We start from the raw sequence: 55,766 nt of genomic DNA, 5'->3' as shown, positions 1-55,766 counted from the left end.
GTCGCGGTAGACCTGGCGCGGGTCGCTGCCGAAGGCGTGGGTGAGAAAGCCGAGCTTGAACGGCTGTCGCGGTTTCAGGGCGTTCATGCCGGGATCTCCTGTGCAGGGGTGCGCTGCGGGCGTGGTTGCCAGCCTAACGCGGGGGCGATGTCGCGGGCGACGATTTCCAGATGACGCAGGGCTTCGGCAAAGCCGGTGGAGGTCGTCTGCACCTGGACGATCAACTGGTCATCGGCGCCCAGCGGCGCATCCGCGCGCAGCTGTTCGGCGATCTTCGCCGGGTCGCCATGGAGCACGCCGAGGGCGTCGAGCACCGCCTCGAAGCCCTGCGCCGGGTCGGCGTGGCCAATGCCGATGCGCCGCTGGCGTTCGACGTAGGTGAGGATGTCCTGGCGCAGGGTCGAACCCTGCGCCGCGGCATCGGCGCCGGGGAACACGGCACGCACCAGGGCGACGCGGGGTGTGCCGGAATGGTCGGGATTCCAGGCCTGGCGATAGCGCTCGATCACCTGCGAACGCGGTTCGGCGCCGGCGGTGGGGTTGGGCGCGAGGATCAACCCGTTGCCGCGCGCGGCGACCTGCTCGACGCGCGAGGTGGCTTCCCACAGGCGGCGGTCCAGCCCGTTGGCGGCCGGGCGCAACACGCGGCCGTCGGCATTCAGCGGCTCGCCGGCCAGCGCCTGGCGCAGGCGCTCCAGGCGCTGGTCGTACTGGGCGTGGCGACCTTCCAGGTTCTGGCCGAAGGCGGCGAAGCTGTCCGGGTCGAAGCCGGCGCCCAGGCCCAGTTGCAGGCGGCCCTGGCTGAGCAGGTCGAGCACCGAGGCGTCCTCGGCCAGGCGCAGGGCGTTTTCCTGGTTGAGCACGACGATGCCGGTGCCCAGCTGGATGTGCCGGGTGCGCTCGGCGGCCGCGCTGAGCAGCACCAGCGGCGAGGGCAGGCGGCCGTTCTCGCTGGCGAAATGGTGCTGGGCCAGCCAGCCGCTGTCGAAACCCAGTGCCTCGGCGGCCTCGAACAGCTCCAGGGTCTGCTGGTACAGGCGCGGCTCGAACTGCGGGGCATACACGCGGTTGAGAAAGCCCAGGCGGAAGGTGCGGTGCCGGGTGGGATGGCTCATGGTTGGCGCTCCTGGTCGATCTGCCCGAGCAGTGGCGTCAGCGCGGCGCCGAGGCCGTCGCTCGCGGCCGGCGCGCCCGGCAGGGCGTTGAACGGGCTGAGGGTGAGGTAGCCCTTGGCGACCCACACCGCTTCGTCCTCGGCGTTGCTCGCGTCCGCCGGTGGCGACCAGGCGAAGCCGATGCCCGGCTTGCCGGCCAGCTTCGCGTCGAGCTTGCCGAGGTCGTCGGTGTAGATGGCGTGGAAGGGCACGTAGCTGCCGATGCGGGTCAGGCGCGCGCCCTGGAGCTTTTCCAGCGGCGGCAGGTTGAGGTTCAGGCCGACGCCTTTGGGCAGCAGCGCGCCGTCGGCTTGTCGGTGCTGGGCCAGCGCGTCCACCAGGCGGGTGACGATGGCGGCGATGCGCGGGCTGTCCTGTTCCTTCAGGTCGGCGCTGACCGCCAGCGCGGGGACGCCGGCGAGCACCGCGACGCTGGCGGCGTTGAAGGTGCCCGAGGCGCTGTTGAGGGCGCCGAGGTTGTTGCCGGGGTTGGGCCCGACGATGACCAGGTCGGGGTGCGGCAGGACCTTCTCCAACCCCAGCAGCAGCGCCATGACCGGCGTGCCGCTGATGCGGATGTCCACCTGCTGGCCGGCACAGCTGGCGCTTTCGCACTGGCCCTTTTCGGTGGTGGTGAGGTAGTAGCTGTCCGGATAGGCCGGGTCGTCGTCGCGCCCGATTTGCGTCTCGCGGCCGAAGAAGAACGCGCCGCCGCGCGCGCTCTGGTCGCTGTAGGGCGCGGCGATGCGCACGGTGTGCCCGTCGGCCTTCAGCGCGGTGTACAGCGCACGGATGTTCGGGTGACGGTAGCCGTCGTCGTTGCTGAGCAGGATGTTCAGCGCGAACGCCGGCGGCGCCAGGGTGCAGCCGGCGGCCAGCAGCAGCGGCGCGAACCTCATGCCGCGCTCCCGGCGAAGCGGTTGGCCGGGCGCGCCAGGCCGAGGTTCTCGCGCAGGGTCGCGCCCTCGTATTCGCGGCGCAGCAGGCCGCGTTCCTGCAGCAGCGGCACCACCTCGTCGACGAACACCTCGATGCCGCCGGGCAGGTACGGGAAGAACACGTTGAAGCCGTCGCAGGCGCGGGCCTGGAACCAGGCGTCGAAGGTGTCCGCGATGTCCTCGGCGGTGCCGATCACCGGGTTGCCGCCGGCCAGGCGCAGGTACAGCTGGCGGATCGTCAGGCCCTCGTTGCGCGCCAGCTCCAGCACCTTGTCGCGGCGGCTGCCGCGCTGGCCGACCGGGGTGTCCGGCAGCGGGCCGTCGAGGTCGTGGGCGGAGAGGTCGATGTCCTCGCCGAGGGTATCGGCCAGCAGGCGCAGGCCGAGCACCGGGTCCACCAGGCTCTGGAATTCCTCGAACAGCTCGCGGGCTTCTTCGCGGGTGCGGCCGATGAAGGGAGTGATGCCGGGGAGGATCTTGATGCCGTCCGGATCACGGCCCAGCGCGGCGGCGCGCTGCTTCACGTCGGTGTAGAAGGCCTGGGCGGCGGGGATGGTCTCGGCCATGGCGAAGATCACTTCCGCCACGCGCGCGGCCAGCGCCTTGCCGGCATCCGAGGCGCCGGCCTGCACCAGCACCGGGTGGCCCTGGGGCGGGCGCGCCACGTTGAGCGGGCCGCGCACCGAGAAGTACTCGCCCTTGTGGTCGAGCACATGCAGCTTGGCCGGGTCGAAGTACTGCCCGCTGGCCTTGTCGCGCAGGAAGGCGTCGTCTTCCCAGCTGTCCCACAGGCCCTTGACCACGTCGTGGAATTCCTCGGCGCGGCGGTAGCGTTCGGCGTGGTCGATGTGCGCTTCGCGGCCGAAGTTCCAGGCCTCGTCGGAGACCACCGAGGTCACCAGGTTCCAGGCGGCGCGGCCCTTGGACAGGTAGTCCAGCGAGGCGAACTTGCGGGCGATGTGGTACGGCTCGTTGTAGCTGGTGGTGGCGGTGGCGATCAGGCCGATGCGGCTGGTGACGGCGGCAAGCGCGGCCATCAGGGTCAGCGGCTCGAAGTGCTCGCCGCGCGCGGTGCGGCTCAGGGCATCGAGGTGGTGGCCCCAGAGGGCGACCACGTCGGCGACGAACAGCGCATCGAAACGGCCGCGTTCGGCGGTCTGCGCGACCTGCCTGAAGTAGTCGAAGTCCAGGCTGGCGTCGGCCTGGGCCTTGGGGTGGCGCCAGGCGGCGACGTGGTGGCCGCTGTTGGCGAGGAAGGCGCCGAGCTTGAGCTGGTCGGTACGGCGGGTCATGTCGTGTCTCCCGTTCGGGCGGGCGCCGTCGGGGCGCCCGCTGGCTTGCGCCGGGTCAGAAGTTGTAGGCCAGGCCCGTGTACCAGTAGCCGCCGGTGGTGCCGTAGGGCGAGAAGTTGCCGTACGGGAAGGCGCCGGAGGTGCTGGGCAGGTGGGTGCGGTCGGGGTAGACGTTGAACAGGTTGTTCGCCCCGGCGGTGAGCGTCAGGCTGCGGGTCAGGTGGTAGTCGACGTTGAGGTCGGTGATCCACTGCGGGTCGAAGGTGCGGTCGTAGACCTCGGCCGTGCCGTACTGGGTGTACTCCCCGTAGCGGGTCAGGTTCAGGCTCACGTCGAACTGGCCGATGCTCCAGTCGGCGCCCAGCAGCAGGCGTGATTCGGGCTGGCCGTGCTTGAGGTTGCCCTGGCGCTGGCGGTCGTAGCCGCCGTCCGGGCCGAGGGCGGACTGGGCCACGGAGGAGGCGTGGATCTTGTCGATCTGGGTCGTGTTCCAGTTGAAGCCGGCGTTGTAGCGGATGCTGCCGTAGGCGCCCAGCTCCTGGCGGAAGTCGCCGACGATGTCGACGCCGCGGGTGGTGGTGTCCAGCGCGTTGGTGAAGTAGGTGACGTACTGGTTGGGGTTGAGCCCGGCGTCGGCGAGGATGTCCTGGATGGCCGGCGTGCCGCCCAGGTAGCCGGTCTGGGCGATGCGGTCGCGGATCTTGATCTGGTAGGCGTCGATGGTCAGGCTGCTGGCCGGGGTCGGCTGCAGGGTCAGGCCGATGCTGTAGTTGGTGGATTTCTCCGGCTTGAGGGTGGAGGCGCCCAAGGCCTTGGCCACGTCCGAATCCACCGCCACGTTGCGGTAGTCGATCAGGTTGCCGTTGACGCTGCTCTGCGAGGTCGAGCTGTAGATCTGCTGGGCCAGGGAGGGCGCGCGGAACCCGGTGCTGGCGGTGCCGCGCACGGCCAGGATCGGGGTCAGCTGGTAGCGGGTGGAGAGCTTGCCGTTGGTGGTCACGCCCGAGCCGTCGTTGTAGTGCTCGTAGCGCCCGGCGAGGTCGACGTGCCACTTGTCGGTGAAGTCCTGGCCGATCTCGCCGTAGCCGGCGTAGCTGGTGCGGCCCTTGGAGGCGGCGTCCGCCGGGGTGGTGCCGGCGCCGGAGATGGTGCCGGGGGCGATCAGCGCGCCGTTGGCGCCGTACTGGTAGTCGCCGTAGCCGTAGGAGGCGTACTCGCCCTTGCCGATCTTGTAGTTCTCGTAGCGGTGTTCCAGGCCCCAGGAAATCTGCGTGGGCTTGGCCAGGCCGAGGTCGAAGGCGCGGGTCAGGTCGAGGTTGCTGGTCCACTGGCTGAAGGTCTTCACGCCGGTGTCGACGTTGGTCGGCGAGTCCGGCCCGTAGCTGAGGTTGTAGGTGTCGGTCAGCGTGGCGCGGGCATGGTCCTGGCCATAGGTGGTGGACAGGTCGTAGTCCCAGCCGGCCGCCTCGCCCTTGCCGCCGAAGGCGAACTGGAAGTCGTTCTCGATGAACCGCAGGTTGTCCTCGATGCCTTCGGGGTACGGCGTGGGGATGCCGTTGAAGCTGGCCGGCTGGTGGAACGCCAGCGGCTTGGACGATTCGCGGTTGGTGTAGGTGGAAAAGGAGTACAGGGTCAGCGCGTCGTTCACCGGCAGCTCGGCGTTGTAGCCGAGGCTGAAGTTCTCCACCTTCGGCAGGCCGGTGCCGTAGTAGGTGTGCTCCAGGCTGGTGTGGCCGGCGGAGTCGGTGTAGGGCGCGTTGTCGGAGCGGTCGGAGACGTTCTGGTGCTTGTAGTCCAGGGCGAAATTGACGAAGCCCTCGTTGCCCAGTTCGAAGCCGATGTTGCCGCTCTGGCGCGCGGTCTCGCCGTCGCCGTTCTCGTAGTTCTGCCCGTAGGTGGTGGCCAGCCGGCCGCCGTGGTCGGTCTGCTTGAGCACCACGTTGATCACCCCGCCGATGGCGTCGGAGCCGTACTGGGCGGAGGCGCCATCACGCAGCACTTCGACGTGGTCCACCAGGGCGGTGGGGATCATGTCCAGGTCCACCGGCTGCGAGCCGGAGTTCAGGTAGGTGCCGTTGTTGAGCAGGGCGCTGTTGTGCCGGCGCTTGCCGTTGACCAGCACCAGCACCTGGTCGCCGTTGAGGCCGCGCAGGCTGATCGGGCGCACCACCGAGGTGGAGCCGAAGCCGGAGGAGGCCGGCAGGTTCAGCGAGGGCAGCACGCGGCTCAGGGCGCGGGTCAGGTCGCCCTGGCCGGTGGCTTCCAGCTGCTTGCTGGAGATCACGTCCACCGGCGCCGGGCTGTCGGCCAGGGTGCGGGCCTGGCCGCGGTTGCCGACCACCACCACGGTGCTCAGGCGGTTGTCGGCGGTGGTCTTGCTGCTATCGACATCGGCATCGGCGGCGAGCGCCGGCAGGGCCTGGCCGATGGCGAGGAACAGAAGGCTGTGGGTGAACAGCGTGCGGGCGGTCGATGCGCTCCGGGCACGGGTGACTCGGTTCATGGTTACGCTCCAAGGTTTGCTCCCGGCTGGCGCCCGTCTGGGTGGCCGCTGCGGGTTATCGTGTCGACGGCATCGGGGCCGCGTTGGCGAACGGCTTGTTGCTGGGAGGGACTGGTCGCGTTCAGTCGGAAGGCAGGCTCAAGCTCATGGCGCTGACAAGGCAAGCGCTGTGCCAGCCCGGAAAGGCCTTGTGTTTCATGGGCTTGCACGGGCTAGCGGAAATTCCCTGCTGGGTTTGCAGCAGCGCGGTGCCAGGCTGTTGCTTTTCTCCCAGCCGGTGGCGAGGGGGCCGTGCGCGAGGGGGCAATGCTGCATTTGCAGCAACCGGCGTGCGTGCGGGCTCGGCCGCCCGGCTGCGCACTGGCACAGGCCTTGCTCGGAGGCTGCTTTCCCTTGCTGCCTGGAGAGACGCATGCCAAGACCTGGCCCGCGCAACCTGATCACCGATATCCCCGGCCTGCTGGTCGGCCACGCCACCGATGAGCGCGTGCGCACCGGGGTCACCGTGTTGCGCCCGGACGGCGTGTGGACCGCCAGCGTCGACATTCGCGGCGGCGGCCCGGGCGGGCGCGAATCCGCCGCGCTGGAGCCGCAGAACATGGTGGGGCGGCTGCATGCGCTGGTGTTTTCCGGCGGCTCGGTGTTCGGCCTCGGCGCGGCGGATGGGGTGAGCGCGGAGCTCTCTGCGCGCGATGTCGGCCTGCACCTGAAGGCCGGCGCGCCGGCCATTCCCATCGTGCCGGCAGCCGTGTTGCACGACCTCGCCAATGGCGGCGACAAGGCCTGGGGCATCGACCCGCCGTATCGCGAGCTGGGCCGCGAGGCGCTGGCCAACCTGGATGTGGAGTTCGCCCTCGGCGCGGTGGGCGCCGGGCGCGGCGCCATGGCCGGCGTGCTGCCGGGCGGGCTGGGTTCGGCCTCGCTGGATTTGGGCGACGGCCTGGTGGTGGGCGCGCTGGTGGTGGCCAATCCCATCGGCAGCGTCTACATGCCCGACGGCGAAACCTTCTGGGCCTGGCCCTGGGAGCAGAGCGGCGAATTCGGCGGACGCGTGCCGACCCAGCGCATGGATTGCAGCGAGCCGATGCCGGAGCTGTCGCGGCTGGACTCCATGGGGCGCCTGCAGGCCGGCGCCAACACCACGCTGGCGGTGGTGGCGTGCAACGCGCGGCTGACCACGGCCGAGTGCAAGCGCCTGGCGATCATGGCCCAGGACGGCATCGCCCGCGCGGTGCGCCCGGCGCACCTGCCGTTCGATGGCGACAGCCTGTTCGCCATGGCTTCCGGCGCGGTCGAACTGGTGGACGGCCAGCGCCGCCAGGTGGAGCTGTCGCGCATCGGCTCGGCCGCCGCCGATTGCGTGGCGCGGGCGATTGCGCGGGGTGTGTACCTGGCCCGCACCCGGTAGGACCGAGGGGGACGCCCAGTCCTTGCTCGCGAACAGGCCAGTCGCGGTGTCAAGCGCTTCGCGAGCAAGCTCGCTCCTACAGGTCAACGCCGGCGCTGCAGGGGCAGAGCGTAGGAGCGGACCTTGTCCGCGAAATCCGTCGCGGCGGCACTGTCACGTTTCGGCATGCACCGGGCATGGCGCCCGTTCCGTTTGGGGCGCTCATCCTTGAATGCTGGCGTGAAGGGTGAGACTTCGCGGACAAGGTCCGCTCCTACCTGGAAATGTCGGCGTACTCCTACTGCAGGGAGGTTCGCGAGCCAGCTCGCTCCTGCACGATCAACAGCCCCTCACCCTCACCCTAACCCTCTCCCGCGAGCGGGAGAGGGGACCGTTCGGCGCAGGATGAAACCGTGACGTCAGGCGGCTCGGACTGCTCCCTCTCCCTGAGGGAGAGGGCTGGGGTGAGGGGGATGCATCGGCACGGACTTTCAGATGACGACAGTTGCTCCAACCCGGAAATGTCGGCGCTCTCCTGCTGCAGGGCGGTTCGCGAGCAAGCTCGCTCCTACACGATCAACAGCCGCTCACCCTGACTCTCTCCCGCGAGCGGGAGAGGGGACTGGGCGGTGCAGGATGAAACCCCACCACCCGCCGGCACGATCTGCCCCCTCTCCCTCGGGGAGAGGGCTGGGGTGAGGGGAACGCGCAAACACAGATCTATCCGGTGGCAACAGCGGCTCCCACAGCGGATTTCAGCGGGCGCTCAGATACGGATTCTCCGCCAGCGCACGCTTCACCCGGCGGGCGGCGCGGGCGGCTTCCTGGGGCAGGCCGAGGGCGGTGTAGACCCGCTCGAGATGGCGGTTGCCCGGCACGTCCTGGGCGTCGTAGCGGCGGCGCAGTTCCAGCGTCTGTTGCGCCGCCAGCCAGTGCCCGGCGCGCAGTTGCGCGTCCAGCTCGATGAGCGCGAAGAGGTCGCGCTGGGCATGGCTGCCGCCGATCTCGCCCAGGCGCGGCAAGGCCTGGCCCAGGCGTCGTGCGGCCAGCGCATAGTCTCCACGGGCATGGGCGTACAGGCCTTCGGCGGCGGGCAGGGTGACCTCGGCCCAGGCGGCGCGGCTGAACTCTGGCGCCTGCCGCGCCTGGTGCCTGAGCGCATCGAGCAGTTCGCCGGCTTCGTCCTGCCCGGCGCGAGCCAGGCCGTAGAGGTACTGCAGGCTGAGGAAGGGCTGCACGACATCCGCCCGGCGTTCGCGCAGGTAGGGCAGCAGGGCCTCCCAGCGCGGGCCGACGTCGATGCCGGCGAACTCCAGGCGGGCCAGCAGCGAAACCGCACCGATCTGGTCCTGGGAGTACTCGGGGAAGATGCCCCAGACGTGCCGGTCGTAGATCTCCAGCACGCGCTGCTGGTGGCCGCGCGCCAGGTGGAACAGCGCCAGGTGCCACCAGTTGTGGGTGTACATGAAGGAGTTGAGCCCCTGCCAGCCGGCGCTGGCCTCTTCGAGGAACTGCGTGCCTTCCTCGATGCGGCCGCGGGTCAGCAGCACGTGGGCGAGGGCGTGTTGCGCCCAGGGTTCGCTCGGCAGCAGTTGCAGGGCGTAGCGCGCGGTGGCTTCGGCTTCCTCCAGCAGGTGGCACTGTTCGTAGGCGAAGGCCAGCATGCCGTAGGCCTGGGGTACATCCTCGGCCCCTTTCACGGCTTTCAGGGCGATGCGCAGCATGGCCGGCGCGTTGCCGCGGTTGAATTCGAAATACTGGTTGAGCTTGGCCGCCAGCAGGTCGCGTGGGTGCTCGTCGAGCAACAGCTCGCTCAGGCGCAGCGCCTCGGGCAGGTCGTCCGCGCTCCAGGCCGCGAGCAGCGTGGTATAGCGTTCGGCGCGGGGAATGCCGGGGCCGGCCGCCCAGGCCCGCTGCAGGTAGCGCGCGGCGAGGCTGGGTGCCTGCGGCGATTCGGCGAACATCATCAGCAGACCGGCGAAGGCGTTGGCCAGTACCGAGGCCGGGTCGGCCTCGGCGCCGGCGAGGATGTTTTCCGCGCGGGTCTGGTAGGCCAGCACGCCGCCGGTGAAGTCATCGATGGCCTGGCGGGTATCTGCGCGCTCGCTGTCGATGGGGTTGCCGAGATAGTCCTGGGTCATGCGCTGCCGCTCCACGTAGAAGATGCAGACTAGTCGCAAACCCTGTGCCAGTCGCCCTGGTCGCGCGCTCCGGTTCGCCACAGCGCCTGCTTTTCGTAGGACCGAGGGGGCGCCTAGTCTTGCTCGCGAACAGCATCATGCCACCGCCTAGAAAGCCCAGAGCACCCCCGCATGCGCTGCTCATCCGGCCAGGTTGCTGCTTTTCAGGCAATGCGCCGCCCGCACTGTGTGATTTGCACCAGCGGCCCTTCGCAGGCGTGCCGCAAAGCCCGCAGCGAAGGGCCTGCGGGCCCATGGCACAGCGCTTGCTCAAGCCCCTGCAAAGCCGATTCGCGGCGCTGATCCTGCAGGAGCTTCCATGTCCAGTCCCACCTTCCGCCGCGCGCCCCGACGCCCTCGCCATGCCCGGCTGCTCGCCGGCCTGCTGGCGGCCGGCCTGGCCATGGCGGGCGCCGCCGTGGCGGAGCCGACCCGCGGCGGCCAGCTCGACCTGGTGGCGCAACCGGAGCCGCCGTCGCTGTCCCACGCGGTGGTCAGCCACGTCGCCACCCAGTACGTCGGCGGCAAGATCCTCGAAGGGCTGATCACCTTCGACACCCACCTGAAGCCGCAACCGGTGCTGGCCCGCCGCTGGACGGTGTCGGCGGACGGCCTGACCTACACCTTCGAGCTGCAACCGGGCGTGAAATGGCACGACGGCCAGCCCTTCAGCGCCGACGACGTGGTGTTCAGCTTCCAGGACTTCTATCCGGAGGTGGACAAGCGCATGGCGAGTCTCTTCGCCGAGTACGTGGCCAGCGTGCAGGCCAAGGGTGCCGACCAGGTGGTGTTCCAGTTGAAGAAGCCCTTCTCGCCGCTGCTGTCGGCGCTGGGCAGCGGCCTGCGGCCCATCGTGCCCAAGCACCTGTATGCCGGCACCGACTACCGCAGCAACCCGTACAACCTCAAGCCGGTGGGCACCGGGCCGTTCGTCTTCCAGGAGTGGAAGCGCGGCGCCTACATCCGCCTGGCGCGCAACCCGGATTACTGGCACCAGGGCCTGCCGTACCTGGACGGCATCGTCTACCACGTCATCCCCGACGCCGCCGCCCGCGCCGCGGCCTTCGAGCGCGGCGAGGTGCAGGTGCTGCGCAGCGGCGACGCCGACTACGCCGACCTCAAGCGCCTGTCGCAGCTGCCGGGCGTCGAGGCCTCGGAGAAGGGCTACGAGCTGTACCCAGGGCTGGCTTTCCTGCAGATCAACACCCGCAAGCCGGGCCTGGACAACCCCAAGGTGCGCCAGGCGATCCTCTATTCGCTGAACCGCCAGTTCATCGTCGACAACATCTTCTTCGGCACCGGCCGCGTGGCAGCCGGGCCGTTCCTCGGCGCGTTCCACGATCCGAAGCTGCCGCAGTACGGCTATGACCCGGCCAGGGCCAAGGCGCTGATCGCCGAATCCGGCGTGGACGTCAGCACGCTGCGGGTGCGCCTGCTCAATGGCGAGAAGGGCGGCGCCTGGGAGCGCCTGGCCGAGTACACCAAGCAGGCGCTGCAGCCGCTGGGCATCAAGGTGCAGGTGGCCACCTCCGACGCCGCCACCTGGTACCAGCGCGCCAGCGACTGGGACTTCGACCTGACTTACAATTTCATCTTCCAGGTTGGCGACCCGTACCTGACCACGGCCTACCTGTACCGCACCGACTACCTCCTCAAGACCTCGCCGTTTGCCAACATCACCGGCTACAGCGACGCCGCCGCCGACGCGCTCTGGCAGCGCGTCGCCAACACGCCCGAGGGCCCGCAGCGCCAGGCCGTGTATGGCGAACTGGAGCGCAAGCTCAACGATGACCTGCCGATCGCGCCGATCTTCGAGATGCGCTTCCCCACGCTCTACCAGCAGCGCGTGCACAACCTGATCCGCAGCGCCACCAGCCTCAACGACAGCTACGCCGAGGTCTACCTGGAGCCTGCCAAGCAATGAATGTGCTGCTGTACGCCGGCGCGCGCCTGGGGCGTGCGCTGGCCCTGATCGTCGCGGTGCTGGTGGGCGCCTTCCTGCTGCTGCGCCTGGCACCGGGCGACCCGGCGCTGCTGATGGCGGGGGAGGCGGGCAGCGACGATGCCGACTACATCGCCCGGCTGCGCGGCCAGATGGGCCTGGACCTGCCGCTGCCGGTGCAGCTGTGGCGCTACCTCGCGCAGATCGCCCACCTCGACCTGGGCTACTCCTACCGCAACCAGGAAGGCGTCTGGCAACTGATCGCCGAGCGCCTGCCCGCCACGCTGCTGCTGATGGGCTCGGCCTTTGCCGTGTCGCTCACCCTCGGCGTGACTCTGGGCGTGCTCGCCGCGCGCAGCCAGCAGGGCAGTGGCCGGCTGGACCGCTTCATCGGCCGCGCCGTCTGGGTGTTGTTCGCCACGCCACCCTTCTGGCTGGCGCTGCTGCTGGTGCTGCTGTTCTCCGTGCAGCTGGGCTGGCTGCCGGCGTTCGGCATGCAGAGCGTCGGCGCCGACCTGAGCGGCTGGGCCTGGTGGGCGGACCGCCTCGGCCACCTGCTGCTGCCGTGCCTGTCGCTGAGCTTCCTGTCGCTGGCGATGTACGTGCACCTGACGCGCAGCGCCATGCTCGACATCCTGCCCCAGGAACACGTGCGCCTGGCCCGCGCCAAGGGGCTGGGCGAGGGGCGCATCCTGCTGGACCACGTGCTGCGCAATGCGCTGGTGCCGGTGGTGACCTTCGCCGGCCTGCAGCTCGGCCAACTGGCCAGCGGCGCCCTGCTGATCGAGGTGGTCTATGCCTGGCCGGGCATCGGCCGGCTGCTCTACGACGCGCTCAGCCAGCGCGACTATGCGTTGCTGCTGGGCGTGTTCCTGGTGATCTCCTGCCTGGTGGTGGCGTTCAACTTCCTCGCCGACCTGCTGTGCCGCCTGCTGGACCCGCGCATCGGCGCGGCGGGGGAGGTGCGATGAGCCTGCGTCGCGCGTTTGCCCGGCCCGGCGCGCTGCTCGCCGCCGGCTTCCTGGTCCTGCTGGCCGCCTCGGCGCTGCTGGCGCCCTGGCTGTGCTCGGCTTCGCCCTGGGAGATGCTGGCGCGGCCGCTGGTGCCGCCGTTCAGCGATGCCAGCCACTGGCTGGGCACCGACATGCTCGGCCGTGACATCGCCACCGGCTTGCTCTATGGCGCGCGCACCTCGCTGACCGTGGGGCTGCTGGCGACCCTGGCGACCCTGCTGCCGGCGCTGCTGATCGGCGCCACCGCCGGCTATTTCGGCGGCTGGGTCGATGAGTTGCTGATGCGCATCGCCGAGTGCTTCCAGATTATCCCGCAGCTCGTGCTGGCGGTGGTGCTGGTGGCGCTGATGGAACCCTCGGTGGGCTCGGTGGTGCTGGCCCTGGCGCTGGTGGCCTGGCCGCCGGTGGCGCGCCTGGTGCGCAGCGAATTCCTCAGCCTGCGCCAGCGCGAGTTCGTCCAGGCGGCGCTGGTGCTGGGCGAGCGGCCGGTGCGCATCGTCTTCGTGCAGATCCTGCCCAACGCGCTGTCGCCGCTGCTGGTCAGCCTCACCTTCATCCTCGCCGCCGCCATCCTCACCGAAGCCGCGCTGGCCTTCCTCGGCCTGGGCGACCCGGAGGCGATGAGCTGGGGCTACATGATCAATGCCTCGCGCAACCTGCTGCGCGAGGCGCCGTCGATGAGCCTGCTGCCGGGCGTGGCGATCCTGCTCACGGTGCTCTCGGTGCAGCGCGTCGGCGAGGCGCTGCGCGAAGCGGTGCAGACAACCGGCAGCCAGGGAGGCCGCCCATGAGCGAGAAACTGCTGGAAGTACGCGACCTGCGCATCGACCTGCCGGCCGGCGGCGACCGTGCCTGCGCGGTGAACGGGTTGTCCGTCGACCTATCGGCCGGCGAAGTGCTCTGCGTGGTCGGCGAATCCGGCTCGGGCAAGTCGATGCTGGCCAACGCCATCCTGCGCCTGCTGCCGGCGCATCTGACGCCGGTGGCCGGCAGCATCCGCTTTCGCGGCGAGGACCTGGCCGGGCGCAGCGAGGCCGGCATGCGCGAGCTGCGTGGCAAGGACATCGCCATGGTGTTCCAGGAGCCCATGAGCGCGCTCAACCCGTTGATGAGCATCGGCCGGCAGGTCGACGAGAGCCTGCGCGCCCACGGCGTGGCATCGCCGGCCAAGCGCCGCGAGCGGGTGCTCGACCTGCTCGGCTACGTCGGCCTGCCGGAGCCGCAGAGCCTCTACCACGCCTATCCCTTCCAGCTCTCCGGCGGCCAGCGCCAGCGGGTGGTGATCGCCATCGCCCTGGCGCTGGAGCCGGCCCTGCTGATCGCCGACGAACCGACCTCGGCGCTGGACGTCAGCACCCAGGCCCAGGTGCTCGACCTGCTGCGGCGCATCCGCCGCGAGAAGGGCATGGCGGTGCTGCTGATCACCCATGACTTCGCCGTGGTGGAGGCCATCGCCGACCGCGTGCTGGTGATGCAAAAGGGCCGCGCGGTGGAGCAGGGCGCGTTGCGCCAGGTGCTGGACGCGCCGCAGCATCCCTACACGCGCCAGCTGCTGGCGGCGCTCGCACCCGGCCAGCGCCGCCCACGGCGCTTCGAGGCGGACGTCGCGCCGCTGCTGGAGGTGAGCGGCCTGCACAAGCACTACGACAGTCGCCAGGGCCTGTGGCGCCGGCGCCGCGTCACCGCGCTGGCCGATGCCTCGTTCAACCTGCGCCCCGGCGAATGCCTGGGCATCGTCGGCGAATCCGGTTCGGGCAAGACCACCCTTGGGCGGGCGCTGGTGCGCCTGTTGCGCCCGGACGGCGGGCAGATCCTGCTGCGTGGCACGGACCTGGCGTCCCTCTCGCAGCGTCGGTTGCGCCCGCTGCGCCAGCAGGTGCAGATGGTCTTCCAGGACCCCTTCGCCTCGCTCAACCCGCGCCAGCGCGTTGGCCGGCAGATCATGGCCGGGCCGCTGGCCCATGGGGTTTCCGCCAGCGAGGCGGAGCGCCGCGCGCGGGAGCTGCTGCAGCAGGTCGGCCTGCCCGACGCCGCCTTCGAGCGCTACCCGCGGGACTTCTCCGGCGGGCAGCGGCAGCGCATCGGCATCGCCCGCGCCCTGGCCTTGCAGCCCAAGGTGCTGGTGGCAGACGAATGCGTGTCGGCGCTGGATGCCCTGGTGCAGCAGCAGGTGCTGGAACTGCTGGAACGGCTGCAGCGCGACCTGGGCCTGAGCCTGGTGTTCATCACCCACGACCTGCAGGTGGCGGCGCGCCTGTGCGACCGCATCGCGGTGATGCAGGGCGGGCGCATCGTCGAACTGGGCGAGGCGCAACAGGTGCTGCGCGCGCCGCGCCACGACTACACGCGCCGGCTGCTCGCCGCGCATCCGCTGCGCGACGTGGAGGAGCCCGCATGACGGCGCCACGGCAGATGGCGCTGGGCGCATTCCTCATGGCCACCGGGCATCACCTGGCGGGCTGGCGACACCCCGGCGCGCACGCCGCTGGCGGGCTGGACGTGGAGCACTACCGGGCGCTGGCGCGCACCGCCGAGCGCGGCTGCTTCGATGCGATCTTCCTCTCCGACACCCTGGCCATGCTGCCGGGGCGCCTGGACGCGCTGAGCCGCATGGCGCGCACCGAGCACTTCGAGCCGCTGACGCTGCTGGCGCATCTGGCGGTCAGCACCCGGCACATCGGGCTGGTGGCCACCGTCACCTCCTCGTACAACGACGCGGCGAACGTGGCGGACACCTTCGCCACCCTGGAATCCCTCAGCGGCGGCCGCAGCGGCTGGAACCTGGTGACCTCGAGCAACGCCGAGGAGGCCGGCAACTTCGGCCGCGACCGCCACTACGAGCACGCCTGCCGCTACCGCATGGCCGAGGACTTCCTCCAGCGCGTGCGCGAGCGCTGGGCGGCCCGCGGCGTGGCGCCGGTGCAGGTGCTGGCCGGCGCGTCGGAAGCCGGCCGGGAACTGGCGGCGCGGCAGGCGGAGGTGCTGTTCACCGCGCAGCCGGAACTGGCCGGCGCCCAGGCGTTCTACCGCGATATCAAGCAGCGGGTGGCGCGCCACGGCCGCAACCCGGACGCGCTGAAGGTGATGCCCGGGGTGCTGCCGATCCTCGGCGCCAGCCGCGCGCAGGCCGACGAGCACCGCGCCCAGTTGCAGGAGCTGGTGCAGCCGGTGGTGGGGCTGTCGCTGCTGTCGGACGTGGCCGGCGGCTTCGACCTGTCGCCATGGCCGCTGGACGGCCCGCTGCCGGAACTGCCGCCCACCGAGTCCGGCGTCAGTCGCCAGCACCTGTTGCTGGACCTGGCGCGGCGCGAGGGCCTGAGCATTCGCCAGCTGTACCAGCGGATCGCCGCCGCGCGCGGCCATCGCGTGGTCGCCGGCACCGCCGCGGACATCGCCGACCAGTTGCAGGCGTGGTTCGAGTCCGGTGCGGCGGACGGTTTCAACATCATGCCGCCGTACCTGCCCGGCGGCCTCGACGATTTCGTTGCCCAGGTGGTGCCGCAGTTGCAGCAGCGCGGTGTGTTTCGCCGGCGCTACAGCGGCACCACGCTGCGTGATCACCTGGGCCTGGCCCATTCGAAGGAGGTTGCCCTGCATGGCTGAACACTGGACCCAGGAATTGCCCCGCGTACGCGGCGAGCCGATCGAAATCCGCCCCGGCCGGCGCATCAGCCTGGCGTACAGCCAGGGGCACAGCCACCCGCACACCGTGGTGTTCTTCGCCCACGGCGGTGGCGGCAACAAGGACCAGTGGCGCGAGCAGTGGCGCGAACTGCAGGCCGCCGGCTACAGCCTGGTGGCCTGGGACCTGCTGGGCCACGGCGCCAGCGACAAGCCCCGGCGCGCGGCGGACTACGCCTGGGACGAACTGGTGGCCGACCAGGTGGCGGTGCTGCGGCGCCATGCCGGCGAGCGCAACATCCTCGCCGCGCATTCGTTCGGCACCGGGCTGAGCATCAGCAGCCTGCTCCGGCTGCAGGCCGAAGGGCAGGGGCAACTGATCGACGCGGCGCTGCTGCTGGGCACCCAGCTCGCGCGGCCGCTGGGACGCGGCGGGCTGCTGTCGCTGCCGGCGTGGCTGCTGGAGTGGCTGCGGCCGGTCCTGGCGAAGGGCTTTCGCGAGCGCGCCTGGCACGCGGACGCCGACCCGGAGCTGGTGGACTACGAGGAGCGCCTGACGCGCCACAACCGCCTGGACGTGTTCAAGGCGCTGGTCAGCCAGGCGTCCTGGCTGCCGGAGGGGGAACTGGAGCGCCTGCTGCTGCCGGTGCGGATCGTCTCCGGCGACAGCGACGGCCTGACGCCGGCCGAGCGCGCCCGGGCGCTGCACGAGCGGCTGCCCAATTCGCAGTTCGAGGTGCTGGAGAGCTGCGGTCACCAGCTGATGCTGGAAAAGCCCCAGGCCATCAACCGGCACCTGCGCGAGTTGCTGGCGAGCTGAGGCGAAGGGCGACTGTCTGGCTCGCCCGCCCGCGAACGGGCAGGCGAGCGCTGGCGCATCAGATCACGTAGAAACCGTGGGTGCCGTCGCGGCCCAGTTGCTCCACCAGGCCGAACTCCCAGTCGAGGTAGCCCTGCATGGCCTCGCGCGGGTTGTCGGTGCCTTCGTAGGGGCGGCGGTAGCGGTCGATGCGCGGCGCCGCCAGCAGGCTTTCGCCTTCCTCGGTCGGCTGGCCGGCGGCCACCCAGGCGCTGGTGCCGCCCTCGAGCAGGAACACCGGCTTGTCGGTCAGCGCCGCCACGTCCGGCACCGCGAAGCGCGCCAGCAGGCTGGTACCGCAGGTGAGCACGTAGCGGTCGGCGTCACCCAGCGTGGCCAGTGCCTGGCGCAGTTGGCTGCGCAGGGCCCAGGCGGCGCCGGGGATGTGGCGCTTCACGTAGTTGGCGCTGGCGGTGAAGTCGAGCACGGCGGTGCCCGGCGCCCGCAGCCAGTCGGCCAGGGTCTGCGGGGTGATGGTCTCGGCCTGCGGCTTCGCCGGCAGCGGGGCGCTCCAGGCGCCTGTCTCGCTGAAATCGGCAGCTCCTGCGCCGTCGAGCACCGCCACTTCCCAACCCATCTGCGCGAGCCAGGAGGCGCTCATGTTGGCGCGCACGCCATCGTCGTCCACCAGCACCAGGCGCGCACCGCGCACGCTGGCGACGTGGTCGGTTTCCTGCACCAGCTGGCCGCCGGGGGTGGAGCGCGAGCCCGGCAGGTGGCCGGCTTCGTACTCCTCCGGGGTGCGCACGTCGAACAGGTAGGTGGTGCGGGCGGCGTCGGCCTGCCACTGGCGCAGGCCGGCGCGGTCGATGCGCGCCACCTGCGCCCGGTCGGCCACGGCACGGGCGCGCAGGGCGGCGGCCTGGCGGGTGTCGGCCGACACCTCGGCGAAGCGCCGCGCCTGGCCATGCTCCAGCTGTTGCCCGGCGAGGGTCCAGCCGATGGTGCCGTTACGCAGCGCCGAGACCGGGTTGGGGATGCCGGCATTCACCAGCGACTGCGTGCCGATGATGCTGCGGGTACGCCCGGCGCAGTTGACGATGACGCGGGTGGCCGGGTCCGGCGCCAGTTCGGCCACGCGTAGCACCAGTTCGGCGCCCGGCACGCTGATGCCGCCGGGGATGCTCATGGTCTGGTATTCGTCGAAGCGGCGGGCGTCCAGCACCACCACGTCGGCCTGCTGGTCGAGCAGCGCTTTCACTTCCTCCGCCGCGAGCGACGGCGTGTGGCGCTCGGCTTCCACCAGCTCGCCGAAGGATTTGCTCGGCACGTTGACGTCCTTGAACAGCTCGCCGCCGGCCGCGCGCCAGCCGGCGAGGCCGCCTTCGAGCAGGGCGACGTTGCTGTAGCCCAGGGCGAGCAGGCGTTGCGCGGCGACCTCAGCCAGGCCCTCGCCATCGTCATAGACGGTGATCGGCGTGTCGCGGCGCGGCACGCGGGCGTAGACCTCCAGCTCCAGCTTGGACAGCGGGATGTTGGCGGCGAACAGCGGGTGCTCCTGGGCGAACGGGTCTTCCTCGCGCACATCCAGCAGCGCCAATTCCTGGCGGGCGAGGAGGGCGGCGCGGATGTCGTGGAAGGAGCGGCGGGTGATCTGACTCATGCGGGGTTCTCTTTCGACAGGTCCCAGATATTGGGCAACTGGCTGTTGGAATAGCCGGAGATGAAGGGTTTCTCTTCACCGTCGGCGCTGAATACGGCACGTCGCACCGCGCCGATGTTGGCGCCGTAGACGTGGATGCTGATGGAGGCGCGGTCGCTGAAGGCATTGCTCACCTGATGGATGTCGCCGATGCACGGCGATACCGCTTCCACCTCGCCCGGCTCCAGGCGATGCGCCTCGCCGGCCGCCTGCAGGCTGCCGTCCGCGGCGAAGGCGAAGGGCTGCGAATACTCGGCGCCGCGCAGCATGCCGATCAGGCCCCAGACGCGGTGGTCGTGCACCGGCGTGCGCTGGCCCGGGCCCCAGACGAAGCTGACCACGGAAAAGCGCTGCCGCGAGTCGGCGTGCAGCAGGTATTGCTGGTAGCGCTGCGGATCGGGACGGGCGTAGTCCTCGGGCAGCCAGTCGTCGTGGCGCACCAGGTCGGCCAGCAGCGGGGTCGCCTGGGCGAGCAGCGCGGCTTCGTCGGGTTGGCTGTCGATGAGGGCCGCGAGGTCGCCGATGAACTGGCGCAGGCGGTCGAGGCGCAGAGGGGCTGGCATGCGCAAAGATTCACTCCGGTCGGGTTTGGCGCTACGGTATCAAACGGTTTTTTATTCCTGAAATGCATTTTGAATCTAAGCTAATATGCGAGAAATGCAATTGGTGCCCGTTTCATGAAGATCGATGACATCGACGCCTTCGTCGCCGTGATCCGCAACGCCTCCCTCAGCCAGGCCGCCGAAAGCCTCGGCTTGACGCAGTCGGCCATCACCCGCCGGGTGCAGAGCCTGGAGGAGTCCCTGGCGGTGGAATTGCTCGACCGCAACACCAAGCCGCTCAAGCCCACCGCCGCCGGGCGCCGGGTGTTCGAGCAGTGCCTGCGGGTGCTGCGCGAGGTGGACGGCCTGCGCGAGCTGGTGGCCAGCGACAGCGCCCCCAGCGGCGTGCTGCGCCTGGGCGTGCCGCAGAGCATCGGCGAAGTCGTGCTGCTCGACGCCCTGCGCCGCCTGGCCGAGGAGTACCCGGAGCTGCGCGCGCAGGTCAGCAGCGGTTGGGGCAGCCACCTGCTGGCGCGGCTGGAGAATGCCGAGCTGGACGCGGCGGTGGTGCTGTTCCCGCCGAGCAAGGTGTTCCCCGATGACCTGGGCGCCACGCCGCTGGGCCGCATCGAACTGTGCGTGGTGGCGGCGAAAGACAGCGACGTGCAGGCCCGCCGCCTGCTCGATTGCTACCAGCAGGGCTGGGTGCTCAACCCGGACGGGTGCGGGTTTCGCGCCGGCCTGCAGCGCGCCCTGGCCGACCAGGGCCTGGGGCTGCAACTGAACCTGGAAACCTTCGGCAGCGAACTGCAGCTCGGGCTGGTGGCGGAGGGCCGCGGCCTGGGCCTGGTGCCCGCGCCGGCCCTGGGGCGCAGCCGTTATCGCGAGCAGTTGCGGGTGTTGCAGCTGGAGGACTTCCAGCCGCTGATCCAGCTCTGGCTGGTGCGCCCGCGCCTGCTCGGCAACCTGGAAACCCCGGCGCAGCTGTTCGGCGCGGCGGTGGCCAGCGGGCTGGATATTTCGCCGGCCTGAATCCGCCCATCACCTCGCGGCGGATAATGCTGGGCGCGTTGTGCGCCCGACGCCGCGACGATCCTCGCGAACCGCCCGCGCTCGGTGTGTGGCCGGATGCGCCGTGGCGGCCCTGTTCGCGAGCAAGGACTAGGCGTCCCCCTCGGTCCTACGAAAAGCCCCTTAGGCGCGTGCAGGTGTGCAGGAGCGGACTCCGTCCGCGAGGGTGTCCGGCGCGATGCGAACCCATCGCGGACAAAGTCCGCTCCTACGCCAAGGAGAAGGGCGCGGCGATCCGCACGTAGGGCGGATAACCCGGAACGGGTTATCCGCCGATTGCCTTGTGGCGGATAACGCTGGTGCGTTATGCGCCCTACGGGGCTGACGCCACAGTTTCAGCCGGCACCGATCCAGTCCCCTCTCCCTTCAGGGAGAGGGTTAGGGAGAGGGAAACACAGGCACGGACCGAAGACAGTTGCTCCTACGCCAAGGTGAAAGACGTGGCGATCCGCACGTAGGGCGCATAGCCCGGAACGGGTTATCCGCCGATTTCCTGTGGCGGATAACGCTGGTGCGTTATGCGCCCTACGGTCTGCGGTCAGGTGACGCCGCGGGTTGGGCTTGTAGGAGCGAGCTTGCTCGCGAACTCCGTTCGCTCGCTGGTTCACCCGGATGGTGTCGTCGCGGCCCCGTTCGCGAGCAAGCTCGCTCCTACAAACAGCGAAAAACTCGGCGCGCAAGTTGGTGGCATCAAAATATGCGCAATTAGCATATTAGGATATGACAAAAATGAATTTCCATCATGAAGAACTTGCCTATAGCTTCTAAGAACGACGCCACACAGGGCGTTTTTCTTATAACGCAAGCCGCCGGTGCGATGCCGCGGCCAGGCGAGGGCAACACAGTGAGCGTGGAAATTCTCGGCATGATCACCGCCACCCCGAGTTCCGAGGTGGATCAGCCGTTGGGGGAGGCGGTGGATGCCGGGTTCGTCCGGCGGTTCGCCCAGGCCCATGAGGACGCCGGCTTCGACCGCGTGCTGGTGGGCTATTTCAGCAATGCCGCCGAGGGCGCGGTGGTCAGCTCCTTCGTCGCCGCCGCTACGAGCCGGCTGGGCATCCTGCTGGCCTACCGGCCGGGCGTGATCGCACCGCCGCTGGCCGCCCGCCAGCTCGCCACCCTCGACCAGTTCAGTGATGGCCGCCTGGCCCTCAACGTGGTCAGCGGTGGCAACGACGAAGACCTGGCGCGCGACGGCGACTACCTCGACCACGACCGCCGCTACGCCCGCACCGACGAATACCTGCAGGCCCTGCGGCAGATCTGGACCGCCGAGTCCCCGGTGGATTTCAGCGGCGAGTTCTACCGCTTCCAGGGCGCCTCGCCCGCGGTGCGCCCACGGCAGAAGCCGCACATCCCGATCTACTTCAGCGGCTCTTCGGACGCCGCCATCGAGGTCGCCGCGCGGCACGCCGACACCTACATGCTCTGGGGCGAGCCGCTGGCGGCCGTCGACGGGCACATCCGCCGTGTGCGCGCCGCCGCCCAGGCGCAGGGGCGCGACCCGCGCTTCTCGGTGTCCTTCCGGCCCATCGTCGCGGACACCGAAGAGGCGGCCTGGAAGCGCGCCGCCGACATCCTCGAACAGGTGCGCGAGAACCGCACGCGCCTGGGCCTGCCGCTCAACGACCACCAGCCGGAGAACGTCGGCTCCCAGCGCCTGCTGGCCGCTGCCCAGCAGGGCGACGTGCTCGACACCCGCCTGTGGACCGGCGTGGCCCGCCTCACCGGCGCGCGCTGGAACTCCACCGCCCTTGTCGGCACGCCCGAACAGGTCGCCGCCGCGCTGGGCGAGTACTACCGCCTGGGCGTTTCCACCTTCCTGATCCGTGGCTTCGACCCGCTCGGCGATGCCGTGCGCTACGGCCAGGGCCTGATTCCCGCCATCCATGAACAGATCGCCCGCCTGCCGCAACTGCGGCGCGCCGGCTGAGGAGCCTTTCGATGAACCTGAAGCAACGCCTGCGCGCCACGATCGCCGCGCTGATCCTGGGCGCGCCGCTGGCCCAGGCCGCCGACCTGCCGACCCTGCGGGTGGGCGACCAGAACTACTACAACGTGCGTGCCTCGATGGAGGCGTCCGGCGTGCTCGAAGGCGCGCCCTATACCGTCGACTGGAAGCACTTCCAGTCCGCCGCGCCGGTGGCCGAGGGCCTGCAGGCCGGCGCGCTGGACCTGGGTTTTCTCGGTGACTCGGGGTTCATCTTCCTCGCCGCCAAGGGCGCGCCGGTGAAGCTCATCGGCATCTCCCGGCAGAACCCCGATACCATCGCGCTGCTGGTGCCCAAGGACTCGCCGGTGAAGACCATCGCCGACCTCAAGGGCAAGAAGGTCGCCTACTGGCCTGGCGCCTGGAGCCAGCAGCTGACCCTGCGCGCGCTGGAAAAGGCCGGCCTGCCCAGCGACTACGTGGAGTTCGTCAAGCTGATGCCCATCGACGCCGCCGCCGCGTTGCCGCGGGGCAGCATCGACGCCTTCCCGGTGTGGGAGCCGTATATCTCGCAGCAGATCGTGTTCTCCGGCGCGCGCCCGATCCTTACCGCCCGCAACCTGATGCCGGGGCTGTCGAGCATCGCCGCCAACGCCGACTCCATCGAGCCCAAGCGCGCGCAGATCGCCGACTTCCTCGGCCGCCTGCAGAAGGCCCGTGCCTGGGTCGAGGCGCACAAGGAGCAGTACGCGGACATCTGGGCGAAAAAGGCCAACCTCGACCAGTCCGTCTCGCGTCACTGGATCGGCCAGGCGGCGATGAGCGTCGGCCCGGTGGACCCCAAGGCGGCCGCCGATTACCAAAGCACCGCCGACTTCCTCCTGCAGACCGGGGCACTGCCCAAGGCCTTCGATACCTCCAGCGTGATCGACACCTCGTTCGCCGGCTCCTTCCACTAACGGGCGAATTCACCCGCCATCAGCGACCCGCGCGCAGGGGGCATGGCCCCTCCTGCCGCGGGTTGCATGCTGGCCGGGCGCTGCCGACGCCGGCATTAGTTAAGAACCAGAAATTATTTATTCGTTGTTTTTTATAGCTGTAACCTCAGTCGACCGGACCACCGGAGTCATCTCGCCTTACCTGACCAGTCCTGTGGTCCGCCCTCGCTCAGCGAGCGGCCACTCCGTCTCCGAGGAGCCGTATCCATGTCCCGCCCCCTGTTCCTGCGCCGTTTCGCCATTGGCCTGAGCGCCTCCGTCGCCTTGTTCGGTGCCCTGACCGCGCAGGCCGAAGAGACCCTGCGCATCGGCTTCCAGAAATCCTCCACGCTGCTCACCGTCGTCAAGGCGCAGGGCAGCCTGGAGCGCGAGCTGGGCAAGCAGGGCATCAAGGTCACCTGGCATGAATTCCCCAGCGGCCTGCCGCTGCTGGAATCGCTCAACGTGGGCAACGTCGACCTGTCCGCCGACGTCGCCGATACCGTCCCGGTGTTCGCCCAGGCCGCCGGCGCGCAACTGACCTACTTCGCCCGCGAAACCCCGTCGCCCACGGCGCAGTCGATCCTCGTCCCGCAGGATTCGCCGCTGAAGTCGCTGGCCGACCTCAAGGGCAAGCGCGTGGCCGTGACCAAGGCCGCCGGCAGCCACTACCTGCTGATCGCCGCGCTGCAGAAGGCCGGGCTGAAGTTTTCCGATATCCAGCCGGCGTACCTGACGCCCGCCGACGGCCGCGCCGCCTTCGAGAACCACAAGGTCGATGCCTGGGTGACCTGGGACCCGTACGTCGCCAGCGCCCAGCGCCAGCAGAACGCCCGCGTGCTCGCCGACGGGAAAGGCCTGGCCAGCTACCAGCGTTATTACCTGGCCTCCACCGCCTACGCCAAGGCGCACCCGGAGGTGCTCAAGCAGGTCTTCGCGCAGCTGCAGAAAACCGGCCGCTGGGTGAAGGAACACCCGACCGACGCCGCCAAGGTACTCGGCCCGCTGTGGGGCAACCTGGACGTCGCCACCGTCGAGCAGGCCAACGCCCGCCGCAGCTACGACGTGCAGCCGGTGCGCGCCGACGGCCTCGACGAGCAGCAGCGCATCGCCGACGCCTTCTTCGCCGAAGGCCTGCTGCCCAAGCCGGTGGATGCCCGCGCGGTGCCGGTGTGGCAGCCGGACGTGGCGAGCAACTGACCTCTTTTTTGACCGAGCCTTCGATCGAGCCATCCTCCGGCAGTCCCGCGTGACGACTGCCGGAGGAATCCTTCCCGGGGCCCGCTAGCGGGCCGCCCGTCCGTACCCCTGGGTCACCCGGTCGATCACCACGGCCAGCGCGACGATCGCCAGGCCCGCCTCCACGCCGCGCCCGACATCCAGGGTCTGGATGCCCACCAGCACATCCTCGCCCAGGCCGCGCGCGCCGATCATCGAGGCGACCACCACCATCGACAGCGCCATCATCACCGTCTGGTTCAGCCCGGCCATCAGGCTCGGCAGCGCCAGCGGCAGCTCCACGTGGCGCAGCCGCTGCCAGCGGCTGGCGCCCAGGCAGCGCGCGGCTTCGCGCACCGACGGGTCGACCTGGCGCAGGCCCAGGTCGGTGAGGCGCACCAGCGGCGGCAGGGCGTAGATCAGCGTGGCGAAGATCGCCGGCACCTTGCCCAGGCCGAAGAGCATCAGCACCGGGATCAGGTAGACGAAGCTGGGCAGCGTCTGCATGACGTCCAGCAGCGGCATCAGTACGCGGCGGGCGAGGGGCCGGTACGCCAGCAGCACGCCCAGTGGCACGCCGATGAGCACGCACAGGCCGGTGGCCACCAGCACCAGGGCGCAGGTCTGCAACAGCTTGTCCCAGAGCCCGACCACGCCGATCAGGAACAGCAGCGCCACCAGCAGCAGGGCGCGCTTCCAGCTGCGCCCGGCGTGCCAGGCGAGCAGCCCGAGCAGCGTGAGCAGCAGCCACCAGGGCGGCAGGCGCAGCAGGTTCTCCAGCAGCGTGACCAGTTGCAGCAGGCTGTCGGACAGCTGTCGCAACTGGTCGCCGTAGTTCAGTACCAGGCTGTCCACCCACTGGTTCACCGGCGCGGCGATGGAGTGGTGCAGCCCCTGGGGAAAGCTCGAACTCACAGCGCGGCCTCGACCTTGCTGCGCACCTCGTCGCTGACCCAGGGGTGCCAGACCTGCGGGTTGGCCCGGAGGAAGTCACGGGCGGCTTCGCGCGGCGGCTGGCGCGTCTCGCTCATCTTCGCCAGGGAGGCGTTGAGCAGACCGATGGGGAAGTCGACCTTCTCGAACACCGCGACCAGCTCCGGGTAGTCCCGGTGGAAGGCGGCCGAGACGCCCACCGACAGCCGCGCCGGCATCGAACGGGTGCCGCGCGGGTTGGGATTCTTCGCATCGCTCAGGGTCTTCCAGGCCTCGGCGTCGAATGGCGGTTCTTCCAGGCGCACCAGCTTGTAGCGGCCCATCAGCGGGGTGGGCGACCAGTAGTAGAACAGCACTGGCTTGCCACGGCGGATCGACGAGGCGATCTCGGCGTCCAGAGCCGCGCCGGAGCCGGTGCGGAAGTTCGTGAAGCTGTCCGTCAGGCCGTAGGCCTTGAGCTTCTGCGAGTTGACGATTTCCGAGGTCCAGCCGGTGGGGCTGTTGAGGAAGCGGCCCTTGTCCGGCGCTTCGGGATCGCGGAACACCTCGTGGTAGCGCGGCAGGTCGGCCACCGAGCGCAGGTCCGGCGCCAGGGGCGCGATACCGCGCGCGGCGTCGCCCTTGATCACGTATTCGGGCACCCACCAGCCTTCGTCGGCGTGCTTCACCGTGTCGCCCAGGCCGAACACCTTGCCCTCCGCCTGCGCCTTGACCCAGGCGGGGCTGCGCCCGGCCCATTCCTCGCCGATGACCTGGACGTCGTTGCGCGCCAGGGCCGCTTCCAGGCTGACGGTGCTGCCGGGCAGGGTGTCGGTGGGATAGCCGTAGCCCTGTTCCACCAGCACGCGCAGCACCTCGGTGATCAGGCTGCCGCTTTCCCAGGTGAGTTCGCCGAAATGAATGGGGGCTCTCTCGTCGGCGGCCTGGGCCCCGGCGGCCAGCAGGCCGAGGGCGAGGGCGGCGCCGCCGAACCAGCGTTTGAACGATTGCATGCAGGGTTTCCTCGTGCAGGTGATGGTGCGGGCGTGCCAGGGCACGCCCGTTGCGGTCAGAAGTCGTAGGTGAGCTTGGTGTAGTAGAAGGTGCCTTCCGGCGCGGCCGGCGACAGGTAGCTGTATTGCTGGGCCGGGGTCTGGCGCAGCTGGTCGTTGTACTTGTCCGGGCGGCTGTCGAAGAGGTTGTTGGCGCCCACCGAGACCTTCAGGCTGCGGTTGAACGCGTAGTTCAGGTCGAGGTCGGTGACCCACTGCGCGGAGAAGGTCTGGTCGTACTGCGACGCGCTGGCGTCGGCGGCGTACTTGCGGTAGCGGCCGAAGCGGGTCTCGTAGAGGCTGAAGGTCCAGGGGCCGATGCTGTGCACGGCGCCGAGCACCAGCTTGTCCTCGGGGTAGCCGTGTTCCAGGTAGCCCTCGGATTCGCGGGTGACGGTGACGAAGCCGTTGGGGTTCTCGTGGATCTTCTGCACCCGCGTGCGGGTCTTGGTGTAGCCGGCGGAGAGCGCCAGGTTGCCGTAGGCGCCCAGCTCCAGGTTGTACTTGCCGACCACATCCACGCCGCGGGTGCGGGTGTCGGCGGCGTTGGTCATGAACTGCGCCCAGCTGTACTGGCCGTAGCCCGCCTCGGTGAGGATGCGCTCGGCCTCGGGGCCGAAGATGCCGCCGCTGTAGAGGATGCGGTCGCGGATATCGATCTGGTAGGCGTCCACGGTCAGCGACGCCTGCTCGCTGGGCCGCCACACCACGCCCAGGGAGTAGTTGTCGGACTTCTCCGGCTTGAGTGGCTGTGCGCCGAGGGCGCGCGCCGCCGGGTTGTCCACCGGCAGCATGCGGGTCAGCACCGGGTTGCCGTCAGCGCCGACGTTGGTGGTGGTGGTCCAGGAGGTGCCGATCTGCCCGAGGGTGGGCGCGCGGTAGGCGTTGTTGATGGTGGCGCGCAGGCCCAGTTGCGGGGTCAGTTCGTAGCGCGCGGAGAGCTTGCCGGTGGTGGTGTCGCCGAAGTCCGAGTAGTGCTCGGTACGGGCGGCGAGGCCGAACTGGAAGCGCTCGGTCAGCTGGTTCTCCAGGCCCAGGTACAGGCCGCGGACCTGGCGGGTATAGGTGGCGGCGTCGTCCGGGGTCAGCCCCGAGGCCTGCACTGCGCCGACCTGCACGCCATCGATGCCGCCGAAGGAGTAGGAGGCGAAGTCGCCGTCCTCCAGGCGATAGCGCTCGTCGCGCCAGGCCAGGCCGGCGGACAGCGTCAGCGGCTTGAACGCCCAGTCCACGGGGACGTCGCGGCTGTAGTCGAAGTTGAGGTTGGTCTGCTCGTTGGTCAGCGTGGCGACGTCGAAGCTGGTCGGGCTGGCCACGCCGTAGCTCGGGTTGACGGTGTCCGAGGCACGCTCGGTGTGCTTGTCGCGGCCATAGGTGGCGGACAGGTCGAAGCGCCCGAGGGCTTCGTCGTCGTAGCGCGAGCCTAAGGTCAGCGAGGCGTCCTCGTAGTGGTAGCGGTACTGCGGGATGGTGCCGTTGGGGTAGATCTCCGGCACGTTGTTGGGGCTGCTGGCGAGCAGCGGCGGCGTGTTGTTGTACGAGGTGTCGCGGCCGAAGGTGCCGAAGCTGTAGAGGCGCCAGGCGTCGCTCAGGCCGACTTCGCCGTTGGCCGCCAGGTTGAACTTCTCCCGGCTCGCGCCGCCCCAGCGCGGGTCCTGCCGCTGGCCGTCGGCGTAGTACGTTTCGCCGATGTCGTCGGGCTTGTTGTTCAGCCCGTTGAAGCTCAGGGTGAGGAAGCCGTCCCCGGGCAGCGCCAGGCCGTACCAGCCGTCGGCGGACTTGCCGAAGCCGTCGCCCTGGCTGTACTTGCCCAGTTGCGCGTTGGCCTGGCCGCCGCTGTCGCGCTCTTTCAGGACGATGTTGATGACTCCGGCGATGGCGTCGGAACCGTACTGCGCCGACGCGCCGTCGCGCAGCACTTCGACGTGGTCGATGGCGCTGATGGGGATCATGTCCAGGTCAACCGATTGCGCGCCGATGAAGGGCACGCCGCCGGAGATGTTCACCACCGCCGAGGCGTGTCGGCGCTTGCCGTTGACCAGCACCAGGGTCTGGTCCGGCGACAGCCCGCGCAGCGATGCGCCCTTGGGGTCCTGGCCGCGGGTGGCGCTCTGGTTCTGCGGGAAGTTGAACGAGGGCAGCAACTGGAACAGCGCCTGGTTGAGGCTGGTGGCGCCGGTCTGCACCAGCTCGCTGGCGTCGATCACGTCCACCGGCGCGCTGCTGGTCAGCGCGGTGGCGTCCTGGCGGCGGGTGCCGATGGCGACCACGCGGTCCAGCGTCGGCACGGCCGATTCCGCCGCCGCGCCGCTGGCCCGTTGAGCGCCGCCCGCCGCCTTGCGGATGACGAAGGCGCCGTCCTCGCTGACCTGCAGCTGCAGGCCGGTGCCGCGCAGCGCCGCGTCCACCGCCTGTTGCGCGGAGTAGGTGCCGTCGACCGCCGCCGAGGAATAGCGGCCCACGTCCGGGGTGAAGGAAATCACCTGGCCGCTCTGCCGGCTGATCGACAGCAGCACTTCATCCAGCGGCCCCGCGGCGATGTGGTAGGCCTGCGACGGCCCGGCGGCCAGCGCCGAGCCGAGGAACAGGGTGGCGAGCGAACCCAGGGCGAAGGCCCCGGCCTTGCGAGTGAACTTCAAATGACGCGACATGACTCCCCCAGAGGATGCGCCGCAAAGGGCGGCGCTTACGTCATCTCTGTGCAACGGCCCGCGGGAACCTTGCAGATCGATTGGTTATGTCGTTAGAACCGCACCGGCAGTGCGCGCTGTCAGGCCGGCCCGACGCTGACCCACAGGTCCGTGCGCCGCGCGACGCGGATCGGCAGGGTGCGGGCGAGGGCGTCCAGCGCCTGGTCGCTGTCGTCCAGGCGGAACAGCCCGCTGACGCGCAGCCCTGCCACTGCCGGATCGACGCGCAGCACGCCGCTGCGGTAGGCGCGCAGTGCATCGAGTACCTCCGCCAGGGGCTGGTTGCGCACCTCCAGCAGGCCGTCCACCCAGGCGCCTTCGCCACCCAGCAGGGGCGTGGGCCGGGCGAAGGCGTAGCGGTCGAAACTCACCTGCTGGCGGCGCGGCAGTTGCAGGCGCTCGCCGGCCAGGGTGGCCAGGTCCAGCGCGCCGTCCAGCGCCAGGGCGGTGCAGTGCTCTTCGCCGAGGCGCATCTGCAGCCGGCCGCCCTGGCTGAGCACCTGGCCGAAGGGGCTGGTGACCAGCATCGGACGGCGGTCGCCGGCCACCCGCAGCTGGATTTCCCCGCGCCGCAAACGCAGCACGCGGCGCTGGTCGGTGAAGTCGATGTCCACGGCGCTGCGTGCGTTGAGCACCAGCTCGCTGCCGTCGTCGAGGCTGACGCGCTGGCGCCGGCCGGTGGCGGTGTGCAGGTCGGCGCTCAGCTCGTCCAGGGGCAGTTGCCGCTGGGCGAGCAAGCCGGCGCCAAGCATCACGCCCGCGCCGACCAGCGCGCCACGCAGCAGACGCCGGCGGCTGGCCCCGGCGGCGCTGAGGGTGCGCTGCAATTGCTCGCCGCGCACCCCCTGGGCCTGGGCCACGCGGAAGGCGCCGAGGGTCTGCTCCAGCCGCTCGCAGAGCTGCTGGTGACGCGGGTCGCGTTCGCGCCAGGCGCTGAAGGCTTCCCAGTCTTCGCGGCTGGCCTGGCCCGAGCGCAGCAGCACCAGCCAGCGGGTGGCCTGCTCGATCAGCAGGGCCTGGTGTTCTTCCGGGCTCATGACAGGCTGGCCTTGAGGCAGCGTTGCAGGGCCCGGGTCATGTAGTCGCTCACCGAGCGCTGGGAGATGCCCAGGGTGCGGGCGATTTCCGGGTAGGTCAGGCCGTCGATCTGCGACAGCAGGAAGGTCGCCTTGACCTTGGCCGGCAGGCCGTCGAGCAACTGGTCGATGCGTTGCAGCGCCTCCAGCAGTTCGGCGATCTGCTCCGGCGAACGCTCGTCGGCGGCCTCGGGGTCGAGACTCTGCAGGTAGGCGCGCTCCAGGTCGCGGCGCCGCCAGAGCTGGAACAGCAGGCGGCGGGCGATGGTGGTGAGCAGCGCGCGGGGCTCGCGGATCGGCGCCAGTACGGGGCTTGCCAGCAGCTGGACGAAGGTTTCCGCCGCCAGGTCCTCGGCGCTGGCGCCGGACTCCAGGTGCCGGCGCAGGCGACCTTGCAGCCAGTCGTAATGCTGGCGGAACAGCAGGCCAACATACTGGCCATGGGAATTGTCAGCACCGGACATGACGGCTCCAGAAGCGTGAGTGATGCGGGGGAGTCCGGTGTTCCGGTGGAGGCATCCTAGCAAGGCGTCTTATTCTTTAAAAATAGCTTTGTAATAGATATTTATAACCAAAATACGGAGCTGCGCAGGGGCCTTCACTGGCCGGGATGCAGCGCCGCCAGGCCCCGCTCGGCCGCCTCGCGCTCGTAGTCCAGCAGCACCTCGTAGTCCGCCTCGGCAGTCGGCAGGACGCGGCGAATGCGCAGCGCGGCGCGCACCTCGGGCTGCTGCTCCAGGGCCAGGTTCAGGGCCTCGCGGATCTCCCTCACCTGCGCCTCGCCGGCGCCGGTGATGTAGGGCAGGGCTGGGCTCGGCGCGCTGCGTTGCAGCAGGCGGACGCCGCTGGTTTCGCCGGGCGAATGCAGGGCCAGATAGGCGAAGGTGACGCTGTCGATCGCGACCAGGTCGACGCGGCCTTCGCGCAGCCACGCCAGGCTCTGGCGATGGCTGCCGCTCCAGTGCAGTTCGCCGAAGTAGCGGCTGCCGCGCTGCCAGGGAGCCAGGGCGTGGCGCAGCAGGTTCATGCCGGTGTTGGAGTCGGGGTTGTTGGCCGCGCCGCGGCAGCCGCGCAGGGCGTCGAGGTGGTCGCGCGGGTCGTCTTCGCGCACCAGCAGCAGGCTGCAATGCTCGCCGCCGGCGCTGTGCGGCAGGTCGAAGTCCGGACGGCCGACCAGCCGCACCCGGCCGCGCAGGGCGGTCATCAGGGGATAGCCGCAGGTCTGGGTGAAGAGCAGCTGCGGGTTCAGGAACAGGGCGTGCAGATCATCGCCCGGCCAGGGCTCGCGGTGCACGCCAAGCAGCGCCAGGGTGCGCGCGATCCAGGCGTCGCTGGCCTCGCGGACGACATCCGGGGCCGTGTACATCGGCAGTTCGGCCAGGGCCAGGGTCATGCGCTCGGCTCCGTTGTGGCGAAAGGGTGGCGGGGGCTGTCCACCGGCCGCACGGCATGGCGGCGGATCAGTTCACCGTAGCCGCGCACGAGGAAGCCGCCACTGCGTTGCAGCCAGTAGTCGCGGTGCGCGAGGTACAGCTGCGGCAGGCGATACCAGGGTGCCCAGGGCAGGTCGTGGTGGACCAGGTGCAGGTTGAGGTTGAGGAACAGCCAGCGCCACGGCCAGCCCGCTTCGTTGAGCACGCTGCGTTGCTCCGGCGCGGCGGCGGGGCGGTGCTCGTAGAAGGAGCGCAGCATGCCCAGGGCCAGTGCCGGCACGCTGACCCAGACAAGGTAGTGCAGCGCCGAGATCGCGCTGAAGTGCGCCACGAAGACCAGCAGCGCCGCGCACAGCGCGCCATGGATCGACCACATCCGCCAGGCCTGGCGATCACCGAATCGCAGCTTGCGGCCTTCTTCGATGGCGAGGCCGCACAGGGCGATGGGCGCGCCGATCAGCAGCCGCCCCAGCAGCGTCTTGTCCGCCCAGCGCAGCACGCGCGCCGGCGCGGGCAAGCGGTGCCAGCCGGCGTGGCCGATGTAGCGGCTTTCCGGGTCGATGCCCGGCAGCGTCAGGTGCTCGTCGCGGTGGTGCGCCAGGTGGCTGTCGCGGTACAGCGGGTAGGGGTACCACAGTGCGTAGGGCATGAAGCCCAGCAGGGCATTCAGCCGCGGCAGGCGCGTCGGGTGGCCGTGCATCAGCTCGTGCTGCACCGACATCCACAGCGCCACCAGGGGAACCAGCAGGGCCGTGGTCGGCCACACGCCGAGCCAGGGACTGGCCAGCAGCAGCGCGAACCAGCCGGCCTGGACGCCGATCAGCAGCAGCCAGGTGGGCCATTCGCCTGATCCCAGGCGGTCGCGTTCCAGGGCGGCGCGCAGAGGGGCCCAATCGGGCGCCGGCAGTGCGTCGGCAAGCGGGGCAGATGGCATGGCAGCTCCAGACAGTTCAGAGGGCTCGGACAGAGGTCCGCTGACGTATCTGTGGCGCGAGGCGGGGAAATCTTGCAGATCATTCGGGCATAAGGTTATGCCCGGGTGGGCAGCCTAGTTCGCCGCCCGGCGGAAGGCGCCCGGCTGCTGCCCGGTGGCCTTGTGGAAGGCGCGGGTGAACGCGGCGATGGACTGGTAGCCGACCGCCGCCGCGACTTCCGCCACACTCTGGTCGGCCTTCAGCAGACGGCACGCCTGGCCCATGCGCAGGGCCAGCAGCACCTGGCCGGGCGACTGTCCGCAGGTTTCGTTGAAGCGCTTGAAAAAGGCCGAGCGCGACAGCCCGGCGCAGGCCGCCATGTCTTCCAGGGTCCAGGGCAATTGCGGCTGCTGGATCATCTGCTCCAGCAGGCCGGCGAACTGCGGCTGGCGGGCGAGGGCGACCAGCCCGCCGAGGGACGGGTTGGCCACCACCTGCTGGCGCAGCACATAGAGGAACAGCAGGTGGCTCAGGCGTTCGAGCATCTGCTGCGACGGCGCGGGCTGCCGCCGGCACTCCTCCAGGATCAGCTCGAACAGGCTGCGCGCGGCGCGCTGGGACGGCTCCCCGGCGCGCAGCACGAGGAAGGCGGGCAGGGCGTCGATGATCAGCGCCGACAGCCCCGAATCGAAATGGAAGAACCCGCAGACCAGGCCCACGCCGTCCTCGGCCTGCCACTCCAGCGCGGTCATGCTCTGGCGCGGCTGGCAGGCCGCGTCTTCGGCGCTGGCTTCGCTGGAGAGCCGATACGGCACGTCACGCAGGATGAACACCGCGTCGCCGCTATCCAGCCGGCACGGCGGCTCGTTGTCCAGGTGCAGCCAGCAGTGCCCCTGCACCACCAGGTGGAAGCTCGCCCGCGCCAGCCCGTGGGTGGAGGCGTGCCAGCCGCCGCAATAGCGGCCCACATGGAACAGGCTGGCGCTCAGTTCAAGGCTGTCTAATAACCAATCAACCAGGGGGCTGGACGAAATCATCTAATGGAAAGACTCATGAGCAAGTGATAGCGACTTTAGAATATTGAATGGATTTCTTATTACCAACAGACTTTTTCGACACCCCATTTCAACGGAGTCGAACCATGTCCCGCCTGCCCATCCAGACCCTCGACAGCGCGCCTGAAGCCGCCAAACCCTTCCTCGAGAACGCCCTCAAGGGCTCCGGCTTCATCCCCAACCTGCTGGGCGTGCTGGCCAACGCGCCGGCCGCGCTGGAAACCTACGTGACCGTCTCTGGCCTCAACGGCAAGTCCGACCTGGGCCTGGCGGAGCGCGAGGTGGTGCAGTTGATCGCCGCCACCACCCACGGCTGCGACTTCTGCGTCGCCGGGCATACCGCGGTGGCCTACAACAAGGCCAAGCTGCCTGAGGAAGTGATAGCCGCCCTGCGCGAACAGCGCGAACTCCCCGATGCCCGCCTGGAAGCCCTGGCCGCCTTCGCCCGCGAGGCCATCGCCACCCGTGGCGCGGTCAGCGACGCGAGCCTGGCGGCCTTCCGCGCCGCCGGTTTCAGTGATGGCAACGCCCTGGAAGTGCTGCTGGGCATCAGCCTGGCGACCCTGTGCAACTTCGCCAACGTGCTGGCGCAGACGCCGCTGAACCCGGAGCTGGGCCGCTACCGCTGGGAAAAGGCCACCGCCTGATTTCGTGTGACCGGGCGGCCCGCGCCGCCCCTGCAAGGAGAGCGACATGCTCGACCCGACCCTGAGCCGCTGGCTCGACGAGCACGCCGAGGGCCTCGACCTCGGCCATACCGATCCGCAGAGCGTACTGCCGCAACTCGCCGCTGCCGGCCTGTTCGCCATTGGCGTGCCGGCCGAGCGCGGTGGCAGCGGCGGTGACCTGCTCGATGCGATCGATGCCATCGCCGACGTCGCCAGCCATTCCCTGACCGCCGCCTTCGTCTTCTGGGGCCAGCGCGCCTTCATCGAATACCTGCTGCAGAGCCCCAATCGCGAACTGGGCGACCGCCTGCTGGGCGAATTGCTCGATGGCAGCCTGGCCGGCGCCACGGGCCTTTCCAATGCCATGAAGTTCCTCTCCGGCATCGAGAACCTGCAGGTGGCCGCCACGCCCGCCGGCGATGGCTGGACGCTGGACGGCCGCCTGCACTGGGTCACCAACCTGCGCAAGGGCCGCTTCGTGGTGGCGGCCGCCATCGAGCGGCCGGGCGCGGCGCCGCTGGTGGCGGCCATCGCTTCCGACAGCGCCGGCCTGACCCGCTCGGACGATCTGCAACTGCTCGGCCTGCAATCGAGCAACACCGCGGCGCTGGATTTCTCCGCCGTCGCGCTGCCTCGCGAATGGCTGCTGCACGAGGATGCCCGACAGTACCTGCCGGCCGTGCGCCCGGCGTTTCTCGGCCTGCAATGCGCGATGACCATCGGCCTCACCCGCAAGGCCCTGGAAGCCGTGCGCAACCACCTGAGCGACCGTCGCTCGGTGCTGCGTGAGGAAGAACAGCGCCTGAGCGCCGAACTTGACGAACGCGTCGCGCAGCTGCGCGACGGGCTGCACAGTGGTGCCTTCCTCGGCGAGCCGGCGAGGCTGTTCCGACTGCGCATCGGCCTGGCCGAGGGTGCGGCAGCGGCCGTGCAGCTGGAGCTGCAGGCCAGCGGCGGCAAGGCCTACCTCAGCGAGTACGGCGCGGCGTTCGCCCGGCGCTGGCGCGAGTCGGCCTTCGTGCCCATCGTCACGCCCAGCCTGGTGCAGCTGCGCGCCGAACTGCAGAAGCAGGCGCGCGCATGAGCGAGGTAATCCTGCAGGCCAGCGACGTTGCCCTGGGCTACCGCGGCGACAGTGGCTGGCGGAGCGTGCTCGAAGGCTTCGCGCTGGCGCTGGCGCCGGGGGAGGTGGCGTCCATCCTCGGCCCCAGCGGCGTCGGCAAGTCCAGCCTGCTGCGCGTGCTCGCCGGGTTGCAGAAACCTGCCGCCGGCCGGGTGCAGTTGCTCGGCCAGCCCATCGACGGCCCGCACCCGCGCGTTGCCGTGGCCTTCCAGGACCCGAGCCTGCTGCCCTGGCTGAGCCTGGTGAAGAACGTCGCCTTTGGCCTCGACTTCGCCCGCCAGCCGACACTCGACAAGGCCACGCTGCAGCAGCGCGTGGACGATGCCATCGCCGCCGTCGGCCTGAACCATGCGCGCGATTTCATGCCCGCGCAGCTCTCCGGCGGCATGGCCCAGCGCACGGCGCTGGCGCGCTGCCTGGCGCGGCAACCGCAGGTGCTGCTGCTCGACGAACCCTTCGGCGCGCTGGACGAAGTCACCCGCGCCGACATGCAACAACTGCTGCTCGGCGTGATCCACCAGCGGCGCACCGCCGCCGTGCTGATCACCCACGACATCGACGAAGCCCTGCTGCTTTCCGACCGCATCCTGCTACTGGGCGACACCCCGGCGCGGACGTTGGGCGAGTGGCGCATCGACCTGCCGCAACCCCGTGCGGAGCTGGTCGAGGAACTGGGCGCGCTGCGGGTCGAGATCCTCCTAACCCTACGGCGGGCAAGCCGCACCCACGCAAATATCCCTTCTGCGCAGGAGCCTGCCCATGTGCCTGGACGACCCCACACACTCCCGACGTGACATCCTCAAACTCGCCGCGCTGCTGTCCGCCGCCGGCGCACTGCCACTGCTGTCCAGCCTGCAGGCGCGCGCCGCCAGCGAACCGGACGCCCCGGTGCGCATCGGCTACCTGCCGATCACCGACGCCACGCCGCTGCTGGTGGCCCATGCCAACGGCCTGTTCGACGCCGAGGGCATCAAGGCCGAACGCCCGGTACTGCTGCGCAGCTGGGCGCAGGTGATCGAGGCGTTCATCTCCGGGCAGGTCAACGTCATCCACCTGCTGTCGCCAATGACCATCTGGGCGCGCTACGGCAGCAAGGTGCCGGCCAAGGTGGTGGCCTGGAACCACGTCGGCGGCTCGGGCCTGACCGTGGCGCCGGACATCAGCGACGTGAAGCAGCTGGGCGGCAAGACGCTGGCGATCCCGTTCTGGTACTCGATCCACAACGTGGTGCTGCAATCGCTGCTGCGCGACAACGGCCTGCAGGCCGTGAGCAAGCCGGCCAACGCCGCGCTGGCCGCCAACGAGGTCAACCTGGTGGTGCTGCCGCCGTCGGACATGCCGCCGGCGCTGGCGTCCAGGCGCATCGCCGGGTACATCGTCGCCGAGCCGTTCAACGCCCTGGCGGAAAACCTCAAGGTCGGGCGCATCCAGCGCTTCACTGGCGACGTCTGGCGCAACCATGCGTGCTGCGTGGTGTTCATGCACGAGCACGACCTGAACAACCGGCCGGAGTGGTCGCAGAAGGTGGTCAACGCCATCGTCAAGGCGCAGCTGTGGACCCGCGACAACCGCGCCGAAGCGGCCAGGCTGCTGTCCAAGGAGGGCGAGAACCGCTACACGCCCCATGCGCCGGACGTGCTCGGCCGCGTGCTGGCCCCGGCGGCCGGCGAGCGCCAGCAGTACCTGGCCGACGGGGCGATCCGCCATGCCGACTGGCACGAGGAGCGCATCGACTTCCAGCCGTATCCGTTCCCCAGCTACACCGAGGAACTGGTGCGCCGCCTGAAGGACACGCTGATCCAGGGCGACAAAGGCTTCCTCGCCGCGCTGGAACCTTCGCAGGTGGCGAAGGACCTGGTGGACGACCGCTTCGTGCGCCAGGCGCTGGCCGGCGTCGGCGGCCTGGGCGCCTTCGGTTACCCGGACAGCTTCGAACGCCGCGAGGAGATCACCACGTGACACCGGTTGTGCTTTCCACGCGCCGCCATTGGGCGTTGGGCGTCGCCGGGCTGCTCGCGCTGCTCGGCCTGTGGTGGCTCGGCGTGCGGTGGTTCGGCGGCGACGGCCTGGGGCAGTTGTTCTCGCCCCGGGCCACTTTCACCAGCCTGGGCGAGCTGCTGGTGCGCCCGGAGCTGTACGAACACGTGCTGGTGAGCCTGAAGCGGGTGCTGCTCGGCCTGCTCCTGGCGCTCGCCGTGGGCGTGCCGCTGGGCTTGCTGGTGGGGGCGTCGCGCCAACTGGAGGCGGCCACCACGCCGGCGTTCCAGTTCCTGCGGATGATCTCGCCGCTGTCGTGGATGCCCATCGCGGTGATGCTGATGGGCGTGGGCGACTCGCCGATCTACTTCCTGCTGGCCTTCGCCGCCGTCTGGCCGATCCTGCTCAATACCGCCGCCGGGGTGCGCCAGCTCGACCCGCGCTGGCTGCAGTTGTCCAGGAGCCTGAGCGCCACGCCGTACGAGACGCTGCGCAAGGTCATCCTCCCCGGCGTCCTCGGCCACGTGCTGACCGGCGTGCGGCTCGCCATCGGCATCCTCTGGATCGTCCTGGTGCCCTGCGAAATGCTCGGCGTCAGCGCCGGGCTCGGCTACTACATCCTCGACACGCGGGATCGCCTGGCCTACTCGGAGCTGATGGCCATGGTGCTGCTGATCGGCGTGCTGGGCTTCGCGCTGGATGCGCTGGCACGTAGCCTGTACCGGCGACGGGGGTAGCCCTCGCCGTTTGCCCGGAGGGCAGCGCATGGCCGTGCGGCAGGCGCGTTGCCCAAGGCTCAGGCCAGGCCCTGGAGTCGGCCGCTGACCTGGGTGTGGGTCCTGCCGCCGACCCACACCTGGCCGGTGCTGTCGCGCGATACGTGGACGCGTCCGTGCAGGCCGAGCCGGGTTCCCTGGGCGGCGACATAGTCCCCCTCGACCACGCCGCTGGAGAACAGCCACTGGGCCAGGGAGGCGTTGAGGCTTCCGGTCACGGGGTCTTCGACGATGGTGCCCAGGTGATTGTTGAAGAACGCCCGAACCTCGATCGCCGCCTCGCCAGCCGAATGCGGCCCGACCACGCCGATGTCGATCCTGCGCGGCCAGCTGCGTTGCGGGGCCAGCGCCAACACCTTATCCGCCGACGCCAGGCGGATGCCCAGCCAGCCGGGGCCATTGTCGACCCAGGCGGCATCGACGATATCGCCCGGCGCTATCCCCAGGAAGGCAATCGCTTCGCTCAACTCTGCCGGCGAGGGCGGCCCGCTGCGCATGAGCGGTGGCGCGGCAAAGTAGAGCAGGCCGGGCTCACGGCGAATGGTCACCAGGCCAACGCCGCACTCCTGGACGATCTCCGTCGCTTTGCTCGCCGCGCGCCCGGTGGAAAGCCAGGCATGGCAACTGCCCAGGGTGGGGTGCCCGGCAAAGGGCAGCTCCCTGTCCAGCGAGAATATCCGCACCCGGTAGTCCGCCTCCGGATGGGTGGGCGGCAGCAGGAACGTGGTCTCGGACAGGTTGAGCCAGCGCGCCAGGCGCTGCATTTCCGCGGTTGAGAGCCCATCGGCGCCGAGCACGACCGCCAGCGGATTGCCGGACAGCGGCCGGCTGCCAAACACGTCGATCATCTGGAATTCATGGGACACGACAGCGCTCCTGGCTTGGGTGAGTGTTGGATGGCGGCTCAAACGGGCGCGACCAGAAGCTTCACCCCGGCGACGGTGAACAGCGTGGCGAAGAGCCCCTGGATCCAGCGGCCGAGCCTGGCGTAGACAGCGATCATCCGGGCGGTGGAGAACAGCAGGGCGTAGCCGCCGAATATGCCGATGCCGAGCAGGGCACAGCCGCCGATGATGGTCGCCAGGGTGCCGCTGGGAGCGCCTTGCTGCAGGCCCAGCGACATGATCGCCACCCAGGACATGATCGCCTTGGGGTTGCTGATGTGCATGAGCACGCCCTGGCGGTACAGGGGCAGGTAGCGCGGTGGCGTGCGTGCCGCCTCGGTGCGGGCGAGCGCCAGGATCGGCTGCAGGGCGGACCTGCCGGCACGCGCCGCCAGGTAGAGCAGGTAGAGGCCGCCCACCACCTTGATGACGATGAGCGCCTCGGCAAAGGTGGCCAGCAGGGTGGAGAGACCGGTTGCCGCCAGCCCTGCCCAGGTGAGCGAGCCCGTCATGACCCCGCTCGCGAGGGCGAGGGCGGGGAGGCGGCCGTCGCGCATGGCCGTGGCCATGATCGCCATGTTGCTCGGCCCCGGACTGGCCGCCGCCAGGAAGTAGGAGCCGAAGGCGAGGGCGATGGTGCTGTTGAACATCGAGCACTCCAGTGCCCGCGGTGGCGTCGGGCTGTGGCGAAACGGTTGAATGTCGCCAGTCACCCTAATGCACGTTACACTTTTGATCTATTTAAATAGTGTCACGCTACACTATTCCTCACTCGGGACGCTCCGCATGCTGCTTCAATCGCCCTGGACACCGCGCCTCGCGGAACTCGACGCAAGCGCCGCCGAGCGGCTGGTACGGGCACTGGCCGACGACATCGTCGAGGGGCGCCTGCAGGGCGGCGACCGCCTGCCGGCCCATCGCGATCTCGCCTGGCAGCTGGGGATCGGCCTGGGCACGGTGACGAAGGCCTATGCGGCCCTGGAGCGTCGGGGGTTGGTGCGCAGCGTCAAGGGCCGCGGCATGTTCGTGGCGATCCGTCAGGCCCATGAGGACCGGGTGATCGATCTGTCCTCCAACGTGCCGCCGGCGATGCTGTCGGCACGTCTGCTGGCGCGCACCCTGGCCGGCGTCGCACGGACGATCGACGCCGATCACCTCAATCTCTACTCGCCACCCGCCGGCCATCTGGAGCATCGGCGCCTGTTGGCCCGCTGGCTCCAGTCGCTGGGTATCGAGGTCGACCCCGAGAATCTGGCGCTGACCAGCAACGCCCGCCAGGCGATTTCACTGGCCTTTGATCTGGCCTGCGGGCCTGGCGGGGTGGTTCTGACCGAGCGGGTCACCTACCCCGGCGCCATCGCACTGGCGCGGCGCAAGGGCTACCGGATGCAGGGCGTCGCGATGGACGCCGAGGGCATGTTGCCGGAGGCGCTCGCCCAGGCGCTGGAACGTGTCGCGGGCGGCACCAGCACCGCGGTGTACCTCACGCCGACACTGCATAACCCCACCACCGCCACCATGGGCCTGGCGCGCCGGCGGGCGATTGTCGAGGTGTGTCGGCAGTCGGGAGCCTGGATCATCGAGGACGGCGTCTACGCGCTGGGGCCGTCCACCGCGCCGGCGCTGGTGACGCTGGCGCCTGAGCGTGTGCTGCATGTCAATGGCTTGTCCAAGTCCATCGGCCCCGGCTTGCGCATCGGCCTGCTCGCTCTGCCCGCGGCGATGACCGACCTGGTCCGGGACCTCCTGCAGGACATCCCGATGGCGCCGTCGCCGCTGTCCTGTGCCGTGGTCGAGGAGTGGTTGTCCAGCGGCGTCATCGCCTCCATCCCGCAGGACCTGCGCCACGAAGCGCGCCGGCGGTCGAGCCTGGCGGTTTCGCTGCTCGGCGCGGCCGAGCTCGTCGCGCACCCGGACGCCTATCACCTGTGGCTGCCGATGCCCCGCGAGGCTGCCGATCAGCTGGCCGCGGCGGCCGCCTCGGTGGGCATCCGGGTGACGCCGCCCGAATCGGTCATGGTGGACCCGGGCGACCCGGCGTCAGGCATTCGCCTGTGTCTGGGCGGCCCGTCGCTGGAAGAGGTGAGGGAAGGGCTGGCGCTTCTGGGGAGACTCATCAACGGCAGCCCGCCCTCGGCCCCGTGAAGGGGCGTCCAGGCGGCACGCCCCTGTGCCGCCTGGTCTTCCGACGTCAGCCGGCGAGGAAGGCGCGGTGCTGCGCCTCGTCCTGCTGGGCCTGGCGCTCCAGGCCGATGAAGCGCATCACGCGCTCGCCGCAGTCGCCGTTGCGGATGCGCGCCGGCGCGGCATCGACCTGCACCTGGCCGTGTTCCATGAAGATCACCCGGTCGGAAATCGACAGGGCGAAATCCATCTCGTGGGTGACGATCACCATGGTCATGCCTTCCTTCGCCAGGTCGCGGATCACGTTGAGCACATCGCCCACCAGCTCCGGGTCCAGCGCCGAGGTCGGCTCGTCGAACAGCATGATCGCCGGCGCCATGGCCAGCGCGCGGGCAATGGCCACGCGCTGTTGCTGGCCGCCGGAGAGCTGGTGCGGGTACTTGTTGGCGTGGGCCAGCAGGCCGACCTTGTCCAGCAGCGCGAGGGCCTTCTGCTCGCAGATGTCGCGCCCGGCCAGGCCATGGAAGCGCGGCGCCAGGGTGACGTTGTCGAGGATGGTGCGGTGCGGGAACAGGTTGAAGTTCTGGAACACCATGCCGATGTGCTGCACCCCGTCGCGCAGGCGCGCCGGGTCGGGCTTGCCGGCTTCGATGTAGGGCTTGCCGAATAGCGCGGTGGCGCCGCCGTCGATGCCTTCCAGGCCGTTGACGGTGCGGATCAGCGAGGTCTTGCCGGAGCCGGACGGGCCGATGATCGACACCACTTCGCCGTTGCCCACGCTCAGGTCGACGCCCTTGAGCACTTCGTGAGAGCCGTAGCGCTTGCGGATGCCCTTGAGTTGCAGCGCGGGCGGGGCACCGGCCGGGACGGCCTCGCGGCTGGCCACCGGGGTGGCCGGAAGGCTCCTGCGCAGGCTGTCCAGGTGCTCGTCGGAAAGGGTTTCCGGCTTGCGCGCGTTGAGGTCCAGGCGGTGCTCGAGGTACTGCAGGCCCCAGCCGAACAGGGTGACGATCAGCACGTAGTAGATGGCGACCGCCGAGAGGGTTTCCATCACCAGGAAGTTCTGCGCATAGAGGCGCTCGCCGACCTGCAGCAGCTCGGTGAGGGAGATCACCGAGACCAGCGAGGTCAGCTTGACCACGGTGACGTACTCGTTGATCAGCGTCGGCAGCGAGATGCGGAACGCCTGCGGAATGACGATCAGCCGCTGGATGCCGATGCTGCCCATGGCCAGGGCGCGGCCGGCTTCCTTCTGGCCCTTGGCGACGGAGATCAGGCCGCCGCGATGGATCTCGGCCATGTACGCCGCTTCGGTCAGCACCAGGGCGAGCAGGCCGGAAATGAACGGGTTGGACAGCAGGGCTCCGCTGGCCGGGAACAGCTGCGGCAGGTTGTAGACGAAGACCACCAGCACCAGCAGCGGCACGCTGCGGAAGAACCAGATGTATAGCCCCGTCGGCACGCGCAGCCAGCGCGAGCCGGAGAGCTTGGCGCAGGCGAGGAAGAAGCCCAGGACCATGCCGATCAGCCAGGTCAGGGCGCTCAGCTCGATCACCGTGACGCAGGCCTTCCAGAAATCCGGCAAGGAGAAGAGGGAGAAGAAGTAGGACCAGTCGAACTGCATGGGCACCTCGGCGAGCGGGGTCTGGCGCGAGGCCAGCCCCGTCTTTCATGTTGCGTTAACGCGGAATCACTCGGTCGCCGGGGCTTCTTCGAGAGCGTACTTCTTCAGCAGGGCAGCGAATTCGCCGCTGTCCTTGGTCTTCTGGAAGGCGGTCTTGAGTGCGTCGTACAGCTCCTGGTTGCCCTTCTTCACGTACATGCCCAGGGTCTGCTTGTAGATCAGCTCGCTGGAGCTGACGACCACGCGGCCCTTGGAGCGCTCGGCGATCATGTGTGCGGCGCCGGAGATCTCCACCTGGGCCTGGACGTTCTTCGACAGCAGCGCCTGGGTCACTTCCGGGGCGGACGGGTATTCGCTCACGCTGATGGCGCCCTTGCCATTGGGAACGCAGTAGGTCTTGGACAGCTCCTCGAACTTCGGCACCCAGGTGGTGCCTTTCTCCAGGCCGATCTTCTTGCCGCACAGGTCTTCGGGCTTGGCCGGGCGCTCGGCGCTGTCGGCCGGCACCATGATGGCGGCGCCCGTCTGCGCGTAGGGGATGGCCAGGGCCTGGGCGGTACGCTCGGGGGTGACGTACATGCCGGAGATCACCGCATCGAAGTGGCCGGCGTTCAGGCCCAGGATCAGCCCGGAGAACTTGGTGTTGACGAAGCTCGTCGTAAGGCCCATGTGCTTGGCCAGCAGCTCCGCCAGCTCGGGGTCCGAGCCGACCACCTTGTCGCCGTCATAGGACTCGAAGGGCGGGTAGGTGATTTCCATGCCGACCTTGAACTGCCCCGGCGTGGCGGTCAGGGCGGCGCTGGCGGTCTGCAGGGTGCCCAGGAGGGCTGCGCCGACGACAGCGGCGGCCAGGAGGGTGCGGGTGGTTTTCATGGTGATTGCTCCAGTCTAGGGTTGCGCGCGGCTTCAGGAAGGCTGCGTCTGTTTTTTCAGGTGGCCGAAGCTGGACGGCTTGCGCGCCCGCTCTGGCAGTGCCAGCTCACCGTCGGCGACCTTGCGGCGCAGGTAGCTGTAGGTCTGCAGCGCCTGGCTCCACATGTGCTCGCCGATGGCGATGGTTTCGTAGTCCTGGCTGCCGTTGTCGAACTGCGGCAGCGGGCGGATCTGCGTGTGGTAGTCGCAGGCGTAGAACAGCGGGAATGAGTAGCGCTCCTCGCGCACCGTGCGCACGCGGTGGGCGGTGGCGACGAAGGCGCCGTTGGTCATCACCTCCAGCATGTCGCCGATGTTCACCACGAAGGCACCCGGCACTGGCGGCGCGTCGATCCACTCGCCGTCTTCGTTCATCACTTCCAGGCCCGGCTGGGTGGCATGCAGGATGGTGAAGCACTCGTAGTCGGTGTGGGCGCCGATGCCCGGTGCATCCTGCGCCTCGCCATCGAAGGGGTAGTGGATCAGCCGCAGTTTCGACGGCGGCCGGCTCACCAGTGGGTCGAAGTAGCCTTCCTCCAGGCCCAGCGCCAGGGCGAAGCCGTCGAACAGCTTGCGGCCGAGGGCGAACACCGCCTGGTAGTAGGCGCTGACCTGCTGCTGGAAGCCGGGCACGTCCGGCCAGCGGTTGGGCCCCAGCAACGGCGTGCCGGCCAGCACCAGCGGATCGTCGGCGGGCACTTCGAAGCCGACGTCGAAGGCTTCCTTGTGGTCCGGCTTGCCCTTGGAATAGACCTCTTCGCCTTCCGGGACGAAGCCCTTGTGGCTTTCCGAGACGCCGATGTAGTGGCGCATCTTGGCCTCCAGCGGCTGGGCGAAATAGTCCCGCGCGGCCGCTTGCAGGCCTTCGATCAGCGCAGGGTCCAGGCCGTGGTTGCGGATGTAGAGAAAGCCCACTTCGCGGGCTGCCTTGCCCAGTTCGGCCGCCACCGCCTGGCGCTCGTCCAGGCGCTCGCTGAACAGCCCGCCGATGTCGATGACGGGAATGGAGGTGAAGGCCCTGCTTGCTTGCTCCTGCATGTTCGATGGCTCCGGTTCGGATTCAGGATTGGAGGAAGCGCTGGAAGTGGCGACGCTCTTCGTCGGCGATCCAGCGGTTCAGCGCCCACAGATCGGCGATCGGGGCATTGGTGAAGGGCAGGTGATGCAAGTAGCCGTCCGGGCCGAATTCCGGCGTCAGGGTGGTGATCTGCTGGCCGCGAGCCTGCTGGGCGCGCCACACGGCTTCCCAGTGCTTCTGGTGGAAGGCCAGTGCGTTGGCGTATTCCGGCGCGCCGGGGTGCGGCACCTGCGGCCCCTGGTCGTAGCCGACGCGGGCCTGGATGTGCTGCACGCGCTCGACGAAGGGCGCGAGGTCGTCGGCGGGGTCGTCGAGCAGGCGCTCGCAGACCACCACCCAATGGCTGATGTCGGTGGTGAAGCGCAACTGCGGCACCTGGCGAATCAGCTCCAGGGTGACCCAGGGGCTGTACAGCGAGCGGGCGCGATGAATCTCGAAGAGGCAGGTCAGCTCCTGCGCGGCGGCCAGCTCCAGGGCGCGGCCGAAGAAGTCGACCTGCGCGGCCAGCGGCCAGCGGTCGTTGCCGGCCAGGGTGTTGACCAGGCGCGGCGACAGCTCGGCGGCGCCGCCCAGCTTGCGCTGCAGGTCGTCCAGGTGCACCTGCGGGCTGGCCGACTGGTCGGGCAGCACGTCATGGGCCGTGAACAGGGTGGCGATGTAGGGCACGCCCTCGGCGGCCAGCAGCCGTGCGTACTCGGCACGCAGGGCCGGATCCTGGGGCACGCGCGCTTCCAGGCCGTCGAAACCGGCCTCGCGCAGTTCGGCGATGGCCTGCGGCCAGCCATGGGTGTAGCCCCACAGGGTGCGGAAGATCTCGAGTCGCATGAACGAACTCCGGACAGGGTGAACCGCGCCGTCGGGCACGGCGAAGGATTCGGCTGGAGGTTCAGCGCACGGGCGCGGCGACTGAGAACGTCAGGCGGCGAAACGAATCGGCGGACGTGGGGGAGGGTGTCGAAGGGGAGAACTGCACACGCGTGGACATGGTGGTATTCCTCTGACAGACCGCTGCTGCGCGGGCCTGTACTCGCCGATTGTTGTTGTGCGCCTGGCGTGTTGTCGCCGGCTTTGGCAGTAAGGAACAACAGCGCGGCCGGAGCTTTTCAGGCGCTCCGGTCCGCGTAGACCAAGACCTCTGCGGCTTGGTGTGAATGCAGTTGTCGCAGCTTGATGCGATGGAAAAAATAGTCCGGCGCAAATAATTACTTCAGATTTTTCGAAAGTAATTCTTCCTTGAAAGCAGGAGGCACACGCACCGTCGAAGGCCCTGCCGGTGACGCCATCGCGTCGTCGTCGCAGTTGGCCTCAGGCGGCCGGCGGCTCGGCCGCCTGGCGCAACAGCCAGTCCATCAGTTCGCGCAATTGCGGCGAGGTCTCGCGGCGTTCGGGGTAGACCAGGTAGTAGGCCGCCCCGGTGCGCACCTTCAGCTCGAAGGGTGCGACCAGGCGCCCGGCGCGAAGATCGTCGCCGATCAGCGCCCAGTCGCCCATCGCCACGCCGGCGCCCTGGGTAGCCACCGACACGGCCAGGTCGAGGGTATCGAAGTGCTGCCCCTTGCCCATGTTGCTGACCCGTGTGCCGGCCGCGGACAGCCACGCCTCCCAGTCGCGCTGGTCGCGGGTCGGGTGCAGCAGCATGTGGCGCTCCAGGTCCTCCAGCGCGCCCAGGGGCAGGGGGCCGTCGAGCAGTTGCGGGGCGCACACCGGGGTCAGTTGCTCGTCGAACAGCCGGTGGCAGGCGGGGCCTTCCTTCTTCTGCAGGCTGTAGACCACGGCGGCATCGAACTCCTCGCTGCGAAAATCCACCGAGTGCTGCACGGTGGTGGTCAGCTCCACCGGCACGTCGGGTCGCTCGGCCTGCCATTGCAACAGCCGCGGCAACAGCCAGCGCATGATGCAGGTCGGCGCCTTGAGCTGCAGCGCGTCGCGCTTGCCGCCGACTTCCTCCACCGCTTCTTCGATCAAGGCGAACACCTGCTGGATGCGCGGCAGCAGATCGCGACCCTGGGGCGTGAGGGTCAGGCCACGCGCCTGGCGCTGGAACAACGGATAGCCCAGATGCCCCTCCAGGCCGGCGATCTGCCGGCTCACCGCACCCTGGGTGATATGCAGCAGACCGGCCGCACGGGTGAAGTTGCAGCATTGCGCGGTGATCAGAAAGGTGTGCAGGGCGGGCAGGGGCGGTAGGCGCTTCATCGTGGCTCAGGCATGAGGTGAAGACATGCCTAGTATGACAAATTTTGGTTTGTCAGCGCCCTCGGCCGGCAGGTCCAATGCCGACTCCCTGCACGCGCCTCGCCTCTTCATGCCTGGCCTGGGTTTCCCTGCGGAAACACCCGACGGCGCGCCAGAACGACGATCAACAATAAGGATGAAGTCCATGGCCACATGCGGCGAAGTACTGGTGAAATTGCTCGAGGGCTACGGCGTCGAGCAGGTGTTCGGCATCCCCGGCGTGCACACCGTGGAGCTCTATCGCGGGCTCGCCCGCTCGACGATCCGCCACGTCACGCCGCGCCACGAACAGGGCGCCGGCTTCATGGCCGACGGCTACGCGCGCACCAGTGGCAAGCCGGGCGTGTGCTTCATCATCACCGGCCCGGGCATGACCAACATCGCCACGGCCATGGCCCAGGCCTACGCGGACTCGATTCCCATGCTGGTGATCTCCAGCGTGCAGGCGCGCAGCCAGCTCGGCGGCGGCCGCGGCAAGCTGCACGAGCTGCCGTCGCAGAGCAGCCTGGTGGCCGGTTGCAGCGCCTTCTCCCACACATTGATGTCGGCCGCCGAACTGCCGGCGGTGCTGGCCCGCGCCTTCGCCTTGTTCCAGGCCGGGCGGCCGCGCCCGGTGCACATCGAGATTCCCCTCGACGTGCTGGTGGAGGACGCCGACGCGCTGCTGTCGAGCCAGCCGGTTCGTGTCGCCCGCGCCGGCGCCGCACCGACGGCAGTGGCCGAGATGGCCGGCCTGCTGGCCAGCGCGCGGCGCCCGTTGATCCTCGCCGGCGGCGGCGCCGTCGACGCCGGGGCGGCCCTGCAGCGGCTAGCCGAGCGCCTGCAGGCGCCGGTGGCGCTGACGATCAACGCCAAGGGCCTACTGCCCTCGAAGCATCCGCTGCTGATCGGCTCGACGCAGTCCACCGACGCCGCCCGCGAGCTGGTCAACGAGGCCGACGTGGTGCTCGCGGTCGGCACCGAACTGGGCGAAACCGACTACGACGTGACCTTCGCCGGTGGCTTCAAGATTCCTGGCGCACTGCTGCGCATTGACATCGACCCCGACCAGACCGTGCGCAACTACCCGCCGCGCGCCGCCCTGGTGGCCGACGCCGGGCTGGCGCTGGAAGCCCTGCTGGAGGCGCTGGAAGACCAGAGCCTCGCGACCGATGCAGCGCAGTGGGGCAGCCGCCGCGCCGCCCGGGTGCGCGAAGGCGTGCTGGCGACCCTGGACGACAACCTGCGCGCCCAGACCCGCTTCCTGCAGGTGGCGCTGGAGGAGTTGCCCGACGCGGTACTGGTGGGCGACTCCACGCAACCGGTGTACACCGGCAACCTGACCCTGGACCTGGAGAAGCCGCGCCGCTGGTTCAACTCCTCCACCGGCTACGGCACCCTCGGCTATGCGCTGCCGGCGGCCATCGGCGCCTGGCTGGGCGACGACACGCGACGCCCGGTGCTGTGCCTGATCGGCGACGGCGGCCTGCAGTTCACCCTGCCGGAACTGGCCAGCGCGGTGGAGGCGCACGTCCCGCTGATCGTTCTGCTGTGGAACAACCACGGCTACGAGGAAATCAAGCGCTACATGGTCAACCGCGACATCGAGCCGGTGGGCGTCGACATCTACACCCCCGACTTCGTCGGCGCGGCCCGGGCGCTGGGCTGCAAGGCCCATCGAGCGAGCGACGAGGCCGCCCTGCGCGCTGCGTTGCGCGAAGCCAGCGCCAGCTCGCTGCCGACCCTGATCGAGATCGACCAGGCGACCTGGCTGAACAGCCAGCGCTGATCCGTCCCTTTCCCTGACGCACCCGGGCGGCAGGGATTTTTCCGGGGAGCATTTCCCCTCACGCGCCGGACTCCCGGCGCGTCTTTTTTTCTCGAACCGCTCTAGTGCGGGCCTTCCGGAGAAGGTCTGCGGCCTGCTCATGGGCGCACGCCAGCCATGCATGCAGGACATGGCTTCGATGACATTTTTTCGATTGTTGGCACTCCGCCGAGGTCGCAGGATGACCCCGCCGAACAGCCTGCTACCCCCCGGATTCCGGGGCCGCCAGGCGGATCCGGCAGGCGGGGGCGACAGCCCCGACCTCCCGCCAGATACCCGTGACCTTCCTAAACAAAAGCGATAAGAGCAAAGGAGTCCCCGATGGGCGAGCGTGATTTCAGCAGAAGGCAATTCATCAAAACGGTCGGCGCGGCCTCGGTAGCCGCGGCTGCCCTGTCCATGCCGTTCATCCGGGCCAGCGCCAGCGACAACCGCTTCCAGGGCAAGACCCTGCGGCTGCTCACCTGGTCCGACGACACCGGCCTTGCGGCGCTGCGCAACATCGCCGCCACCTTCGAGGCCAAGACCGGCGCCAAGGTGATCGCCGACCGCACCGGCAGCACCTCGGAAATGGTCGCCAAGCTCAAGGCCGGCGGCGACCGCCCGCAGTACGACGTCATCACCCTGGCCGGCGTCGGCGCCGAGGGTCTGGCCAGCGCCGGGCTGCTGGAGAAACCCGACCTCAACCGCCTGCCCAATCTCAAGGACGTACCGGCCAAGTACCAGACCGGCGCCGACGGCCACGGCATCGGTTACCTGCTGTGGTGCAACAGCCTGGTGTACAGCACCCGCACGGTGAAGGATGTGCCCGACAGCTACGCGGCGCTCTGGGACGAGGACTACGCCGGGCGCCTGTTCCTGCCGCCGCCGAACTGGACCGAGGCCATGGACCTGATCATCATCGCCGCCAAGCTGGCCGGCGGTGACGAACACAATATCGAGCCGGGCTTCAAGAAACTCGAAGAGCTCAAGGACCGGGTGATGACCCTGGGCGAGAACCCCAACCAGATCGCCGAGCTGTTCCGCACCGGCTCGCTGGATATCGGCGGCCTCTATGCGCCGGCGTTCTTCCCCAAGCAGATCCGCGATCCCAACTACGGCCTGGGCGCCACCTTCGGCATGAAGGAAGGCTTCTACACCGACCTGATGCTCTCGGTGCTGCCCAAGAACCGTCCGGGCGACGTCGACCTGGCCCACGCGTTCATCGACCACTCCCTGGACCCCCACGTGCAGGGCAAGATGGCCGAGGACATCTTCAACGGCCCGGTCAACGCCAAGGCGATCATTTCCGCCGAGGCGCGCAAGAGCCCGTACATCCTCACCCCCGAGCAGATCGCAGAGAAGGCGATCATGCACGACAACGCCTTCCTCGCCACCGTTCACGACCAGTGGATCCGCCGCTACACGGAAATCTTCTCTTCCTGATGCAGCCGTGGCCGCCACGGCGGTCATGAACAGTCGCGCGCAGGCTGCCAGCCCCGCCTGCGCGCGACGCGGACATTCTCCGTTCTGACGAGACACGCACTATGCAATCGAGCAATCCGACCCGCCCGGTCGGCGTGGCGCCCGTGCGCCCGGCCCGGGCGATTTCACCGACGGCGCGTGCCTGGCTTTTCCTCACGCCGTCGCTGTGCTTCCTCATCGTGCTCATCGCCGCCAGCCTGCTGGTGGTGCGCATGAGCGTCGGCGAGAAGGGCGCCGAATGGTCCGGCTTCAGCCTGGCCAGCTATGCCCAGCTGCTGCAGCCGTACTACCTCAAGTCGCTGTTGCTGACGCTGCGCCTGGCCTTCGTCAGCGCACTGATCGCCGTGCTGCTGGCGATCCCCGTCGGCTACAGCATGTCGCGCCTGCAATCGCCGTTGCTGCGGCGGATCTTCCTCGCCGCCGTGCTGCTGCCGCTGCTGGTCAACCTGCTGCTGCAAAGCTATGGCTGGCTGGTGATCCTCGGCCCCGCGGGCATGCTCAACAAGGCCCTGCTGGCCCTGGGCCTGATCAAGCGCCCGGTGATGCTGCTGTACAACCAGAACGGCGTGCTCATGGGGCTGGTGCAGACTGCCTTCCCGCTCGCCGTGCTGCCCATCGCCAGCGCCATGCGCGGCATCTCGCGCAGCTACGAGGAGGCCGCGGCGACCCTGGGCGCCAGCCGCTTCCAGGTGTTCCGCCAGGTGGTGCTGCCGATGAGCCTGCCGGGCATCCTCACCGGCGCCACCCTGGTGTTCGCCTACAACGCCAGCAGCTTCGTGGTGCCGCTGCTGCTGGGCGGCCGCCGCGTGCCGATGCTCGCGGTGATGGTCCATGACCAGATCGCCCCGCTGATGAACTGGCCGGCCGCCTCCGCCGCCGGCGTGGTGCTGATCGTCACCACCCTCGCCATCATGACCCTGTCGGAAGTCGTCACCGGCCGCCGCCGGCGCATCCTGGAGGCCTCGCAATGACCCGCCGCCAACCCACCTTGCCGGGCGACACCGGGCGCTTCGCCCTGATGCTCTCCGGCGTCATCCTGCTGCTCGCCGTATTGCCGATCCTGAGCATGATCGTGATGTCCTTCAGCGGCGCCGCGAACCTCGACTTTCCGCCCAGCAGCTACAGCCTGCAGTGGTACCGCGCGGCCTGGCAGACCTTCGTCTCGCCCGATGCCAGCGACGTGCTCAGCCTGGGCAAGGCGCTGACCACCAGCCTGCTGGTGTCCTGCCTGACCATGGTCCTCGCCACCCTGGTCGCGGTCCCCGCCGCCTACGCGCTGACCCGTTGCGAGTTCCGCGGCAAGGCCGTCGCCCTGCAACTGATGTCGCTGCCGCTGGTGTTCCCCATGGTCGTGCTGGGCCTGGCGCTGCTGCTGGTGTTCGACAGCCTGCCGCTGCACCTGGACACCTCGCGCCTGGTCATCGCCCACGTGATCCTCGCGTTGCCGTTCGTGGTGAAGAACTGCACGGCGGCGATGGTCGCCATCGGCAGCGAGGTGGAGGAGGCCGCACAGATGCTCGGCGCCGCGCCGCTGCGCGCCATCGTCGACGTGGTCGTGCCGCTGATGCGCTCGGGCATTCTTGCCGGGATGCTGCTGGCCTTCATCGTCTCGTTCAACGAATTCACCGTGACCTACTTCCTCTACAACATCGACGTGATGACCGTGCCGATCTGGATGTACAGCCGCACCGTGTCCTCGCTGGATCCCACCGTTTTCTCGTTCGCCGTGCTGATCGTGCTGATCGACTTCGTCCTCATCTGGGCGCTGGAGAAGCTGGTTGGCGAAGGTGGCGTGTCGTTCTGATTCGAGGTGAAACATGAATGGACTGAAACTGCATAACGTCGAGAAACACTACGGCAGCGCCTGCGCCGTGAAAGACGTGAATCTGCACCTGCCGCAGGGCAAGCTGGTCTGCTTCCTCGGCCCCTCCGGCTGCGGCAAGACCACGCTGCTGCGCATGATCGCCGGCCTGGAAAGCCTCAGCGGCGGCGAGATCCTCCTGGACGGCGAAGACATCAGCCGCATCCCGGCGCACCAGCGCAACTTCGGCATGGTGTTCCAGTCGCTGGCGCTGTTCCCGCACATGACCGTCGGCGAGAACATCGCCTATCCGCTGAAGCTGCGCGGCGTCGGCAAGGCCGACCAGCAGGCGCGCGTCGCCGAGCTGCTGCAGATGATCCAGCTGCAGCAGATGGTCGACCGGCCGGTGGCCAAGCTGTCCGGCGGCCAGCGCCAGCGCGTGGCGATTGCCCGCGCCATCGCCTCGCACCCCAAGCTGCTGCTGCTCGACGAACCGCTGTCGGCGCTGGACGCCAAGCTGCGCGAGTCGATGCAGGTGGAGATCCGCCAGCTGCAGCAACGCCTGAACATCACCACCATCATGGTCACCCACGACCAGCGCGAGGCCATGACCATGGCCGATGTCGTGGTGGTACTGGGTGAACATCGCATCCAGCAGGTGGGCACGCCGATCGAGATCTACCGCAACCCGGCCAACGCCTTCGTCGCCGACTTCATCGGCTCGGGCAACATCTTCCCGGCCACCGTGCTGGGCCAGGGTCGGGTCGAATTGCCGGGCGGCGCGGCGTTGCGCGCCAGCCATTGCCCCAGCATCCAGCCGGGCGCCAGCGTGCGCATGCTGGTGCGCCCGGAGGACCTGCAACTCTCGACACCGCAGGCACCGGCGGCGAATCGCCTGGATGGAACCGTGACCTTCATCCGCGACATCGGCGCCACCGTCGAGACGACCGTCCAGTGCTCCGGCATCTCGCTGACCGCCCTCAGCATGCCCTGCCACGACATGGGGCTGCGCGTGGGGCAGGCCGTGTCAGTGACCATCCCCGAGCAAGCCTGCCGCGTCCTGGGCGTATGACGCCATCGCGCCGGCGGCCGTAGGGCTGCCGGCGCATTTCCTTGGCGGGAACTCTTCCTGGAAACGATAGTGTCTGGGGTTGAGTTGGGGGAGGCGGGGGCGCTGGTGGGGAAGGTAGCTGCCGACCCATAGGGGTCAGTCGATAGATGTTACGAAGCGGGTATCAATACCGAGACAAGGTGAGGGCTGCGAGTTGATGAGTACGGCTGCTTCATCTCCGTTGTTCAGAAAGACTAGGTAGTCACCGGTCTCAAAAGAAACTCTAAATCCGACAAGCCGAGGCTCCTGCTCAGTCGCAGTATCGAGCACCCCCTCGACGTCGCGAACGATCGCTCCCTCCAGATGATCCGCCGATAAGCTAGCAAGGAGGCTTTCTCTCTTCCAAGCGCAAGAAGCGTTGGGCTCTATCTCGAAGGAGACAGGCGTATCAAGCGGTAATGAGTCCGCTCCAACGCTCTCGCCATCACTCAAGAGGTACATGGATAAAACCTCACCTTCGCCGAAGCACCACTCAAGAAAGCCCACGTAACCTGGGTCTTTCTCGCCATTGAAATAGTATTGGTCATGCCACAGCGCGCTCAGTTGTTTGCCCATAAGCAAGCGGGCGTCGCGTAGATCTCGCGCGGCTCTGTGGAATGAAAACGAAAGGCGGCCAGACATCAGGTTGCTCTCGTGTGGCAGATTGACAATAGATACTACACAGGCCCCAGAACATCCGCTTCTGGCCGTTTGCTGCATCCCTGCACAGTCCCACGACGCTATCGAGTCAGACGCATGTTCTCCAGTTCCTCCAAGGCAATCAGCAACTCACCCGCGGATTGGGGCTGGTGCAGGTCTACACCGGTTTTGCTTTGCACCAGTTCAATGATCGCATCCCGTGTGAGCCCGAGCTTTCGGGACACCAGAAGGGCGCATGAACGCGCGTGGGAAGCGCGGTGCGAGAAGGGTTGAGATTCATCCAGCAGCATCCGTCTGTGCGAGTTGAACGACATATCCTTCCCTTGCAAAAAATGGCGAGTCACGATGCGATAGTGGGAGTTTTCCACTCAAAGCGGACAGGGGCACTGGTTGCGCAGAAACGTTTACTGCTCCAGCGGCCATTTGCTCATTCCTTCTTTTCCAAACTCCCTAATATCTTGCTCCAAGCTACGCGACATTTGCTCCAGCACTGAGCGAGACTCCGTAGTTCCGATACGTGCAAGCGCAAAGGCGCATTTGCGCCGGAACTCCTTAAGGTTTCCCCATTGCACCAGACTGGGAAACGAGATTGTTACGGCCTTCGCAATCGCAGGTACTGCTGAAGGATTACCAAGAAGACCGAGTTCGAACACAATGTCCTCGTGCCTGTCATGTCGGTGATCCAGCAGCAGGCGGTTGAGCAATGACAAGCGATTGGCGCCCTCGGGTAGCCTATCCAGCCCTTCAAGAAGCTCCTTTATTTCGGAATGCTCGGAGTCGTTGTTAACCTTCATCGCAGAAACCTTTCGAGCGTTTTGACCCGCTCCAATCGTACCAATACCTAGTATCTGTTTCTGGCCGGTTGTTGCCTCTGACGAGAGGCCGCTACCGACCCATAGCGGACGCCTAATGAGTGCTTTCAGATCAATGCCGTAAGATATGATTTCTATTTTCGCGTGTATGGAAGGGCAGGAAAATGGAGGGATTTTCAAACCTGTTATGGCAATGGTACGGCGCTGAGCAGGAGGCGAAAATTGCCGCAATTTCCAGGCTCGTTGGTGCGCTTGAGTTTCTTGCAGCAGACGCAGCGGTGCAGAGAGATATTGTTCCTGATTGCCCCATATGTGAGGCATGGTCGTCGCACATGTTGCTGGTTCATGATGCGATCAGTATCTGTGGAGCTGCTTTGCCCGATGAGATCAGGATTCAACTCGATCGAGTCTGGGAGCTATGCTCCGCGATAAACGAGTTAAACCTTCCTTGCCATGATCGAGATGTCTTTGCGCAGCAGCCATGGCAGCCGTTACGTGCGGCGGCCAGTTACATGCTTCTCCGGATGGGGGTGGTAGAAGTAAAAACATGTCTGGCCGAGTTGTCCCCGTGATTTTTCGGTGTATTGGGGGATGATTGTGCGTTTTGACATCCGCTTCTGCCCGGGTACCGAGTCAGTGGGGGCTTGCGGCAGTGAACCTGGCAAAGCGTGGGCGCTCACCATCCATAGTCATCCATGATGTTCTTGAACTGATTTGCCAGCTTCACTCGACATTCTGACTCGTGTGCACTGGACCAAGCCCCGCCATAGGTGTCGCTCATGGAGCGGCAGAAATCGGCGCGGAACCGTTCCCAATGATCTTTTGCCGATGCAAGCCGGCTGGCCGAGTCTTTTTTTGGCTCCTGCTCAGCTTCTTTCATGAGTTGTTTGTATCTCTTATCCATATCCTCATTGGACTTTTTCCAGGCTGGATAGCTTTCGTTGGCGTACTCAACCATGGCGGGTTCTGCTGTCGAGTAAAGATGTAGCGTTGCGACCAAGAGCAGCGGTATTCGGCGAACCGCTGCCGAGAAAGTGGGGCCAGTCGAGAAGCGACTAGCGCGAGCGCGTGGTGCAGGCATCTTTGTTCATCCTTGAGCGGCGGGCCTGGCATTGAGCATAGATGAGAGTCCGCTAATGGCCGTCTGCTGCCTCTGGCGAGAGGCAACTACCTACCCAAAGCTGCCCTTCGCAGACGACAGCCCCAGGCCAGAAGTGGACGGAGCGAAGGCTCCACTCATCTTCTTGGCCTGGTACGACGTGGGGGCAGCTACTGCGCTGCCATATGTAGCTCCAGTGCATCACTTGCACGCCGCGAAGCGTCGGCGCTG

At 68.6% G+C, this 55,766-nt stretch carries 49 protein-coding genes (2 of these 49 running past the window's edge); 22 read left to right on the top strand and 27 right to left on the bottom strand.

The annotated features are described in order from the left end of the window. The 5 genes in view from N0B71_RS25495 to N0B71_RS25475 are tightly spaced (at most 55 nt apart) and all read right to left on the bottom strand, a layout consistent with a single transcriptional unit that may run on beyond the window. Positions 1-87: the 5' portion of an LLM class flavin-dependent oxidoreductase gene (locus tag N0B71_RS25495; RefSeq protein ID WP_259755733.1), read on the bottom strand. 942 nt of this gene lie to the left of the window's left edge; the window shows 87 of its 1,029 coding nt (coding positions 1-87); the start codon lies at positions 85-87; its stop codon lies off the left edge, out of view. After that, positions 84-1,115 carry an LLM class flavin-dependent oxidoreductase gene (locus N0B71_RS25490; protein WP_259755731.1) on the bottom strand — a complete coding sequence of 344 codons (1,032 nt, stop codon included), beginning with the start codon at positions 1,113-1,115 and terminating at the stop codon, positions 84-86. The genes N0B71_RS25495 and N0B71_RS25490 overlap by 4 nt, the downstream gene beginning before the upstream one ends. Continuing rightward, positions 1,112-2,053, bottom strand: coding sequence for a 5'/3'-nucleotidase SurE (locus N0B71_RS25485; RefSeq protein ID WP_259755730.1), 942 nt, complete (start codon positions 2,051-2,053; stop codon positions 1,112-1,114). The genes N0B71_RS25490 and N0B71_RS25485 overlap by 4 nt, the downstream gene beginning before the upstream one ends. Next, on the bottom strand, positions 2,050-3,384 hold the full coding sequence (locus N0B71_RS25480) for an LLM class flavin-dependent oxidoreductase (protein ID WP_259755729.1): 1,335 nt from the start codon (positions 3,382-3,384) through the stop codon (positions 2,050-2,052). The genes N0B71_RS25485 and N0B71_RS25480 overlap by 4 nt, the downstream gene beginning before the upstream one ends. A gap of 55 nt (positions 3,385-3,439) precedes the next feature. After that, positions 3,440-5,887, bottom strand: coding sequence for a TonB-dependent receptor plug domain-containing protein (locus N0B71_RS25475; RefSeq protein WP_259755728.1), 2,448 nt, complete (start codon positions 5,885-5,887; stop codon positions 3,440-3,442). 412 nt (positions 5,888-6,299) lie between these two features. Here N0B71_RS25475 and N0B71_RS25470 point away from each other — a divergent pair, with 412 nt between their 5' ends. Further along, the gene (locus N0B71_RS25470; protein ID WP_259755726.1) at positions 6,300-7,295 is read left to right on the top strand and encodes a P1 family peptidase; all 996 of its coding nucleotides are present in this window, start codon (positions 6,300-6,302) and stop codon (positions 7,293-7,295) included. A 734-nt stretch (positions 7,296-8,029) separates the two neighbouring features. Here N0B71_RS25470 and N0B71_RS25465 read toward each other — a convergent pair. Next, entirely contained in the window at positions 8,030-9,415 is a 1,386-nt protein-coding gene (locus N0B71_RS25465; RefSeq protein WP_259755725.1) for a tetratricopeptide repeat protein, read from the bottom strand. A 358-nt stretch (positions 9,416-9,773) separates the two neighbouring features. Between N0B71_RS25465 and N0B71_RS25460 the strand changes: the two genes are divergently transcribed. From N0B71_RS25460 to N0B71_RS25435, 6 genes are read left to right on the top strand one after another with little or no spacing between them, the layout of a single operon-like run. Beyond that, complete coding sequence (locus tag N0B71_RS25460; RefSeq protein WP_259755724.1) at positions 9,774-11,378, top strand: ABC transporter substrate-binding protein; 1,605 nt, start codon at positions 9,774-9,776, stop codon at positions 11,376-11,378. Next, positions 11,375-12,367, top strand: a complete 993-nt coding sequence (locus tag N0B71_RS25455; RefSeq protein WP_259755722.1) for an ABC transporter permease — start codon at positions 11,375-11,377, stop codon at positions 12,365-12,367. The genes N0B71_RS25460 and N0B71_RS25455 overlap by 4 nt, the downstream gene beginning before the upstream one ends. Continuing rightward, positions 12,364-13,200 (top strand): ABC transporter permease, encoded by an 837-nt coding sequence (locus N0B71_RS25450; RefSeq protein WP_259755721.1) that lies wholly within the window; start codon positions 12,364-12,366, stop codon positions 13,198-13,200. The genes N0B71_RS25455 and N0B71_RS25450 overlap by 4 nt, the downstream gene beginning before the upstream one ends. Further along, positions 13,197-14,807, top strand: coding sequence for an ABC transporter ATP-binding protein (locus N0B71_RS25445; RefSeq protein ID WP_259755720.1), 1,611 nt, complete (start codon positions 13,197-13,199; stop codon positions 14,805-14,807). The genes N0B71_RS25450 and N0B71_RS25445 overlap by 4 nt, the downstream gene beginning before the upstream one ends. After that, positions 14,804-16,012 (top strand): LLM class flavin-dependent oxidoreductase, encoded by a 1,209-nt coding sequence (locus N0B71_RS25440; protein WP_259755718.1) that lies wholly within the window; start codon positions 14,804-14,806, stop codon positions 16,010-16,012. Before N0B71_RS25445 ends, N0B71_RS25440 begins: the two co-directional genes overlap by 4 nt. Further along, entirely contained in the window at positions 16,005-16,850 is an 846-nt protein-coding gene (locus N0B71_RS25435) for an alpha/beta fold hydrolase (RefSeq protein ID WP_259755717.1), read from the top strand. Before N0B71_RS25440 ends, N0B71_RS25435 begins: the two co-directional genes overlap by 8 nt. A gap of 58 nt (positions 16,851-16,908) precedes the next feature. Here the strand turns inward: N0B71_RS25435 and N0B71_RS25430 are convergent, their stop codons facing one another. Together N0B71_RS25430 and N0B71_RS25425 are read right to left on the bottom strand one after the other, a co-directional pair. Beyond that, positions 16,909-18,492, bottom strand: a complete 1,584-nt coding sequence (locus N0B71_RS25430) for a rhodanese-related sulfurtransferase (RefSeq protein WP_259755715.1) — start codon at positions 18,490-18,492, stop codon at positions 16,909-16,911. After that, positions 18,489-19,094 (bottom strand): 3-mercaptopropionate dioxygenase, encoded by a 606-nt coding sequence (locus N0B71_RS25425; protein WP_259755713.1) that lies wholly within the window; start codon positions 19,092-19,094, stop codon positions 18,489-18,491. Before N0B71_RS25425 ends, N0B71_RS25430 begins: the two co-directional genes overlap by 4 nt. A gap of 114 nt (positions 19,095-19,208) precedes the next feature. On the opposite strand from N0B71_RS25425, the gene N0B71_RS25420 reads away from it, so the two are divergent. From N0B71_RS25420 to N0B71_RS25405, 4 genes are all read left to right on the top strand, one after another. Continuing rightward, entirely contained in the window at positions 19,209-20,105 is an 897-nt protein-coding gene (locus N0B71_RS25420; protein ID WP_259755711.1) for a LysR family transcriptional regulator, read from the top strand. A 904-nt stretch (positions 20,106-21,009) separates the two neighbouring features. Further along, positions 21,010-22,077, top strand: coding sequence for an LLM class flavin-dependent oxidoreductase (locus N0B71_RS25415; protein WP_259755709.1), 1,068 nt, complete (start codon positions 21,010-21,012; stop codon positions 22,075-22,077). Between the two features lie 11 nt (positions 22,078-22,088). Next, positions 22,089-23,033: an ABC transporter substrate-binding protein gene (locus tag N0B71_RS25410; RefSeq protein ID WP_259755708.1), complete on the top strand. Its 945-nt coding sequence runs from the start codon at positions 22,089-22,091 to the stop codon at positions 23,031-23,033. Positions 23,034-23,279: 246 nt separating this feature from the next. Further along, on the top strand, positions 23,280-24,251 hold the full coding sequence (locus tag N0B71_RS25405) for an aliphatic sulfonate ABC transporter substrate-binding protein (protein WP_259755707.1): 972 nt from the start codon (positions 23,280-23,282) through the stop codon (positions 24,249-24,251). Between the two features lie 84 nt (positions 24,252-24,335). Here the strand turns inward: N0B71_RS25405 and N0B71_RS25400 are convergent, their stop codons facing one another. The 8 genes from N0B71_RS25400 to N0B71_RS25365 all read right to left on the bottom strand — a co-directional run bounded on the left by N0B71_RS25400 (position 24,336) and on the right by N0B71_RS25365 (position 33,383). Next, complete coding sequence (locus tag N0B71_RS25400) at positions 24,336-25,184, bottom strand: ABC transporter permease (protein WP_259755706.1); 849 nt, start codon at positions 25,182-25,184, stop codon at positions 24,336-24,338. Further along, complete coding sequence (locus N0B71_RS25395; protein WP_259755705.1) at positions 25,181-26,194, bottom strand: ABC transporter substrate-binding protein; 1,014 nt, start codon at positions 26,192-26,194, stop codon at positions 25,181-25,183. Before N0B71_RS25395 ends, N0B71_RS25400 begins: the two co-directional genes overlap by 4 nt. Positions 26,195-26,250: 56 nt before the next feature. Then, positions 26,251-28,884: a TonB-dependent receptor gene (locus N0B71_RS25390; RefSeq protein WP_259755704.1), complete on the bottom strand. Its 2,634-nt coding sequence runs from the start codon at positions 28,882-28,884 to the stop codon at positions 26,251-26,253. Positions 28,885-29,003: 119 nt separating this feature from the next. After that, the gene (locus tag N0B71_RS25385; RefSeq protein WP_259755702.1) at positions 29,004-29,960 is read right to left on the bottom strand and encodes a FecR domain-containing protein; all 957 of its coding nucleotides are present in this window, start codon (positions 29,958-29,960) and stop codon (positions 29,004-29,006) included. Continuing rightward, the gene (locus N0B71_RS25380; RefSeq protein ID WP_259755701.1) at positions 29,957-30,463 is read right to left on the bottom strand and encodes a sigma-70 family RNA polymerase sigma factor; all 507 of its coding nucleotides are present in this window, start codon (positions 30,461-30,463) and stop codon (positions 29,957-29,959) included. The genes N0B71_RS25385 and N0B71_RS25380 overlap by 4 nt, the downstream gene beginning before the upstream one ends. 134 nt (positions 30,464-30,597) lie before the next feature. Then, positions 30,598-31,392: a phosphate/phosphite/phosphonate ABC transporter substrate-binding protein gene (locus tag N0B71_RS25375; protein ID WP_259755699.1), complete on the bottom strand. Its 795-nt coding sequence runs from the start codon at positions 31,390-31,392 to the stop codon at positions 30,598-30,600. Further along, positions 31,389-32,366: a fatty acid desaturase gene (locus N0B71_RS25370; protein WP_259755698.1), complete on the bottom strand. Its 978-nt coding sequence runs from the start codon at positions 32,364-32,366 to the stop codon at positions 31,389-31,391. The genes N0B71_RS25375 and N0B71_RS25370 overlap by 4 nt, the downstream gene beginning before the upstream one ends. A 114-nt stretch (positions 32,367-32,480) precedes the next feature. Next, positions 32,481-33,383: an AraC family transcriptional regulator gene (locus N0B71_RS25365; protein WP_259755697.1), complete on the bottom strand. Its 903-nt coding sequence runs from the start codon at positions 33,381-33,383 to the stop codon at positions 32,481-32,483. 104 nt (positions 33,384-33,487) lie between these two features. On the opposite strand from N0B71_RS25365, the gene N0B71_RS25360 reads away from it, so the two are divergent. The 5 genes from N0B71_RS25360 to N0B71_RS25340 are packed head-to-tail and all read left to right on the top strand — an operon-like array spanning position 33,488 to position 37,906. Further along, a complete protein-coding gene (locus N0B71_RS25360) occupies positions 33,488-34,048 on the top strand; it encodes a carboxymuconolactone decarboxylase family protein (RefSeq protein WP_259755696.1) in 561 nt (186 codons plus the stop codon). Between the two features lie 46 nt (positions 34,049-34,094). Continuing rightward, positions 34,095-35,153, top strand: coding sequence for an acyl-CoA dehydrogenase family protein (locus N0B71_RS25355; RefSeq protein WP_259755695.1), 1,059 nt, complete (start codon positions 34,095-34,097; stop codon positions 35,151-35,153). After that, entirely contained in the window at positions 35,150-35,986 is an 837-nt protein-coding gene (locus N0B71_RS25350) for an ABC transporter ATP-binding protein (RefSeq protein WP_259755694.1), read from the top strand. Before N0B71_RS25355 ends, N0B71_RS25350 begins: the two co-directional genes overlap by 4 nt. Next, complete coding sequence (locus tag N0B71_RS25345; protein WP_259755692.1) at positions 35,952-37,151, top strand: ABC transporter substrate-binding protein; 1,200 nt, start codon at positions 35,952-35,954, stop codon at positions 37,149-37,151. The genes N0B71_RS25350 and N0B71_RS25345 overlap by 35 nt, the downstream gene beginning before the upstream one ends. An 8-nt stretch (positions 37,152-37,159) precedes the next feature. After that, positions 37,160-37,906 (top strand): ABC transporter permease, encoded by a 747-nt coding sequence (locus tag N0B71_RS25340; RefSeq protein ID WP_259759681.1) that lies wholly within the window; start codon positions 37,160-37,162, stop codon positions 37,904-37,906. 59 nt (positions 37,907-37,965) lie between these two features. Here the strand turns inward: N0B71_RS25340 and N0B71_RS25335 are convergent, their stop codons facing one another. Then, a complete protein-coding gene (locus N0B71_RS25335) occupies positions 37,966-38,793 on the bottom strand; it encodes a PhzF family phenazine biosynthesis protein (RefSeq protein ID WP_259759680.1) in 828 nt (275 codons plus the stop codon). Positions 38,794-38,849: 56 nt separating this feature from the next. Then, the gene (locus N0B71_RS25330; RefSeq protein ID WP_259755691.1) at positions 38,850-39,479 is read right to left on the bottom strand and encodes a LysE family translocator; all 630 of its coding nucleotides are present in this window, start codon (positions 39,477-39,479) and stop codon (positions 38,850-38,852) included. Positions 39,480-39,615: 136 nt separating this feature from the next. On the opposite strand from N0B71_RS25330, the gene N0B71_RS25325 reads away from it, so the two are divergent. Beyond that, complete coding sequence (locus N0B71_RS25325; RefSeq protein WP_259755689.1) at positions 39,616-40,974, top strand: aminotransferase-like domain-containing protein; 1,359 nt, start codon at positions 39,616-39,618, stop codon at positions 40,972-40,974. A gap of 46 nt (positions 40,975-41,020) precedes the next feature. Here the strand turns inward: N0B71_RS25325 and N0B71_RS25320 are convergent, their stop codons facing one another. From N0B71_RS25320 to N0B71_RS25300, 5 genes are all read right to left on the bottom strand, one after another. Continuing rightward, the gene (locus tag N0B71_RS25320) at positions 41,021-42,577 is read right to left on the bottom strand and encodes an amino acid ABC transporter permease/ATP-binding protein (protein WP_259755688.1); all 1,557 of its coding nucleotides are present in this window, start codon (positions 42,575-42,577) and stop codon (positions 41,021-41,023) included. Between the two features lie 66 nt (positions 42,578-42,643). Continuing rightward, a complete protein-coding gene (locus tag N0B71_RS25315; protein ID WP_259755686.1) occupies positions 42,644-43,450 on the bottom strand; it encodes an ABC transporter substrate-binding protein in 807 nt (268 codons plus the stop codon). A gap of 33 nt (positions 43,451-43,483) precedes the next feature. Continuing rightward, entirely contained in the window at positions 43,484-44,527 is a 1,044-nt protein-coding gene (locus N0B71_RS25310; RefSeq protein ID WP_259755684.1) for an isopenicillin N synthase family dioxygenase, read from the bottom strand. A 22-nt stretch (positions 44,528-44,549) separates the two neighbouring features. Then, positions 44,550-45,392, bottom strand: coding sequence for a sugar phosphate isomerase/epimerase family protein (locus N0B71_RS25305; protein ID WP_259755683.1), 843 nt, complete (start codon positions 45,390-45,392; stop codon positions 44,550-44,552). Positions 45,393-45,872: 480 nt separating this feature from the next. After that, positions 45,873-46,763: a LysR substrate-binding domain-containing protein gene (locus tag N0B71_RS25300; RefSeq protein ID WP_259755681.1), complete on the bottom strand. Its 891-nt coding sequence runs from the start codon at positions 46,761-46,763 to the stop codon at positions 45,873-45,875. Positions 46,764-46,947: 184 nt separating this feature from the next. Here N0B71_RS25300 and N0B71_RS25295 point away from each other — a divergent pair, with 184 nt between their 5' ends. From N0B71_RS25295 to N0B71_RS25275, 5 genes are all read left to right on the top strand, one after another. Further along, positions 46,948-48,570, top strand: coding sequence for a 5-guanidino-2-oxopentanoate decarboxylase (locus N0B71_RS25295; RefSeq protein WP_259755680.1), 1,623 nt, complete (start codon positions 46,948-46,950; stop codon positions 48,568-48,570). Positions 48,571-48,930: 360 nt separating this feature from the next. After that, complete coding sequence (locus N0B71_RS25290) at positions 48,931-50,034, top strand: ABC transporter substrate-binding protein (protein ID WP_259755678.1); 1,104 nt, start codon at positions 48,931-48,933, stop codon at positions 50,032-50,034. Between the two features lie 101 nt (positions 50,035-50,135). Beyond that, a complete protein-coding gene (locus tag N0B71_RS25285; RefSeq protein ID WP_259755677.1) occupies positions 50,136-51,044 on the top strand; it encodes an ABC transporter permease in 909 nt (302 codons plus the stop codon). After that, on the top strand, positions 51,041-51,877 hold the full coding sequence (locus tag N0B71_RS25280; RefSeq protein ID WP_259755676.1) for an ABC transporter permease: 837 nt from the start codon (positions 51,041-51,043) through the stop codon (positions 51,875-51,877). The genes N0B71_RS25285 and N0B71_RS25280 overlap by 4 nt, the downstream gene beginning before the upstream one ends. A 13-nt stretch (positions 51,878-51,890) precedes the next feature. Continuing rightward, positions 51,891-52,946: an ABC transporter ATP-binding protein gene (locus N0B71_RS25275; protein ID WP_259755675.1), complete on the top strand. Its 1,056-nt coding sequence runs from the start codon at positions 51,891-51,893 to the stop codon at positions 52,944-52,946. A 135-nt stretch (positions 52,947-53,081) separates the two neighbouring features. On the opposite strand, the gene N0B71_RS25270 is transcribed toward N0B71_RS25275, so the two are convergent. The 4 genes from N0B71_RS25270 to N0B71_RS25255 all read right to left on the bottom strand — a co-directional run. Continuing rightward, positions 53,082-53,606, bottom strand: a complete 525-nt coding sequence (locus N0B71_RS25270; RefSeq protein WP_259755674.1) for a hypothetical protein — start codon at positions 53,604-53,606, stop codon at positions 53,082-53,084. Positions 53,607-54,028: 422 nt separating this feature from the next. After that, the gene (locus N0B71_RS25265) at positions 54,029-54,757 is read right to left on the bottom strand and encodes a HEAT repeat domain-containing protein (RefSeq protein ID WP_259755672.1); all 729 of its coding nucleotides are present in this window, start codon (positions 54,755-54,757) and stop codon (positions 54,029-54,031) included. A 355-nt stretch (positions 54,758-55,112) separates the two neighbouring features. Next, a complete protein-coding gene (locus N0B71_RS25260) occupies positions 55,113-55,394 on the bottom strand; it encodes a lysozyme inhibitor LprI family protein (protein ID WP_259755671.1) in 282 nt (93 codons plus the stop codon). Between the two features lie 311 nt (positions 55,395-55,705). Continuing rightward, on the bottom strand, positions 55,706-55,766 hold the 3' end of the coding sequence (locus N0B71_RS25255) for a carboxymuconolactone decarboxylase family protein (RefSeq protein WP_121372510.1). It continues 737 nt past the right edge of the window; the window shows 61 of its 798 coding nt (coding positions 738-798); its start codon lies off the right edge, out of view; the stop codon is at positions 55,706-55,708.

The organism is Pseudomonas sp. GCEP-101 (assembly GCF_025133575.1).
In the GTDB taxonomy this organism is placed as follows: domain Bacteria; phylum Pseudomonadota; class Gammaproteobacteria; order Pseudomonadales; family Pseudomonadaceae; genus Pseudomonas; species Pseudomonas nitroreducens_B.
This window is presented reverse-complemented; position numbering and strand designations above follow the sequence as displayed.

Excerpts from the sequence above, each read along its gene's own strand:
- N0B71_RS25295 (WP_259755680.1), top strand. The coding sequence starts at position 46,948 with ATGGCCACATGCGGCGAAGTACTGGTGAAATTGCTCGAGGGCTACGGC.
- N0B71_RS25335 (WP_259759680.1), bottom strand. The coding sequence starts at position 38,793 with ATGATCGACGTGTTTGGCAGCCGGCCGCTGTCCGGCAATCCGCTGGCG.
- N0B71_RS25265 (WP_259755672.1), bottom strand. The coding sequence starts at position 54,757 with ATGCCTCACATATGGGGCAATCAGGAACAATATCTCTCTGCACCGCTG.
- N0B71_RS25260 (WP_259755671.1), bottom strand. The coding sequence starts at position 55,394 with ATGGTTGAGTACGCCAACGAAAGCTATCCAGCCTGGAAAAAGTCCAAT.
- N0B71_RS25300 (WP_259755681.1), bottom strand. The coding sequence starts at position 46,763 with ATGAAGCGCCTACCGCCCCTGCCCGCCCTGCACACCTTTCTGATCACC.
- N0B71_RS25440 (WP_259755718.1), top strand. The coding sequence starts at position 14,804 with ATGACGGCGCCACGGCAGATGGCGCTGGGCGCATTCCTCATGGCCACC.
- N0B71_RS25380 (WP_259755701.1), bottom strand. The coding sequence starts at position 30,463 with ATGTCCGGTGCTGACAATTCCCATGGCCAGTATGTTGGCCTGCTGTTC.
- N0B71_RS25320 (WP_259755688.1), bottom strand. The coding sequence starts at position 42,577 with ATGCAGTTCGACTGGTCCTACTTCTTCTCCCTCTTCTCCTTGCCGGAT.
- N0B71_RS25270 (WP_259755674.1), bottom strand. The coding sequence starts at position 53,606 with ATGTCTGGCCGCCTTTCGTTTTCATTCCACAGAGCCGCGCGAGATCTA.
- N0B71_RS25485 (WP_259755730.1), bottom strand. The coding sequence starts at position 2,053 with ATGAGGTTCGCGCCGCTGCTGCTGGCCGCCGGCTGCACCCTGGCGCCG.
- N0B71_RS25290 (WP_259755678.1), top strand. The coding sequence starts at position 48,931 with ATGGGCGAGCGTGATTTCAGCAGAAGGCAATTCATCAAAACGGTCGGC.
- N0B71_RS25490 (WP_259755731.1), bottom strand. The coding sequence starts at position 1,115 with ATGAGCCATCCCACCCGGCACCGCACCTTCCGCCTGGGCTTTCTCAAC.
- N0B71_RS25355 (WP_259755695.1), top strand. The coding sequence starts at position 34,095 with ATGCTCGACCCGACCCTGAGCCGCTGGCTCGACGAGCACGCCGAGGGC.
- N0B71_RS25430 (WP_259755715.1), bottom strand. The coding sequence starts at position 18,492 with ATGAGTCAGATCACCCGCCGCTCCTTCCACGACATCCGCGCCGCCCTC.
- N0B71_RS25410 (WP_259755708.1), top strand. The coding sequence starts at position 22,089 with ATGAACCTGAAGCAACGCCTGCGCGCCACGATCGCCGCGCTGATCCTG.
- N0B71_RS25480 (WP_259755729.1), bottom strand. The coding sequence starts at position 3,384 with ATGACCCGCCGTACCGACCAGCTCAAGCTCGGCGCCTTCCTCGCCAAC.
- N0B71_RS25350 (WP_259755694.1), top strand. The coding sequence starts at position 35,150 with ATGAGCGAGGTAATCCTGCAGGCCAGCGACGTTGCCCTGGGCTACCGC.
- N0B71_RS25435 (WP_259755717.1), top strand. The coding sequence starts at position 16,005 with ATGGCTGAACACTGGACCCAGGAATTGCCCCGCGTACGCGGCGAGCCG.
- N0B71_RS25365 (WP_259755697.1), bottom strand. The coding sequence starts at position 33,383 with ATGATTTCGTCCAGCCCCCTGGTTGATTGGTTATTAGACAGCCTTGAA.
- N0B71_RS25420 (WP_259755711.1), top strand. The coding sequence starts at position 19,209 with ATGAAGATCGATGACATCGACGCCTTCGTCGCCGTGATCCGCAACGCC.
- N0B71_RS25330 (WP_259755691.1), bottom strand. The coding sequence starts at position 39,479 with ATGTTCAACAGCACCATCGCCCTCGCCTTCGGCTCCTACTTCCTGGCG.
- N0B71_RS25310 (WP_259755684.1), bottom strand. The coding sequence starts at position 44,527 with ATGCAGGAGCAAGCAAGCAGGGCCTTCACCTCCATTCCCGTCATCGAC.
- N0B71_RS25275 (WP_259755675.1), top strand. The coding sequence starts at position 51,891 with ATGAATGGACTGAAACTGCATAACGTCGAGAAACACTACGGCAGCGCC.
- N0B71_RS25405 (WP_259755707.1), top strand. The coding sequence starts at position 23,280 with ATGTCCCGCCCCCTGTTCCTGCGCCGTTTCGCCATTGGCCTGAGCGCC.
- N0B71_RS25280 (WP_259755676.1), top strand. The coding sequence starts at position 51,041 with ATGACCCGCCGCCAACCCACCTTGCCGGGCGACACCGGGCGCTTCGCC.
- N0B71_RS25395 (WP_259755705.1), bottom strand. The coding sequence starts at position 26,194 with ATGCAATCGTTCAAACGCTGGTTCGGCGGCGCCGCCCTCGCCCTCGGC.
- N0B71_RS25460 (WP_259755724.1), top strand. The coding sequence starts at position 9,774 with ATGTCCAGTCCCACCTTCCGCCGCGCGCCCCGACGCCCTCGCCATGCC.
- N0B71_RS25415 (WP_259755709.1), top strand. The coding sequence starts at position 21,010 with ATGATCACCGCCACCCCGAGTTCCGAGGTGGATCAGCCGTTGGGGGAG.
- N0B71_RS25325 (WP_259755689.1), top strand. The coding sequence starts at position 39,616 with ATGCTGCTTCAATCGCCCTGGACACCGCGCCTCGCGGAACTCGACGCA.
- N0B71_RS25475 (WP_259755728.1), bottom strand. The coding sequence starts at position 5,887 with ATGAACCGAGTCACCCGTGCCCGGAGCGCATCGACCGCCCGCACGCTG.
- N0B71_RS25450 (WP_259755721.1), top strand. The coding sequence starts at position 12,364 with ATGAGCCTGCGTCGCGCGTTTGCCCGGCCCGGCGCGCTGCTCGCCGCC.
- N0B71_RS25360 (WP_259755696.1), top strand. The coding sequence starts at position 33,488 with ATGTCCCGCCTGCCCATCCAGACCCTCGACAGCGCGCCTGAAGCCGCC.
- N0B71_RS25465 (WP_259755725.1), bottom strand. The coding sequence starts at position 9,415 with ATGACCCAGGACTATCTCGGCAACCCCATCGACAGCGAGCGCGCAGAT.
- N0B71_RS25305 (WP_259755683.1), bottom strand. The coding sequence starts at position 45,392 with ATGCGACTCGAGATCTTCCGCACCCTGTGGGGCTACACCCATGGCTGG.
- N0B71_RS25370 (WP_259755698.1), bottom strand. The coding sequence starts at position 32,366 with ATGCCATCTGCCCCGCTTGCCGACGCACTGCCGGCGCCCGATTGGGCC.
- N0B71_RS25445 (WP_259755720.1), top strand. The coding sequence starts at position 13,197 with ATGAGCGAGAAACTGCTGGAAGTACGCGACCTGCGCATCGACCTGCCG.
- N0B71_RS25315 (WP_259755686.1), bottom strand. The coding sequence starts at position 43,450 with ATGAAAACCACCCGCACCCTCCTGGCCGCCGCTGTCGTCGGCGCAGCC.
- N0B71_RS25390 (WP_259755704.1), bottom strand. The coding sequence starts at position 28,884 with ATGTCGCGTCATTTGAAGTTCACTCGCAAGGCCGGGGCCTTCGCCCTG.
- N0B71_RS25425 (WP_259755713.1), bottom strand. The coding sequence starts at position 19,094 with ATGCCAGCCCCTCTGCGCCTCGACCGCCTGCGCCAGTTCATCGGCGAC.
- N0B71_RS25455 (WP_259755722.1), top strand. The coding sequence starts at position 11,375 with ATGAATGTGCTGCTGTACGCCGGCGCGCGCCTGGGGCGTGCGCTGGCC.
- N0B71_RS25375 (WP_259755699.1), bottom strand. The coding sequence starts at position 31,392 with ATGACCCTGGCCCTGGCCGAACTGCCGATGTACACGGCCCCGGATGTC.
- N0B71_RS25470 (WP_259755726.1), top strand. The coding sequence starts at position 6,300 with ATGCCAAGACCTGGCCCGCGCAACCTGATCACCGATATCCCCGGCCTG.
- N0B71_RS25285 (WP_259755677.1), top strand. The coding sequence starts at position 50,136 with ATGCAATCGAGCAATCCGACCCGCCCGGTCGGCGTGGCGCCCGTGCGC.
- N0B71_RS25385 (WP_259755702.1), bottom strand. The coding sequence starts at position 29,960 with ATGAGCCCGGAAGAACACCAGGCCCTGCTGATCGAGCAGGCCACCCGC.
- N0B71_RS25345 (WP_259755692.1), top strand. The coding sequence starts at position 35,952 with ATGTGCCTGGACGACCCCACACACTCCCGACGTGACATCCTCAAACTC.